The following is a 56,789-nucleotide window of genomic DNA, read 5'->3' on the forward strand; positions in this document are numbered from 1 at the left end:
CCCGTTCCTGTGCTGGCGGCGGGCGGGCGCGGGTACCCGTACGGCACAGGCACCCGCAGCGACACCGGGGTACTGCTGCCCGCGCAGCGGCGCGAGGGCCGCTCGGCCCCCCGCCGCTGCGCGGTCGTGCCGGAGTCAGCCGGCCTCGTAGTGGCTGGGCCGGCCGTCCCGCAGGACCAGGCGTCCGGACTGTTCGGCGAGCTCGCGCTTGAGCAACTCCCAGCTTCCGTCGGCTCGATGGAGGACGCAGGAGTGCCAGGGGGTGGTCCAGGCGTCGTGCGAGTCGAGCAGGTTGATGCCGAACTTGGCGGCACCTCGGCGCTGCGGGTGGATGGAGAGCCGGACCGAACGCGGGTGGTGGTCGGCGATCAGGTCGCCCCAGGCGCGGCTGCGCTGGATCACCCCGTACGCGCGTCGGCGGCATTCGCGTTGCAGGGCGGATCTGGTGCCGGGGAAGTCGGCGGTGTCGTCCACCAGGAAGCGGGTGATGCCGCAGTAGAGGCGTTCGGCGTCGACGTCCGAGCGGATCTCGGCGCGCAGTTGGTCGACCGTCGGTGCGTACCGGGCGTGCACCAGGGCGCGCTTCTCGTCGTGCGGCAGGTCGCCGAGGACGTCGCGCAGGTCGAAGACCGAGAGGTGCCGGAGCTGCTCGCGGCGGATGACGTCCTTCAACTCGTCGGAGTAGGCGTCGATGTGGTCGTCCGGGACGCGCACCAGATCGCCGAAGATGTGGCCGTCCGAGCAGATCACCATCCGGGCGCCGGGCGCGTGTATCTCGCGGACGGCCGCGCACAGCTCGTCCAGGAAGCCGAGCGAGAGCCGTTCGCCCTCGTCCGGGAGGTGGCCCAGCACCTTGGCGGGGTTCGGTGACTTGCATGGGAAGCCGGGCAGGGTGAACACGATCGGGTCGCCGACGGCCACGAAGGAGGCCAGCTGACGCAGTTGGTCCGGGAAGGCCGCGACCGGAGCCGGATCGTCGGGGTCGGCGGCACGGCGGTGGGGCAGCAGCAGCTCCAGGACGGCGGCGCAGGTGCGTTCGACCTGCTCCGGGGAGCCGGCGGGCGGTACGGGGGCGGCGATGGTGCCGACGGGCGGCATGCGGTCCTCCACGAGGGCATGGCGGTATGGCGTTCGGGACAGGCCGCAAGGCCGCGCGAACGCAGACGAATCCGATGGATCTGATGAATCGGGCGGGGCGGGGTGGGTCAGTCGCGCTTGTCGTAGGCCACGGGCAGGCGGTTGACGCCACGGGCGAGGACGGCCGGGATCCACTCGATCTCTGACTCGGCGACGGCCGGACGCAGACCGGGCAGCCGGGCCAGCAGGGTGCCGAGGGCGATCTGGAGCTCGGCGCGGGCCAAGGCGGCGCCGGGGCAGAAGTGGATCCCGTGGCCGAAGGACAGGTGCGCGTTGGGGGAGCGGTCGAAGTCGAGGGTGTCGGCCTCGGGGAACTGCTCGGGATCGCGGTTGGCCGCGCACAGCGAGACGATCACCGAGTCCCCGGCGGGGATCCGGGTGCCGTGCAGGTCGCTGTCCTCGGCGAAGAAGCGCCAGGTCGTGAGCTCGAACGCGCCGTCGTGGCGCAGGAGTTCCTCGACCGCCCGGGGGAGCAGCCCGGGGTCCTGGCAGAGCCGTTCCAGCTGGTCGGGGTGGCGCAGCAGGGTCATCAGCATGGTGCTGATCTGGTTGGTGACCGGCTCCTGGCCGGCCACCAGCAACTGGAAGATCATCGAGTCCAGCTCCTCCTGGCCGAGCTCGCCGCCGTCCCGTGCGGTGACCAGCCGTCCGAGCAGGTCGTCCGCCGGCGCCGTGCGCTTGGCCTCGACCACGTCGGCGATGTAGTGCTGGAGGGCGCGGAGCCGGGCCTCGTAGGCGGCTCGGCCGGGGTCGTTCGGGCCGACCGGCTGCACCACCTTGCCCCAGTCGCGGTCGAAGCGTCGTGCCAGTTCTGCGGGCAGTCCGATGACTTCGGCCAGGACCTGGAACGGGAAGTGGGCGGCGAAGCCGCCGATCAGGTCCGCACCCCCGTGCTCGGGCAGGGCGTCGACCAGGGCGTCGGCCAGCTGCTGGAAGCGCGGGCGCAGCGATTCGATCCGGCGCGGCGCGAAGGCGTCCAGGACGAGGCGGCGCATCGCGGTGTGCTTGGGCGGGTCCTGGTGCAGCAGGTGCACCTGGAGCTGGGAGTGCTGGGGCTCGGGCATGATCGAGGCGAGTCGCCGCCAGTCGTCGTTGCCGAGGCTGTGGTTCTTGCCCAGCCGCGGGTCGTTGAGCGCCTGGTGGGCGGCCTGGTAGCCGGTCACCAGCCAGGCGGCTATGCCGCTGGAGAACCGGACCCGGTGCACCGGACCGGCGTCGCGCAGTTCGCGGTAGAGCGGGTACGGGTCGCGCTTGTACCCACTTCCGTACAGCGGCACCGGCTCGACGCCGTGGATCACCGGACAGCGCGGTGGATCGGTGGCGGGGTGGGGATCGGGCGGGGTCATCGGGAAACCCTTCAAACGGGACGGGTGGGTCGGACAGGACGGATGGTTCGGACGGCCGAGTCGGGCCGGATCGGATCGGATCGGCCGGACCGGGCCGGATTGGGCCGGATTGGGCGGCGGGCGTCAGAGGGTGAGCGTCGGCCGGTGGTGGTCGAGCCAGAGCGAGAGGTCCACCACCCGTTCCAGGCGCAGGCGCTGGCCCCAGGACAGCTGCTCGGGGGCGGCGTCCAGGGCGGGCTTCAGGACCGCGGCGTCGGCGATCTCGCGGACGGCGGACAGGTCGAGGGCCTCGCGGGCGAGCTGCTGCAACCCCCGGGTGTACGCGGGGTGGTGGGTGGTCGGGTAGTGGTTCTTGGGCCGGTACAGGACGGACTCCGGTGCCAGGCCGATGCCGACGTCGCGCAGCAGGCTCTTCTCCCGGCCGTCGTGGCTCTTCATCGACCAGGGCGTGTTGAAGGCGTACTCGACCAGCCGGTGGTCGCAGTAGGGCACGCGGACCTCAAGCCCCTGCGCCATGCTCAACCGGTCCTTGCGGTGCAGCAGCTGGCGCAGCCAGCGGGTCAACGAGAGGTGCTGGAGCTCCCGTTGGCGGTGTTCCGTCGGGTTCTCGCCGTCCAGGTGCGGGACGGCGGCGAGGGCGTCGCGGTAGGTCGCGTCGCGGAACTCGCCGATCCGCAGCTCGGCGGCGAGTTCGGGGTTGAGCGGCATCGCCGCCTCGTCGCCGGTGACCAGCAGCCAGGGAAAGGTCTCGGCGGCGATGGCGGCCGGGTTGTGGAACCACGGGTAGCCGCCGAATACCTCGTCGGCCGCCTCACCGGAGAGCGCGACCGTGGAGTGCCGCCGGATCTCGCCGAAGAGCAGGTAGAGCGAGGTGTCCATGTCCCCGACGCCGATCGGCGAGTCCCGGGCCACCACCACCGCCCGCCGGTGCTCGGGGTCGAGCAGCGCGAGCGGGTCGAGGACCACCGTGCTGTGGTCGGTGCCGATGAAGCGGCCCGCCTCGGCGGCGTACGGGGTGTCGTGGCCGGTGCGCAGCACGTCGCCGGTGAAGCTCTCGGCCTGGTCGCTGTAGTCGACGGCGTACGAGCGCAGCCGCGCCCGCGTGCCGTGGGTGAGCCGGAGTTCGTCGGCGGCGAGAGCGGTGAGGACGGTCGAGTCGAGGCCGCCGGAGAGCAGACTGCACAGCGGGACGTCCGCCTCCAGCTGGGCGCGTGCGGTGTGGTTCACCAGGAAGCGCACCTGCTCGACGGTCCCGGGCAGGTCCGCCGTGTGCGGGCGGGCCGTCAACTCCCAGTACCGGTGCTCCCGTATGCCGTCACGGCCGATGACGAGCAACTCGCCCGGCGGTACCTCGCGCACGCCGGCCCAGAGCGTGGGACCGGTGTTGAACAGCAGGCTGTACGCCTCGCGCAGCCCGTCCGCGTCCACCCGGGGGTTCAGCTCGGGGTGTGCGAACAGGGCTTTGGGCTCGGAGCCGAAGGCGACCCCGCCGTCGATCCGCGCCCAGAACAGCGGCTTGACGCCCAGGCGGTCCCGGACGAGCAGGAGCTGCTCGCGGTGCTCGTCCCAGACCGCGAAGGCGTACATTCCCTCCAGTCGGTCGGCGATGCCCGCGCCCCACTGCTGGTAGCCGCGGAGGACCACCTCGGTGTCACTGCGGGTGCGGAACTCGTGCCCGAGGCGGCGGAGTTCGGCGCGCAGCCGGTGGTGGTTGTAGACCTCGCCGCTGTAGCTGAGCACGACGCCGGGCCGGTCTGGCCGGTCGGCCATCGGCTGGACGCCGCCGACCGGGTCGAGCACGGAGAGCCGGCGGTGCCCGAGGGCCGCATGGGTGCCGAGCCAGACACCCGTGGCGTCCGGGCCGCGCCGGGCCATGGTGGCGGTCATCGCCTCGATGACACCGGCGTGCCGACCGGTGTCCCGGGGGTCGTGGGCGTCCTGGGTGGTCCGGGCGTCCGGGCGGAAGGACACCCAGCCGGTGATGCCGCACATATGGCTGCTCCTCGGTGCGATCTGGTCTCTGTGAACGGGGCTCTGTGAACGGGGCTCCGCGAACCGGTCTGCGGATCGCGGTGCGTGGGCGGTAGGCGTGTGGCCGCGGGATGTGGCCGAACGGGCTGCGGGGTAAGGGAGTTGGCCGAACGGGCTGCGGGTCGGCAGGGCCGGTCAGCCGGCGGGCGCCGCCGGGCGCAGCCCGGACCGGAGCAGCAGGACCGCCGCCGCACCGGCACCGAGCGCCGCCAGCGCCAGCCCCGCCCGTACGCCGCCGCTGTCGGCACCGCCGAGCGCCCAGACGGCAGTGGCCAGCGCGGGGCCGAGGGTGAACCCGAGGCTGCGGGCGAGTTGGACCGCCGAGCCCGCCGTCGCCATCCGCTCCGGCGGTGCGGCACTCATCACCAGGGCCTGTACCGGACCGCCGTACAGCCCGGTCCCGAATCCGGCGAGCGCCAGCCGCCAGGCGACGTCGGCCGGTGTCCAGCCGTCCCCGAGCGGCACGAGCAGCAGGAGGCCGACCGCGGTCACCGCGGCCCCGGCGGTGGCCGGGGTGCGCGCGCCGAAGCGGTCGGCGAGCCGTCCGCCGAGCGGCCCGGCCAGGCCCATGGCGGCGGGGAAGCAGAGCACGGTCAGCCCGGTCGTGGTGGCGCTCACCGCCTCGTCCCGCTGGAGGTGCAGTGCGATCAGGTAGTGCATCGCGGCGAAGCCCGCCGCCAGTGCCAGCACGGCCGCGTGGATCCCGTACGTGCCCGCGTCACGCAGCACGCCGGTGACCCGGCGGCCGCCCGGTCTTCTCGCCCAGCCGACGGCGAGCGGCCCGGCGGGCACCGCCAGCAGCAGCCAGAACGGCGAGCCGGGGGAGAGGCTGAGCGCGAGCAGGACGGCGGTCACGGCGCCGCCGATCAGCGCGGCGTCGCCGAGGGTGCGCCGGTCGGGCGCACGCAGGGTGCCGCCCGGCGGGACGTTCCGCCGGGCGATCAGCAGAGCGGCGAGGCAGACCGGCAGCTTCACCAGGAAGATCGCCCGCCAGCCGAGGTGGTCCAGCAGCAGCCCGCCGAGGGCCGGGCCGGTCACCGCGCCGAGCGGTCCGAGCGTGGCGGGGACGCTCATCGCCCGGCCGCGCAGCTCGGGTCGGACCGACCGTGCGGCCAGGACCGGCATCAGGACGAACAGCACCGCGCCGAACGTCCCCTGCAGCAGTCGGGCGGCGATCAGCCAGAGTTCCGAGGGTGCGACCGCGGCGGCCGTGCTGCCCAGCGCAAAGCCGCAGATCGCGCAGAGCAGGGCGGGCCGCAGCCCCGCGCGGTCCAGCCACTGGCCGGCGGGCAGCAGCAGGGCGACCACGGGCAGCTGGTACCCGAGCACGGCCCATTGGGCGGTCTCGACGGAGACCCCGAAGCTGCGGGAGAGCGAGGAGACCGCGATGTTGACGATGTTCATGTCGAGCATCGCCACGAAGGACAGCAGCCCCGCGACGAACACGAGGCTCCACCGGTCGACCGTCAACGACGCAGCGGTCTGGCCGGTCTGGCCGGCCCGGCCGCCCTGCCCGGCTGGTGCGGTACGTGTGGCCTGTGCGGTCTGTTCGGCGCCGGACGGCGACCCGGCGATACCCGGGTCCGGACCGTCGGCGGGCGACCGACGGGGGCCCGGACCCGGGTGGGTTCCGGGCTCTCGTGGGAGCATGCGAGCCCCTCCCTCCGTAGTGACGGACGCCGTCGGCCGACGGCGTCCGTCACAGCAGTCGGGCGTAGGCCGCCGCGAGTTCCCGAACAGACGGTTGATTTTCGGGTCGGTGCGGACGGCAGCCGAACCGATCAGCGGGCGTCCGGCGTTGCGCAGCCGTCAGCCGTCAGCCGTCAGCCGTCAGCCGTCAGCCGTCAGCCGTCAGCCGTCAGCCCGCCAGCGCGGGAGATCGCTCCCGCCCGGTCCACGGCGTCCGCCCGGGGCGCTGCGCTTCGCCGATCCCGCAGCGCCCCGCCGAGGCGCCCACCGGACCGCGTGCTGCCGAACCGCGCCCCGCCGAACCGCGTGCCGTCGGGTCGGCCGTACCCCAGTCGCCGTCCGCCGAGCGGAGCAGCGCCACCAGTTCGTCCCGGGCTCGTGCGACCCGGGACCGTACGGTGCCCACCGGGCAGCCGGACACCGCCGCCGCCTCGGCATAGCTGAGGCCGACGACCTGGGTGAGGACGAAGGCTTCCCGCCGCTGTGCGGGCACCCGGTCCAGCAGGTCGCCGAGCACCACCTCGTTCTCGAAGCGCGGTACCTCGTCGGGCCGTTGCTGCTGTTCGACCGCGGCCTGCCAGTCCGGCAGCGCCGCGCACTGCGGACGGGCCGCCGCGCTGCGGTAGCGGTCCACCACCACCCGGCGGGCGATCGACAGCAGCCAGGTCCGGGCGGAGGAGCGGCCGGCGAAGCCGGGCAGGCTGCGCAGTGCGCGCAGGAAGGTCTCCTGGGCGAGATCGTCCGCGGACTGGACGTCGGTCAGGTGCGCGACGAACCGCCACACATCCCGCTGGGTGGCCCGGACGAACGCCTCGATGTCCGCAGGGCGCCCGCTCCGGGCACGCAGGGCCAGGGCCGTCAGCTGCTCGTCATCCACGGCACACCCCCGGCTCACCGGCTCGGACGGCCAGGAGCGCCGAAGCGGCCGAGGGCTCCGGCGCTACCGCACGCACGGTCGAGTAGGGGACCATGACGGCATGACCTGTGCCGACTACCGAAGCGCGATGTCCGCCCAGCTCGACGGTGAGCGTACGGGCGCGGCGCTCACGGCGGTCGGCGCCGGGGACGGCGCCGACGGCCGGGGCCTCACCGCGCACGCGGAGCAGTGCGCCGACTGCCGCGACTGGCTGGCGGCGGCCCGCAGGCTCCGGGCGCTGACGGCCGGGGCACAGGGCCCGTCGGCCGAGTGGTCCGCCGGCTTGCTGGACCGGTTGCTGGAGCGGCTGGACACCGACGGGGACGACGAGGCCCGGACGGCGTGAGAGCGCGGCGGCCGGAACGACCGCGGCCGGAACGACGGGCGCGCCGACACGGGCACCGGCACTGACAACGGCACGGGCACCGGAACGGGCGCTGACGGAAGCGACGGGGTGTCCGCCGCCGAAGGGATGTCCTGAGGTCACGGCATGTCCTGAGGGCAGGGAGTGGCTGCGGCACCGCGATCGGCGGCACCGCCAGGAGAGCGCGCGTCACCACGGCGCGCCGGACGCACGCCGTTGCCGCCCGGAACAGGGGCGCGGAGGGCGTGCGGCCGCAGGACCGGAACAGCTGTCCGGGTGCGGTCGTCCGTCGCGGTGGTGCGAGCCGGTCCCCGCGGCCACCCCGGAAGGACCGGGACGGCGCAGACGGGGGCGACCTGCCCGCCGCTGCCGAGCGGACCTCGGAGGCGGCGCCGTGAGGCGCGCGGGATCTCCGGGACCCGACCTGTGCCGGACTGACTCGGGTGCGGCGTGGGTCGGATCGTGGTCGGACGTCGGTTCGGGACGTCCTGGGCTCAGCCGAGGCGGGCGCTGGGCACGGCGAGGACGACCGGTGGCCCGCGCCGGACGACGGCATGAGTGAGCAGCACCGATCTGGGCTGCCGGGCTCGACGGCGCGCCGCCGGACCGGGGACGGACGGCTCCGGGCTGCGCGGAACGAACAGCAGGAGCAGCGGTACCAGGACCGCCGCCAGCGTCCACACCAGCTGGAACAGGCCGGCCACCGCGGCCTCACCGCGCCAGAGCAGCAGTGCGCAGGCCAGGCCCGCCAGCAGGTGGGCCAGGACCATGCCGGTCGAGAGCCCGTGCGCCATCGACGTCGCCATCGACTCGGACAGCGCGTCGGCCGAACCGGTGGCGGACCCGGACCCGGGGGTCATCCCGGGCATCGCCTGCGACATCGCCGACGGGTCGGTCAGAGCGGTCACGCCGCCGTGGAGCCGGACCGCGTGCGCGGCCTGAACCGCCGAGCCCGGCCCGTAGGGCGGAAGCCCGGCGGCGGACAGGGCGGCCGGGTCGAGGCCGGCCGCGCGGGCCAGTTCCAGGGGCTGCACCCCGGCGGGGATCCCGTCGGAGGTGCAGAGCAGCAGCCGGGTCCAGTCGAGGGCTCCGCGTGCCTGCCCGGAGGCGTGGGCGGCGGAGGCACCCGTGCCCATCGGTGCGCCGCGCTCGAAGAGCAGGTGCAGACAGGTCTGCGCCGCGATCATCCAGGCGCTGATCACCGCCGGTCCGCGGCGCTGCCCGGCCAGCAGCCAGGTGACTGCGGCCGTTCCGGCGAAGGCGGCGAGCAGGACCCACCCGGGGATCCCGGCTTCGGACATGCTGAGGTGCGCGGTGGCGGACATCGCCACGCACAGGGTGGCGAAGACCACGGCGCGGATGGTGCGGAGCTGCCAGGTCGTCACGATGCCGACCATCGTCGCATCCGCGCCGCCCGACTGTCCGACCGCCTCCGGGTTGTCGCTGCCTTCGGCTGGTACTCGACCGTCGGTGGCGGTGTGGACGGCACGCCGAGGCCGCCCGGAATCCGCTGTTCCGGACGGCCCGGAGGCGCCGCTGCCTGATTCGGCGGCCGTGCTCATCGCCTGGCCGCGCACCGAGTCCGGCCGTGCTCGTCGCCTGGCCGCGCACCGAGTCCGGCCGCGCTCATCGCCTGGCCGCGCACCGAGTCCGGCGGCGCTCCGAGTCCGGCCGCGCACTGAGTCGCCGAGTTCGGCGGCGTTCCGAGTGCGGGCGTGTCCAGGGTCCGGCCGCGCCGGGAGGTTGACCGGGCTTCAGAAGCCGACGGGCTGCTGACGGGTCGGCAGCTGGTGCGAGGTCACGGGGATCGGTGGCGCGAGGTTCCGTTCGGGCCGGTGCAGCGCGGGGTCGGTCGTGACGCCGGTACGCGGTCCGGCCGGCTCGTTGGTCGGGAGCGGGATGAGCCGGCGGGCGGTGAGGTGGCCGACCCAGTGGCGGTGGCAGCCGGGGCAGGCGGGCGCGCCGTCGGGCGAGTAGGGGGAGGCGACGGGAATGCCGTCGTGGGAGAAGTACTCCCAGTCGGCGCCGTCCTCGTCGCGGTAGTGCTGCACGTCGTAGTCCGCGGTCCAGCCGTGCCAGCAGTGCCCACAGGTGAATTCGACTCGTTCCACAGCCAGTTCGGTGATCATGGCGCCTGCCTTTCCCTGGGTGGTTCGGCGGTGGCGGCTCGGAATCGGGGATCGCGGGGCCGCTACGCGAGCTGGGCGGTGGGCATCGCCTCCGCCGGCTGCGGCGGCCCGGGAGCCGCTGCGGGGCCCGGGGCGGTGGGCGGCGCGGGGGAGGCGGGTCCGCGCAGCGGTACCGGCAGGAGGGAGTGCGCGAGCGGCACCAGGTCGGCGACGGCCGCCCGGAAGGCGGCCTCGTGGACCGTCGGGAACACCGGCAGCAGCCGGTCGAGGCCGGTCAGCCGCAGGAGGTGCAGCACCCGGCCCTCCGGTACGGCGAGGAGGAACCGGCCGCCGTGGCGCAGTGCGGTCTTGTGGGCGTCGACGAGTGCGCCCGCACCGTAGGCGTCGCAGAACGAGAGCCCGGAGAGATCGGCGATCACCCGCGCCCGCGGGCCGCGCCGGGCGAGGATCCCGCTGACCTGGAGGCGCAGCTGCTCCGCGGTGGCGATGTCGAGCTCGCCCGCCGCGCGCACCACCCACCAGCCGTCCTCCCGGCGTGATGACAGCTGTAGATACATGTCCTGCCCTCCTGTCCCGAGGGCCTGCTCACACCCGCACGCGGTGTTCCGCGTTTATCGGATATATCGGCCATATAACCCAAATGGTGCAGCCTTGACAAGGCCCTGGCGCCCTCGGGTTCGGAGCTGCCGCCCGGGTTCGGCTCCCCGCCCGGGTTCGGGGCTACCGTTCGCGCCCGGTGCGGAGCTCGGCGCGGCGGGTGTGCCAGCGGGCCAGCAGGGTGGGCAGTTCACCGCGCACGAACTCGAAGAACTCCAGTGACTCGGCCAACCGCGCCCCCGCCGGGCTGTCCGCGCCGAGCGCGGCGATGCCCTCCCGCAGGCTGCTCTCCCAGCGCACCAGCATCTGGTCGCGCCGCACGGAGGCCTCGTACCAGACGTCGTCGTGCACCCGGTAGCGGTCGCGGCGCGAGCCGGGGTCGCGCTCGCGGCTGACCAGGTTGAGCTGGATCAGGTAGCGGACGGCGCCGGAGACCGCCGCCGGGCTGACCTGGAGGAGTTCGGCGAGTTCGGCCGCCGTCAGCCGTCCGGAGTCGGTGGCCAGCAGTGCGGTGAAGATCCGTGCGGGCATCCGGGGGAAGCCCGTGTCGCCGAGCACGCTGGCGAACCGCTCGATGAAGGTGCTGACGGCCTGCTCGTCCCGTCCCCGGCCCTCCCGCCCCTGCCCGTCCTGGGTCTGCCCGTCCCGCGTCTGCATGGCCTCTCCCGCCGACTCCGTGATCACCGCCGCATCATCCCGCACCCGCGCCGTAGCCGTGAAAGCCGTAGCCGTGAACGCCGTAGCCGTCAGCCGTCACTGCGAAGGCCGCTGGAATCCATGGACTTCAGAACATTCACGATTCTGTGAAACAAGAGTACCGTGGGCGCCATGACTACCGCCATCACGGTGTCCGGCCTGGTGAAGACCTACGGCCGGACTCGGGCCCTGGACGGACTGGACCTCACGGTCGCCCAGGGTGAGGTGCACGGCTTCCTCGGCCCCAACGGGGCCGGGAAGTCCACGACCATCAGGGTCCTGCTCGGCCTGCTGCGGGCCGATTCCGGTACCGCCCGCCTGCTCGGCGGCGACCCCTGGCGCGACGCCGTCGAGCTGCACCGCAGGCTCGCCTACGTCCCCGGGGACGTCGCGCTCTGGCGCAACCTCACCGGCGGCGAGACCATCGACCTGCTCGGACGGCTGCGCGGCCGGCCGGACCTCACCCGCCGCGCCGAGCTGCTGGAGCGGTTCGAACTCGACCCCACCAAGAAGGGCCGCAGCTACTCCAAGGGCAACCGGCAGAAGGTCGCCCTGGTCGCCGCCTTCTGCTCCGACGTCGAGCTGCTCGTCCTGGACGAGCCGACCTCGGGCCTCGACCCGCTGATGGAGGAGGTCTTCCGGGCCTGCGTCGCCGAGGAGCGCGAGCGCGGACGCACCGTGCTGCTCTCCAGCCACATCCTCTCCGAGGTCGAGGCGCTCTGCGACCGGGTCAGCATCATCCGGGACGGCCGCACGGTGGAGACCGGCACGCTGACCGAGCTGCGCCATCTCACCCGCACCTCCATCGAGGCCGAACTCGCCTCCGTGCCCGACGGGTTGGCCGATCTGCCCGGGGTGTACGGCCTGGAGATCCGGGGCGGCCGGGTCCGCTGCCAGGTGGCCACCGGGCAACTCGGCCCCCTGCTCGCCCGGTTCACCGCCGCCGGGGTGCGCTCGCTGGTCAGCCGGCCGCCCACCCTGGAGGAGCTGTTCCTGCGCCACTACCGGAGTGCCCGGGGCCAGGAGCCGGAGGGGGACGACGGGCAGTGCGTGCGGGCCCGGGGAGTGGACGGGGCCGACGGGCAGAGCGCCCGGGTGGGGTCATGAACGGCCTTGCGGGCACGGGAACGCTGCTCCGCCTGGCCCTGCGCCGGGACCGGATCATGCTTCCGGCCTGGGTCTACGTCCTCACCGCCGCGACCCTCTCCACCGGGTACGGCCTCGGCAGGCTCTACGGCACCACCACTGCCCGCGTGCAGTTCGCGGCCGCCATGAACGCCAACGGTTCGCTGCGCGCCCTCTACGGGACGGTGTACGGCGCGGGCCTCGGCGGGCTGACGGCCTGGCGCATGGGCGCGTTCGGGGCGGCACTCGCCGGGCTGATGAGCATTCTGCTGGTGGTCCGGCACACCCGCGCCGAGGAGGAGGACGGGCGGCTCGAACTGGTCGGCGCCGGGGCGGTCGGCCGCCGGGCCCCGCTGACCGCCGCGCTGCTGACCGCGCTCGTCGCGGACCTGCTGCTGGCCGCACTGGTCGCGGCGGGTCTTGCGGTGCTCGGCCAACCCGTGGGCGGCGCGGTGGCGTTCGGGCTCGCGCTGGCCGCCGCCGGGTCGGTCTTCGCCGGGGTCGCGGCGGTGGCCGCCCAGATCGCGGAGACCGGACGGGCGGCCAACGGTGCCGCGGGCGCCGTCCTGGGCCTCGCCTTCGTCCTGCGCGCGGCCGGGGACGCGGCGGGCCCCGACTCCGCGGTGCGACAGCTGCGTTGGCTCTCACCGCTCGGCTGGTCGGAGCAGGTCCGGCCGTTCGCGGGGGACCGCTGGTGGGCCGTCGCGCTCGGGTTGCTGGTGGCCGGTGTCCTGGCTGCGGTGGCGTACACGCTGGTCGGCCGGCGCGACCTGGGGGCCGGACTGCTGCCCCAGCGTCCCGGACCGGCCACCGCCGCGCCCGCGCTCCGCAGCCAACTCGCCCTGGCGCTGCGGCTGCAGGGCGCCACCCTGTACGGCTGGTGCGCCGGCTTCGCCGTGGCGGGCGCGGTGTTCGGGTCGGTGGTCCGGGGAGTGGCCTCGCTGGCCGGGGACAATCGGCAACTGGCCGACATCCTGAGCCGGCTGGGCGGCCGGCCGGCCGTCGTGGACGCCTACCTGGCGAGCATCCTCGGCCTGCTCGGCATGGTCGCCGCGGTCTACGCGGTCCAGTCGGTGCAGCGGTTGCGCGGCGAGGAGACCGGTGGACGCGCGGAGCCCGTGCTGGCGACAGCGGTCTCCAGGACCGGTTGGGCGGGCGGGCACCTGCTCTTCCCGCTGCTCGGATCGGCGCTGCTGCTGGCCACCGGCGGCCTGGCCGCAGGGCTGACGGCGGGCGCGGTCCTGGGCGACTCCGCCGGACGACTCGGCGGGCTGGTCGGCGGTGCGCTCGCCCAACTTCCCGCGGTGTGGCTGACGGCGGCCGCCGTCCTGGCGGTCTTCGGACTGCGGCCAGGGTGGACCTCTGCGGGCTGGGCGGTGCCGGCCGCCTTCCTGGTGATCGGCTGGCTCGGTCCGGTCCTCCGGCTCCCACGCCCGGTGCTCGACCTCTCGCCCTTCAGCCACCTGCCGCGCCTGCCCGGTGGCGCCTTCGAGCTGCAGCCCCTGTTCTGGCTCACCTCGGTCGCCGCCGTCCTGACCGCCATCGGCCTGGCCGCCCTGCACCGCCGCGACTTCGGCTGACCGGGGTTCGACGGGCGGCGGGACGGCTCGTGAGGCGGCTCGCGGGGCGGCCGGGCGCGAGGAGTCCGATCACGGTGGTACTTTTTGAACCTGTTCATTTTGAACCTGTTCAGAATGATCGTGATCGACGTACGAGGGGGAGTCATGCCCGAGCAGCCGACGCACTCCGTGCCGCCACCCGCCGGGACGGGGGCCGCGACCGCGCAGCCCGCGGCGCTGGTGTCCGGCCCGGCCCGGCCGGGGGCGGCCTGGCCCAGCGGGGGTTACCACCCGTACCAGCCGTGGGTGCCGGTCCGCGCGCCCTGGCTCAGGGCCACCGATGCCGCGAAGCCGGCCGCACCACCTCTGGCGGTGCTCTGGTCGGCCCTGGGCGCGGGGCTGCTGACGGCGGCGCTGTTCGCCGACGGGCTGGGCGCAGGGGCGCTGGTGTGCGCCCTCGCGGTGGCGGTCGGGGCCGGGGCGGCCGCGCACCGCGCGGGGCGGCGGCTGCGGCCCTGGACGGTGGTGTGGAGCGTCGCGGCCCTGGTGCTGCTGGCCGTTCCGGCGCTCACCGACGCGGACTGGCCGACCGCGCTCGCCCTGGTGGCGGCCGTCGGCTCGGCCTCACTGGCGCTGCACGGCGGCCGCCGCTGGGCAGGCGTGCTGTTCGGCGCGGTCGGTTTCGCCGAGTACTGGATCGATGCCGTCCCGTGGCTGCTCGGAGCCCTGCGCGGGCGGTCGCTGCCGGCGCGGCAGCGGTGGCTGCCGGCGGTCAGGGCGGTGGGCCTGGCGGCCGTCCTGCTGGTGGTGTTCGGCGCCCTGTTCGCGAGCGCGGACGCGGCGATGGGCGAGCTGCTGGGCGGCCTGGTCCCCCCGCTCGACGTCTCCGGTCTGCCGGTGCGGGCCGTGCTGTTCGTCCTGGGAGCCTTCGGCGCGCTGGTGGTGGCGCGGGCCGCCGCCGCCCCGCGCCGGTGGGACAGGCTGCCGGTCAAGCGGGGACGTGAGCGCGGCCGGGTGGAGTGGGCGGTGCCGCTGGTCGCGCTGATCGTGCTGTTCGCCGGGTTCGCCGCCGTCCAGGCCGCCGTCCTGGTCGGCGGTTACCGGAGGTTCGTGCGGACCCCGGGCATCAGCGCGGCCGACTACGCCCGGCAGGGTTTCTGGCAGTTGCTCTGGGTCACCGTGCTCACCCTGGTGGTGGTCGGGCTGGCCAAGCGCTGGGCGCCGCGGAGTTCCGCGCGGGACGTCCTGCTGGTCAAGGGCGTGCTGGGGCTGCTGTGCGCGCTCACCCTGGTGGTGGTGGCCTCGGCGGTCCGCCGGATGCAGCTCTACGTCGACGCGTTCGGTCTCACCCGGCTCCGGCTGTCGGTGGTGTGGGCGGAGTGCTGGCTCGGCTCGGTCTTCCTGATCCTGCTGGTGGCGGCGGTGCTCGGCTCGGTGCGCCGGCTGCCGCGGGTGCTGGTGCTCAGCGCGGTGGTGGCGGTCGCGGCCTTCGGCCTGATCCGGCCGGACGCGGTCATCGCCGACCAGCAGGTGGACCGCTTCCACCGGACCGGCCGGATCGACCTCGCCTACCTGCGCGAGCTGTCCACCGACGCGGTGCCCGCGCTCGACCGGCTGCCGGTCGACCAGCGGCTCTGCGCACTGGAGCCGACGGTCCGCCGGCTGAGCACCGACCCGGCTCCCTGGTACGCCATCAGCCTGTCCGAGAGCCGGGCCCGCGACCTCCTGCGGAGCGGCACCGCCTCGGCGGGCGAGGTCGGCGCCGCCTGCACCCGCTCCGGGCTCGACGAGTCCTCCCGCTACTGAGTCCGCGCGGCAGCCGGTGGCCGGGCACCCGCCACCCGGCCCCGGGCCGGGCGGCGGGTTTCGAGGGCGGGGCCTTCGGGAGTCCGGGCCACCGGGTGCCCCGGCGGTCGGCGGCACCCGGTGGCCCGGGAGCGCTCAGCCGATCGTCAGGACGGCCTTGCCACGGATGCGGCGATCGAGCAGGGCCAGCGCGGCCTCACCCGCCTCGGACCAGTCGCCCTCCCAGTCGACGGCCGTGCGCAGGTGGCCCTCGGCGACGAGGCGGGACAGCTCGGCCAGGTCGGCCCCGGCGCTGCCGCCGTGCCGGAAGCCGTGCAGGCTGATCTCGCCACCGAGCAGCTGGTACGCCGCGAACTCGGTGGGCTCACCGGAGGTGGCGCCGACCGAGACCACCACGGCGTGCTCGGCGAGCCGCCCGAGCAGACCGGTGAGCAGCGGGCCGCCGACGTTGTCGAGGACGAGGTCGATCGGCTGGTCGATCTCCTCCGCGCCGGTGACCACGTGGTCGGCGCCGAGCCCGGCCAGCCCCTCGCCGCGGGCCCTGCTGCCGACCAGGGCGTAGACCTCGGCCCCGGCCAGGTGGGCGAGCTGGACGGCGAAGGTGCCGACTCCGCCGGAGGCACCGGTGACCGCGACCCGCTTGCCGGCCGCGAGCCCGCCCCTGCGCAGGGCGCGCAGTGCCGTCACCGCGGCGGTCGGCAGGGTGGCGGCCTGGCCGAACGTCACCTCGTCGGGGAGGACGGCCACCTCGTCGATGTGGACGGCCCGGAGCTCGGCCCAGCCGCCGCCGGACTGCTTGAAGGCGACGACCCGGTCGCCGACCTTCGGCCCGCGCCCGGAGGCGGCGGCCCGCTCGATCACCCCGGCCGTGTCCCAGCCGGGGACGGTGCCGTCCGGGGTGAGTCCGTCGGCCTTCGGGAGCTCGCCGTAGTTGAGCGAGAAGGCGGCGACCCGGATCAGCACCTCGTCGGCGCCGGGCACCGGATCGGGTGTCTCGCTGAGCTGCAGTCGGCCGACGGCGGAGTGGTCTGCCACAAGTGCGCGCATGGAGCTGACAGCCCTTCGTGTGGATGGTTGCGGAGCGATGTCGTATCCGAACCGGGGGCTTTGCCCTGGAATTCCCGAACCACTGAAGGATTCTGACGGGTCGTCTGTCCGGCGGTGCGTCCGCTGGAACTCCGACGACCGGGACCCTGTTCCAGCCATGTGATGTATGCCATTGTACATGTCACACTCTCTGCCGGGTGGTCAGGAGTGCCCCAACCCTCTTGGCCGCCACGGTCCGTCCCCCTCCTCGGGCGTGCCTTCCGCGTGCCCGCAGACCGGCCAGGAGTCCCCCCACATGAGTACCCCTTCCATACCGAGGGCCTTGCCCAGGCTGCTGACCGCAGCACTGGCGTGCTGCCTGGGCCTCGTCGTGCTCACGCCCGCCGCCCAGGCCCATGCGGCGCCCGCGCCCGCCCGGGCCCACGCTCCGGCCGCGCCCGCCCAGGCCCCGGCCGCCGCCGTCCCGTCCGCTCTGCCGCCCCAGGCGGCGGCCAGGCCCGCCGCGCCGGACGCCGCCGCCGACGAGAGCCGTCAGGGGACGGTGGACGCCGCCCACCGCGCCCCGCTCAGGGTGCCGGCCCGCCCCGCCCGTACCGCTCCCCGGGCCGCAGCTGCCGCCTGCAACGTGTCCGACTTCACCGGCCGCACCGGCAGCGCCCTCGTCCAGCAGATCGAGTCGGCCGGCGTCGACTGCGTCAACACCCTCTTCACGCTCACCGGCAACGACGCCTACCTGGCCTTCCGCGAGCCGCAGATGGTCAGCGTCGCCGACGCGCTGCGGGACGTCGCCGCCGCCTACCCGGGCGACGACAGCACGTCGGCCGAACAACTGGTGCTCTACCTGCGGGCCGGCTACTACGTTCAGTGGAACAACGCCTCCACCGTGGGCGGTTACGGCACCGCGCTGCAGACGGCCGTCCGGGGCGGCCTGGACGCGTTCTACGCGAACCCGCACTCCGGTGACGTCACCGACGCCAACGGCGCGGTGCTCGCCGAGGCCGTCACGCTGATCGACAGCGCCCAGGAGAACGCCCGCTACCTGTACGTGGTCCAGCGCCTGCTCAAGGGCTACGACCCCGGCAGCTACAACTCCTCGTACGGGATGCTCAGCGCCGTCAACAACACCTACACCGTGCTCTTCCGGGGCCACCAGCTGCCCGAGTTCACCGCCGCCGTGCAGGCCGACCCGAGCCTGCTGGACACCCTGCACGACTTCGCCGTCGCGAACGACGCGCTGCTCGGCACCGACCAGTCCTACCTGACCGCGAACGCGGGCCGCGAGCTCGGACGCTTCCTCCAGCACGCCGGACTCCTCGACCGGACCCGGCCGTTGGTGAAGGACCTGCTCGACCGCAGCAGCATGACCGGCCGAACGGCGCCGCTGTGGACCGGACTCGCCGGCATGACCGACAGCTTCGACCAGGGCGACTGCGCCTACTACGGCACCTGCGACCTCGCCACCCGGCTGCGCGCCACCGTCCTGACCACCACCTACACCTGCAGCCCCAGCATCCGCATCGTCGCCCAGCAGACGGGCCCGGCGGACCTCGACGCGACCTGTGCCAGCCTGCGCGGGCAGGACGCCTACGTCCACGGCATCGTCAGGGACGACGGCCCGGTCGCCGACGACCACAACTCGACCATCGAGGTCGTGGTCTTCCACTCCAGCGCCGACTACCAGAACTACGCGGGCCTGATCTTCGGCATCAGCACCGACAACGGCGGCATGTACCTGGAGGGCGACCCGGCCGCGACCGGCAACCAGCCGCGCTTCGTCGCCTACGAGGCCGAGTGGCTGCGGCCGAGCTTCCAGATCTGGAACCTCAACCACGAGTACACCCACTACCTGGACGGCCGCTTCGACATGTACGGCGACTTCGACGCCGGGGTGTCCACGCCGACCGTCTGGTGGATCGAGGGCTTCGCCGAGTACGTGTCCTACTCCTACCGCAACGTCGGCTACGACGCGGCGATCGCCCAGGCGGCCCGGGGTACGTACCGGCTCAGCACCCTGTTCGACACCACCTACGCCGACGACACCACCAGGATCTACAACTGGGGCTACCTGGCGGTCCGTTACATGCTCCAGTCGCACCGCGCGGACATCGACACCCTGCTCGGCCACTACCGGGTGGGCGACTGGGCCGCCGCCCGCACCCTGCTGACCGGCACCATCGGCACCCGCTACGACAGTGACTTCGCGGCCTGGCTGACCGCCTGCGGCGCCGGGGACTGCGGACCGGGCACGCCGACGGCGGCCGAGTGCACCTCACCCGACACCCGTGAACTCGGTCGGGACTGCGGCCGCAGCAACCTGGCCGCCACCACCGGGAACTACAGCTACCTGTACCTGCGGATCCCGGCCGGCACCAGTCGGCTGACCGTCACCTCGACCGGCGGCACCGGGGACGCCGACCTGTACTACAACCCCGACGGCTGGGCCACGACGAGCAGTTGGACCGCCCGTTCGACGCAGTCCGGCAACGCGGAGACGCTCACCGTCGACAACCCGCCGGCCGGCATCGTCTACCTCAGCCTGTACGCGAGGTCCGGGTTCGGCGCGGTGAACCTGTCCACCTCGTACTGAGCGCGGCCCGCAGCCGGTGGCAGGGCTCCGCCGGAGCCCCGCCACCGGCTGCGGGAGGTCAGCCGGCCGTCTCCTCGCCGAGCCGGTGCTGCTGGATCTCGGGGCGCTCGCTGTCCCAGAGCACCTCCCAGACCTTGAACACGCAGTGGAAGGTGCGCGTGGCGCCCCGGGACGCCAGCAGGTAGGAGTCGCCGTCCCGGTAGAGGGTGCGCTGCTTGGCCATCATCGGGTGGTCGGGTGTGTAGCCGGGCACGAGCTGCTTCAGTGCGGTCACCGCCTGCTCACGGGTTCCCTCGACCTCGGTGAGGACCCGGGGGGCCCAGATCATGTGGTCCCCGCTCCCGACGTTCTCCTCGACCACCAACGCCCAACGAGCCATGGCCCGCCCTCCGTTCCGCCCCGGCAACCTGTTCGACCGGCCAGCGGCGTCAGCCTACGCGGCCCACGAGGTGTCTGCGGCGGGCGATGATCCGCAGGGCGGCCTCCGAGGGGGAGCCCGCCTCCACGGTGTGCATCAGCAGGGACTGGTCCGGGTCGTCCGGCAGTCGCAGCGTCTCGTAGGAGAGCGTGAACTCGCCGACCGCCGGGTGGCGCAGATCGTGTGCGCCGTGCGTCTTGTCCCGGACCTCCTGGTTCGCCCACAGCCGCCGGAAGTCCGCGCTCGCCTCGGACAGCTGCCCGATCAGCGTGGCGAAGTCCGCGTCGCACGGATGCCGTCCGGCGTCCATCCGCAGGTAGGCGACCAGGTCCCGGGCCTTGCCCTCCCAGTCCACGAACCGGGCCCGGGCCTGTGGGTGGCAGAACACCAGCCAGGCGAGATTGCGCTGCTCGGACGGCAGCCCGTCGAGGTCGACCATCAGCAGCGCCGAGAACATCTCGTTCCAGGCCAGGATGTCCGTCCGCCGCCCGATCACGTACGCGGGCACCTCCGGAATCGACTCCAGCAGCCGGCGCAGCCCGGGGCGGACCACCTGGGCCGACGAGGAGCCGTACGCGTTGCCGTTGACCGCGTGCGGCCGGGCCAGCCGGAACAGGTGGGAGCGCTCGTCCTGGTCCAGCCGCAGCGCGCTGGCCACGGCGTCGATCACCGCGTCGGACACGTTCTCGGAACGGCCCTGCTCGAACCGTACGTAGTAGTCCACACTGACCCCGGCGAGCTGGGCCAGCTCCTCCCGGCGCAGACCGGGCACCCGACGGCGCTCGCCGTACTGCAGCAGCCCTGCCTGCTCAGGCTTCAGCCTGGCCCGGCGGGACCGCAGGAAGGTGCTCAGTTCAGCTCGATTCCCCATGCCTCCGATCCTAAGGGGGGTCTGCCGGACCCAGGGTCCAGCAGTTCCCAGGTTCGCCGGTTCCGGGGAAGAGCTCGGCCCTGGGTGGACTCCGCGACTCGGCGCAGCATGGACGGTGACACCACAACCGAGACGGGCACCGGGCCGGGAGCAGCCGGATCCACCGGGCCAGCAGAGGACCAGCCGCCATGAGCACCACCGTCGCCGCCTACGCCGCACCCGCCCCCAAGGCACCGCTGGAGCGCACCACCATCACCCGCCGCGCGGTCGGCGAGCACGACGTCCTGATCGAGATCAAGTACGCGGGCATCTGCCACTCCGACATCCACCAGGTCAACGAGGACTGGGGACAGGCGCCCTTCCCGATGGTCCCCGGCCACGAGATCGCCGGAATCGTCACCGAGGTCGGCTCCGGCGTCACCCGGCACGCGGTCGGCGACCGGGTCGGCGTCGGCTGTTTCGTGGACTCCTGCCGCACCTGCGTCAACTGCCTGGCCGGCAACGAGCAGTACTGCCTGAAGGGCATGCACGCCACCTACCCCGCAGGCCCCGACGGGCAGCCCGCCTACGGCGGCTACAGCACCCACATCGTCGTCGACGAGAACTACGTGCTGCGCATCCCCGAGGGCATCGGCCTCGACGTCGCCGCACCGCTGCTCTGCGCCGGGATCACCCTCTACTCCCCGCTCAGCCACTGGCAGGCCGGTCCCGGCAAGAAGGTCGCCATCGTCGGCCTGGGCGGCCTCGGGCACATGGGTGTGAAGATCGCCAAGGCGATGGGCGCCGAGGTCACCGTCCTCAGCCAGAGCCTGCGCAAGCAGCAGGACGGCCTGCGGCTCGGTGCAGACCACTTCCACGCCACCTCGGACCCGGCCACCTTCACCGAGCTGGCCGGCAGCTTCGACCTGATCGTCAGCACCGTCTCCGCCACCCTCGACATGGACGCCTACCTCGGGCTGCTCACCGTCGACGGCACCCTGGTCAACGTCGGTGCCCCGGCCGAGCCCAACTCGGTCAGCATGTTCTCGCTCATCTCGGGCCGCAGGTCACTGGCCGGATCGATGATCGGCGGCATCCGCGAGACCCAGGAGATGCTCGACTTCTGCGCCGCCCACGGCTTCGGCGCCGACATCGAGACCATCGGCGTCGAGGAGATCAACGACGCCTACCAGCGGGTCCTCAGCAGCGACGTCCGCTACCGCTTCGTCATCGACATCGCCACCTTCGCCGCCTGACCGGCGTCCGCCCGCACCGGCGTCCGCCCCGTGCGGGGGCGAGGGCCGAGCCCGTGCGCCCCCGGCCGATCCGTCGGCCGGGGGCGCCGTCGCGTCTTCCGCCCGGGGCGTCCCGCCGCCGCACCCGTCGCCGTACGGCGGGTCGGGCGGGCAGCCCGGCGGGTTACTTGAGCAGGCGGGACAGGCGCCGGTCGGCGAGCACCCGGCCGCCCGTCTGGCAGGTGGGGCAGTACTGCAGGGACTTGTCGGCGAAGTTCACCGAGCGGACGGTGTCGCCGCAGCGCGGGCAGGGCTCGCCGGAACGGCCGTGGACGGCGAGGGCGGACTTCTTCTCGGACTTCAGCGCGTCGGCCGGCGCGTCGTGGGCCTGGGCCACCGCCCTCCCCAGCACCTCCCGGACGGCGGCGTACAGCTGCGCCAGCTGCTCCTCGTCCAACGCGGAGGCGATCGCGTACGGGGAGAGGCGGGCCGCATGCAGGATCTCGTCCGAGTAGGCGTTGCCGATCCCGGCCAGCACGGACTGGTCGGTGAGGAAGGTCTTGAGCCGCTGCCGGGCGCCCGTGGCGAGTCCGGCCAGCACCGCCGGGGTGAAGCCCGCGCCGAGCGGGTCGGCACCGAGCCGGCCGATGCCCGGTACCAGCTGCGGGTCGGTGACCACGTAGGCGGCGAGCCGCTTGGTGGTGCCCTGTTCGGTGACGTCGAAGCCCGAGCCGTCGTCCAGCACCAGCCGGAGGGCCAGCGGCCCGCGCCCGGGGCGGACCGGCCTGGCGGCGAAGGCGGCCCGGTGCCGGATCCAGCCCGCCCGGGCCAGGTGGAGGACCAGGTGCGGGCCGCCCGCCGTCCGGAGGTCGAGGAACTTGCCGTACCTGCCGACCCCCTCGACGGCGCGCCCCTCCAGCGCGCTCACCGGCGGGTCGAAGGTCTTGAGGACCTGGACGGAGAGCACCTCGACGCGGGCGACGGTCCGGCCGGCGGAGGCTTCGGCCATCCGCTCGGCCAGGGCCTGGACCTCGGGCAGTTCCGGCACACGGCCAGTCTGGCCCGGCCGGGCCGCCCCCACGAGCCGGCGCCCGGGGCTGGCCGGCCCCGGGCGGTCAGGTACCGGCGGGCTGTGGCCCGGGGACCTCGTGGTCCGGTCGTGGTGGTGTTCGGCGAGGGCGAGCAGCGCTCCGGCGTCGACCGCCGCCGCCGGTTCCCCCCTGACCGCTCGCTCGGCCGTCCTGCCGGGCGGCCGTCCGCCCGCCGTCGGCGGGGTGCGCTGCGGACAGCCGCCCGGGGGCGGGAAGTGCTACTTGATCCCCGCCGAGCTGCAGGCGTCCGAGTACTGGTCGTTGCAGATGTCGGAGGCCTTGTAGAGGCCGCCCGCTATCACGGTCTCCGCGACCTTCTGCTTGGTCACCACCAGCGGGGTGAGCAGCGTCGACGGGATCCGGTTGCCGCCGCTGACGGTCACCGTGGTGGCCACCGAGGTGACGTCCAGGCCCTGGATCAGGTAGACGGCGAGGTTGGCGGCGGCGTCCGTCTCCGGCCGGAACGGCTTGTAGATGGTGTACGCCTGCTCGCCCGCGAGCACCCGGCGGATGGCGTCGACCGAGGCGTCCTGTCCGCCGACCGGGACGTTCTTGATCCCGGCGGACTGGAGGGCGCCGATGATCGCGGTGGACATGCCGTCGTTGGCCGAGTAGACCGCCTGGAAGCCGTCCTTGCCGAGCCGCTGGATCGCCTCGTTCATCTTCTGGGCGGCGACGTCGGGCTTCCACTCGCCGGACTGCTCGTAGACGACCTTCTTGACCTTGCCGTCCAGCACCTTGTGCGCGCCGGCCTTGAACTGGGCGGCGTTCGGGTCGGCCTCGGCGCCGTTGATCATGACGATGTTGGCGCTGGAGGCCTTGCTGCCGAGCGCGTCGAGCAGGGCCTGGCCCTGGAGCTCGCCGGCCCGCTCGGAGTCGTAGGCCACGTACGCGGCGACGTTGCCGGTGGCCAGCCGGTCGTAGGCGATGACCTTGACACCCTTGGCGTTGGCCGCGTCGATCCAGGACGCCGTGCCCTTGCCGTTCACCGGGTCGAGGAGGATGACCTTGACGCCCTTGTTCAGCATGTCGTCGAACTGCTGCTTCTGGGTCTGCTCGTCGCCGTCGGCGTTGGCGTAGTCGACGGTGCACTTGGTGCACAGCCCGTTGATCGAGGACTCGATCAGCGGCTTGTCGAAGGACTCGTACCGGGTGGACGAGGTCTTCTCCGGCAGCAGCAGGCCGACGGTCTTGCTGCTCGAGGTCGAGCTCGTGCTGTCGTCCTGGCCGCAGGCGGCCAGCGTCAGCGCCATCGACGCAGCGGTCGTGCCGACGATGATCCGACGCGTCATCGCGTTCATGGGGTGGTGCCTCCCTGAGAGCGCCGCACCGACGCGGCTGAGGGGGGAGTCAAGCGTCCGCGCGAGTTGGCGTCAAGAATTAAACCATCAGGGTGAGAGTGCTCGAACGGGGCATCACTCCGTGAAGAATCCATGCGGATAGTCGGGACGAGTCGGACACATCTCTGTCAAGCCTTCAACAAGTGACTCAGTGGGTGAGGTTCGCCGCCCAGGGGCCGCGCTCGGGCCGGGCCTCGGTGTCGACGTCCGGCCACGGTGGCATGGTGACGGCGGTGATCTGCAGCGGCGGGGAGTCGGTGGCGGCGCGGAACTGGAAGGCCGTGCCGAGCGGGACGGTCAGCACGGTCCCCGGCCGCAGGGCGGTGACCTCCTCGCGGCCGCCCTGGCGGCGCCAGATCTGTCCGGTGCCCTGGGTGACGTGCCAGATCTCCTGGACGGTGGCGTGCGAGACCGCCTGCGAGACCCCGCCGGGCGGCAGCTCGAACTGGGCCAGACTGCCCTGGCCCGCCAGCACCGCCAGCGGGCGGACGGTGGCGCCGTCGGGGGCGCGGACCACGACCGCCTGCGCCACGCTCCAGGTCTCGAATGCGGGGTGGTCCACCGGGCCGCTCCTTCACTACTCGGTATTACTCGGTATGAGCAGAGTGACTACCCGTCAATATGCTCGTCCGAGCCGTCACTGACTCCACGTCCGGCTCACGGTCCGTCCGTCGGCCCCCGTCCGGCCGCCCGTCCGACTCCCCGTCCGACTCCCCTTCCGGCTGTCCGTCCGGCCGCCCGCTCCGGCTCACCGTTCGCTGCGGACGACCAGGAACACCCCGCCCACCACGATCGCGCCGCCCAGGGCGATCGGCAGGCTCAACGGCTCGGAGAGGACGAGCCAGCCGAGGAACACGGCCACCACCGGGTTCACGTACGCGTAGGTCGCGACCAGCGGCAGCGGGGCGGACTGGAGCAGCCAGGCGTACGCGCTGAAGGCGACCAGGGAGCCGAACACGATCAGGTAGCCGAGGGCCAGCCAGGAGTGGGTGGAGACAGCCGACAGGTCCAGGTCGTGCAGCTCGCCCTTGGCGGCAGCGACCGGGAGGCAGGCGAGCCCGCCCGCGAGCATCTCGTACACGCTGGCGGCGAGCGGGTTGCGCGGCATCGGCAGCCGTCCGGCCAGGAAGGAGCCGGTCGACCACATCAGGGTCCCGGTGATGACGACGAGCAGCCCGGTCAGCTTCACCTCGCCGCTCAGGCCGGGCACGGTCAGCACCGCGAGTCCGGCCAGACCGACCAGCACGCCCGCGACGGTGACGGCCGGGGTGCGCTGACCGGACGCGCGGCGCAGCAGCACCACCCAGAGCGGAACGGCGGCCACCAGCAGCGCGGCGAGCCCGGACGGCACCCCCGACTGCTCGGCCAGCACCACCAGGCCGTTGCCGCCGAGCAGCAGCAGCACCCCGACCAGCGCCGCCGATCCCAGCTGGCGCGGCGTCACGCGCAGCGCGGACGGCCCCTGCCGCCATACCAGCAGGACGGCCAGCAGCAGTCCCGCCGTGACGAACCGGGCCGTCGCCGAGAGGAACGGCGGCATGGTCTCGACGGCTATTCGGATGGCCAGGTAGGTGGAGCCCCAGACGACGTAGACGATGGCGAGCGCGGCCCAGGCGGCGCCGCTCACCCGGGGGCGGTCGGTGCCCTCGCCGGTGGGCGGACCAAAGGTGGTGGGGACGGAGGGGTGGGACTGCCGTGGAGCAGCGGTCATGAGTATCTCCCGGTATTGGTGCTGTACCGGGTATCGCACCACAGCCGGGCCTCCGGGCGCGAGGGGAATGGACGTCCCGGCCGGGTCCGTGTCCGGTTCCGGAAGCCGCCGAGGGAGTACCGGGCGCGCGGACCGCGCCCGGAGGAGGTGCGGACCCGGCCGTGCGCCGGTCCGCCGAGTGGCTGAACCGGGTGCGCGCGCCGCTCGCCGCATCCCGTCCGGGGACCGGCGAGTGGTAGGCATGACCCCCCGGGAGGCGTGGGAGGAGCAGCCGGCGTGGAGTGGTTCGCGGCACCCGACTACTGGCTCGCGCGGCTGGTCTTCCAACGGCTGATCGCCGCGCTCTACTTGACCGGCTTCCTGGCCGCCGTCCGCCAGTTCCGCGCGCTCATCGGTGAGCGGGGCATGCTGCCCGTGCCCCGCTTCACCGCCCGGGTGCCGCTGGGCCGTTCGCCCAGCCTGTTCCACCTGTACTACTCCGACCGCGCGTTCGCCGCCGTCTGCTGGAGCGGCGCCGCGCTGGCGGCGGCGGTCCTCGCCGGGGCGCTGGACCTGGTCCCGCTCTGGGCGGCGCTGCTCGGCTGGGCGCTGCTCTGGGTGCTCTACCTCTCGATCGTCAACGTCGGCCAGACCTGGTACGCGTTCGGGTGGGAGTCGCTGCTGCTGGAGTCGGGTTTCCTGGCGGCGCTGCTCGGCAACGCCGGGATCGCGCCGCCGGTGCTGATCCTGTGGCTGCTGCGCTGGCTGCTGTTCCGGGTCGAGTTCGGGGCCGGGCTGATCAAGATGCGCGGCGACAGCTGCTGGCGGGACCTGACCTGTCTGGAGTACCACCACGAGACCCAGCCGATGCCGGGGCCCTTCAGCTGGTTCTTCCACCACCTGCCCGTGCCGGTGCACAAGGCCGAGGTGGCCGCCAACCACGTCGTCCAACTGGCCGTCCCGGTCTGCCTCTTCCTGCCCCAGCCGATCGCGAGCGCGGCCGCCCTGGTGATCGTGGTCACCCAGCTCTGGCTGGTGACCTCGGGCAACTTCGCCTGGCTCAACTGGCTGACCATTGCCCTCGCGCTCTCCGCCGTCGACACCGCGTCGGCCGCCCGGCTGCTCCCGGTGCCCGCGCGGCCCGTCCTGCACCCCGTTCCGCTCTGGTTCCAACTGCCGGTGCTCGCCGTGACGGTGCTCTTCGCGGTCCTCAGCTACTGGCCCGCCCGCAACCTGTTCGCCCGTCGCCAGCTGATGAACCGCTCATACAACCGGTTCCATCTCGTCAACGCCTACGGCGCCTTCGGCTCGATCAACCGGATCCGCTTCGAGGTGGTGGTCGAGGGCACCCACGCACAGGAGCTCGGGCCCGGCGTGCAGTGGCGCGAGTACGCCTTCAAGGGCAAGCCGGGCGAGCTGCGGCGGATGCCGCGGCAGTTCGCGCCTTACCACCTTCGGCTGGACTGGCTGATGTGGTTCGCCGCGATCTCCCCGGTGTACGGGCGCCCGTGGTTCGCCGCCTTCGTCGCCCGACTGCTGGTCAACGACCCGGACACGCTCGGGCTGCTGCGGCACAACCCGTTCCCGGACGAACCCCCGCACCACGTACGGGCGCTGCTCTACCGCTACCGGTTCACCGACTGGCGCACGCTGCGTTCGACCGGCGCGTGGTGGGAACGCACGCTGGTACGCGAGTACCTTCCTCCCGTGACCTACCGCGACCTGGCCTACCTGGTGCCCCGTGCAGCGGGTCCCGCACGGCACCGGCCGGCGCGGGAGGACCCGTGAACGTCCGCGGCCCGGCCGCGCACCGCGATTGCCGAGCGTGTGCGACCGGACCGCCGGTGACCCCGTGAGCCAATGGGGTGTGTCACCCGGAGGCCCACCGGGCCGGGTGCGTGCACGCCTCGAACGCCCACCCGTATCCTGGTCGCCCGCGCCGGCCACCGCGCTCCTCCCGCCCGCGCCGCCGGACGATGCCCGTCCCGTCCCTGTCTGCCCTGCCACGAACCGGACATCACCATGACTGTGCGTTACCAGAACGACACCGAGCCTGCGCCGGCGGACGACCCGGCGGCCACACCCGGCACCGAGGCCCGGCCGGGCCCGCGCGAGGCCCTCGGCAAGTACGCCGAACTCGGCGGGTTCACCCTGGCCGCCGACACCCACCCCTGGTACGCGGCCGACGAGGCCGTCGGCAGCCCCGAGGACGCCCGCGCCGCCTCCACCGTGCTCGCCGAACTGCGCAGCCGGGACGTCCTCGCCACCCGCGCCGCCGTCACCGCGCTGGTCGCCGCCGGCGGCCTGGACGAGCCGGACAGCGTGATCGCCCTCGGCCTGGTGATCGGCGTCCTGCGACGTGTGCAGGGCACGTCGGCCAGGCTCCGGCCGGAGGCGTACGAAGCCGACCTGGCCGCACTCGCCGCCGCCACGGCGGGCTCCCGCTGGCGCAGGGAACAGGGCGTCAAGCTCTCCTGGAGCCGCCGCCGGGCGCTGCGCGCCGAGGCCAGGCAGCTCGCCGCCGGCGGCCGTGCCCGCCGGGCCGACCTGCACGACGCCCTCGCGGCGGCCGCGGCGGAGCGTGCCGACTGGACGGCCCTCGCCGCCTCCGCCGATGCCGACCCGCGCCGGGTGCGGCCGGTCGTACCCACCGACGCGGACCGGCTCACCGAAGCCGCCCAGGCGGTGGAGGCGCTCGCCGAGGCCGTCCGCGCGCTCGGTCGGCTGCTGCCCGGCCACGACCTGGAGACGACCCCGCTGGGCGAACTCGCGGACCTGGTCGACCGCCTGGTCGCGGACGAGGGCACCCTCTACCGGCTGCCCACGCTGCGCGCCCTGCGGGCCGAGCTGGACGGCGCCGGGCTCGCCGACCTGTTCGACGAACTGGCGGAGCGTCAGGCCGACCGGGAGACCGCCCTCGCCGCGTACGACCGCCACACCGGCGCCGCCGACACGGAGGACGGCGGTGTGGAGGCCGCCCGCCAGGCGCTCGCGGCCGGTCCGCGGACCGGGACCGACCCCGGTGCGGAGGAGACCCCGGCCGCCGGGCCGGAGATCCCGGCGGCGCGTCCCGAGACCGTGATCGAGGTGGCGGCGGGGGCTGAGGCGGATGTAGAGGCCGAGGTCGCTGCGGAGGTTGCCGAGGTCGGGGCCGTCGAGGCCGAGGCCGAGATCGCCGGCGTGGCGGAGGCGGCTGCTGGGTCCGAGGGCGTGATCGAGGCAGAGGTAGAGGTAGAGGCAGAGGCAGAGGCAGAGGCAGAGGCGGAGGCAGCGGCAGAGGTCGCTGCGGAGGTTGCCGCCGAGCCCGCGCCTGTGCCCGAGGTCGTCGTCGAGGCCGAGCCGGTCGTCGAGGTTGTCGTCGAGGCGGAGGTTGTCGTCGAGGCCGACGCGGAGCCGGTGGCGGAGCCGGTGGCCGAGGGTGCCGCTGCTGTCGACGCCGCCCCTTACCAGGCGCGTCCCAAGCGGGTCCGCCGTCCGCGGAAGCCCTCGCTCACCGCCGGTCAGCCGATCACCGCCTACACGCCGGGTGAACTCCGTTCCCTGGTCCGCTGGATCGACAGCGACGGCGTCGAGCGCACCGACGACGAGCTCCTCCGGGCCGCCATGAAGGAGCTCGGGTTCACCCGCCTCGGCCCCCGCATCAAGGACGCCCTCGGCGCGGCCGTCAGCGAGGTCCGCGGCTGACGGTCCCACCGCTGCCGCAGGGGCGGCCGGGTCCACTCCTCACCGGGAGCCGGAGCCGGCCGCCCCTCGCGTTTCGTCCGGCCTCTCCCGCCTGCCCCGTTCGTCCCGTTCATCCCACCTGTCCCGCGCGTGGGGCCTGAGCAGAGCGGCCAGTGCGGGGACGTCCACCGGGCCGGTGGTGTCCACCCGGTGGACGATCCCGAGGCCGAGCGGTTCGGCGCCACGGGCCCACAGCTCCCAGTCGCCGTCGAGTCCGCTGCGCTCGGGGTGGATGGCATGCCGGTCGGCGGTGCGTTCGGCGAATCTCCGCCGGGCGAGCTCCAACGGCACCTCGCACCACACCTCGTGCACCTCGGTCACCCCCGCGCGCCGGAGTCCGGCGGTGACGACCGGTCGTAGGTGCGCCAGCAGCGGGCTCTCCAGGACGGCCCGGCCCCGGGCCTCCGCCAGCAGTGTCCAAAGGGTCTCGCCCGCCGCCACCCCGAGGATCCGGCTCCACTCGCGGGGCGTGCAGCCGGCCGGGCGCGCGGAGGCGAGGTTGTCCGCCAGGGTCTCCTTGACCGAGTCCTTGCTGAACAGCGGAAGCCCCAACTCCCGGGCCAGAGCCCGCGCGAGCGTCGTCTTCCCTGCCCCGGGCAGTCCGTTCACCAGCACCGTGACCATGGTCAGACCCTAGCGCCGGAGTCTCCGGCCGTCCGGAGATCCCGCCGCCGGACGCCCCCGCCGCCCGGTGGTCCTGACGCGCGGAGGGGCCGCAGCCCCTGGCTGCGGCCCCTCGACTGGCGTCGGGTCAGGAGATGTTGAGGGCGGTGTCGTCGATGACGAAGCTGGTCTGCAGCGAGGAGTCCTCGACGCCGGTGAACTTGAGGGTCACCGTCTTGCCGGCGTAGGAGGACAGGTCGAAGGTCTTCTGGACGTAGCCCGAGTTGGCGTTGGTGTTGGAGTAGGTCGCCAGCGTGGTGGAGTTCGCCTGGACGGTGAGCTTGTCGTAGGCGGTGCTGCCGGACTCGGCGGTGTCGATGTGCAGCCAGAAGCTGAGGCTGGCCTTGCAGCCCGCCGGGATGCTCACGGTCTGCGAGAGGGTGTCGGTGTGGGAGGAGCCGTAGCCGTCCAGCCACGCCTTCCAGCTGCCGGAGTGGGCGGGCTCGCCGCTGGAGTTGTCGATCACGCCGCTGGAGGCGGTCCACGGCGCGGCGCTGCCGGTCTCGAAGCCCGGGTTGCCGAGCAGCTGGGTCCCGGTGCAGCCGCCGCCGGAGGAGCCGGTGACCGTCCAGGTGAAGCTGGCCGAGCCGCTCGCGTTGGTGGAGTCGGTCGCGGTGACGGTCGTGTTGTAGGTGCCCGCCGCGGTCGCGGTGCCGGTGATCAGACCGGTGGAGGAGTTGATGGACAGTCCGGTGGGCAGCCCGCTCGCACTGTAGCCGAGGGTCTGGCCGGAGGCCGAGTCGCTCGCGGAGACCTGCAGGCTGACCGAACCGCCCTGCGCGGTGGTCTGGCTGCCCGGGTTGGTGACCGTCACGGTGTTGCCGCCGGTGCTGCCGCCGGAGGTGAAGGCCGCGGTGCCGTTCGGGGTGCCGAGGCCGGTGGGGCCGTCGTAGCCGGTGCCCGCCTGGCAGAGGTAGGCCGGCGAGCAGCTGCCGTTGGCGCCGCTGGTCACGTCGTTGAGCGAGGAGGCGTGCGCGTACGGGTACGAGGCCGGGTATGTGCCGGCGGCCGGGGTGCCGGCCAGTGCGTAGACGCTCGCGATGATCGGGGACGAGGCGCTGGTGCCGCCGTAGACCGCCCAGCCGCTGCCGCCGTAGGTCTGGTAGACCGCGAGGCCGGTGGCCGGGTCGGCGACCGCGGAGACGTCGGCGACGGTGCGCTTGGCGCAGCCGCTGTCGCTCTGCCAGCTCGGCTTGGAGTCGTAGGACGAGCAGCCGGAGCCGGCGCCGTCGCCGCCGGAGCTGGTGCCCCAGACGCTCTCGCTCCAGCCGCGGGCGTTGGAGGCGCGGCTCAGGCTGGTGCCGCCGACCGAGGTCACGTACTGGGAGGCCGCCGGGTACTCCACGCCGTAGCCGGAGTCACCGGAGGAGACGGTGATGGCGACGCCGGGGTGGTTGAAGTAGCTGCTGTCGGAGCTCGGGTCGGTGGAGTCCTCCGAACCGCCGTAGCTGTTTGAGACGTACTTCGCGCCCAGGGCGACCGCCTCGTTGACGGCCGCGCCGAGGTTGTTCATGTCGGCGGTGTCTGCCTCGACCAGCAGGATGTGGCAGTTGGGGCAGACCGCGCTGACCATGTCGACGTCGAGCGAGATCTCGCCGGCCCAGCCGCTGTCGGCGGTCGGGTAGCTGGTGCCGCCGCGCTGGTCGACCTTCTTGAAGCAGCCGTTGGCGGTGGTGCAGGCCGGCAGGCCGTACTGCGAGCGGTAGGTCGCCAGGTCCGACTCGGCGTTGGGGTCGTCCTGCGCGTCGATGATGGCGACCGTGGCGCCCGATCCCGCGGAGGACGGGAGCTTGTAGGCGGAGGTGAGGTCGCTCGGGCCGAGGCCGGAGGGGGTCGCGTTCGGCGCGAGGGACGGCTTCGGTGCGACGTCGGTGCGGGCCAGCGCGAGACAGGCCATCTCGCCGGGGTGGCTCGGGGCCGCGCACAGCCGCTTGGTGGCGACGCCGGAGGCCGGCGAGTGGCCGGCCGCGGTCGCGCTCGGGGCGGCGACGGCGAGCAGGCCGGTGGCGGCCATCGCCAGGGCCGGCAGGGCGGCGAGCAGTCTGCGGGGCCTGGGCAGGCGTGGACCGCTGGGGGAGTGGAAGCGCAAGGGTCGACCCTCCGTGGGGGCGAGGGCACGTCCGTCCGGCGTGGGGTTTCGCCGGTCCGGGCGCGTGCCCGTGTTGACGGATCTCGGCATGTGCTGAGCGGCTGCGGCTGGTGGCCGCGGGCCGGCGTCTTCGCGCTGTACGGGAGTTGGGGTACTCCGATGCCGGTGGCAGGCACATGACACGCAATGGGCGCGCCAACGGCGGCACCGCGGACGGCTGAGCCGGGCGGTGTGGCCATTGACGCTACTGACGGGTCACGGGCGGGGACAAGGCCGAGCGCCCAGCCTTTACTGGTCCTTGTCCATCAATTGTCTGACGGGATAGGGGACTTGCGGGTATGCCGTGGGCACGTGCGCGGGGCTCCGGCATACCCGCTGGTCAGCCGAGGGGCTCGGTGCCGATGTCTTCGGACCAGAGATCCGGGTGGGCGGCGATGAAGTCGGTCATCAGCCGGATGCACTCCGGGTCGTCCAGCAGGGTGATCCCCACGCCGTGCCGGGCCAGCCAGTCGTGGCCGCCGGTGAAGGTGCGGGACTCGCCGATCACCACCCGGCCGATCCCGAACTGCCGTACCAGGCCCGAGCAGTACCAGCAGGGCGAGAGGGTGGTGACCATCGTGGTACGGCCGTAGCCGCGCAGCCGGCCCGCCGCGCGGAAGGCCGCGGTCTCCGCGTGCATCGAGGGATCGCCGTCCTGGACCCGGCGGTTGTGGCCGCGGCCGAGGAGCTCGCCGTCCGGGCCGAACAGTGCCGCGCCGATGGGGATGCCGCCCTCGGCGAGCCCGGTCCTGGCCTCCTCGACCGCGACCGCCAGCATCTGCTGTGGATCCACTGCCGCACCTCGCCTGCGTCTGCGCCTACGTCCGGGGCCGCCGCTTGGACGGTATCCCAAGCAGGCGGCCCGTGGAGGCCGGATCGGGTGCCGGGCGCAGCGGCTCCGGACCTCCGGGGCGCCCGCCCCGGGGCGGGGCGGTGGCTCGGGCCCGCCGGAAGGCGGGCAGGAACGGCTTCAGCGCCTCCGGGGCGCCGAAGGTTTCCGACTGCGCGGGAGTGCGGCGTTCCCGGAGCCGGAGCCGGAGCCGGAGCAGCAGGCCGGCGGCGCGAGTGCGGACGCCCCGTCGTACGGCCGCGTCCGATGTGCCCGCCGGGTGCCCGCGGTGCAGGTCACCGGCCGGGAACAGGGGTTCGGACGGCGCCCCGTAGGCTTCCCCGCATGCGAGATTTTGCGGCGGGGGTAGGCCTCCTGTTCAAGGGCCAGCGGTGGGTTGCGGGACGCGGCCGGTGGTGGGGGTTCGGCATGATCCCCGCGCTGATCGCGCTGGTGGGGTACGTGGTGGCACTGACCGCGCTCGCCGTCTGGTCGGGTGACCTGGCCCGCTGGGGGACCCCGTTCGCGGACGGCTGGGGTTCGCCGTGGCAGGGCCTGCTGCGCGGGGTGTTCGTGGCGGCACTGATGGGGGGCGGGCTGCTGCTGGCGATGGTCAGCTTCACCGCGGTGACGCTGCTGATCGGGCAGCCGTTCTACGAGTCGCTCGCGGCGAAGGTGGACGAGGCCGAGGGCGGCGCGCCCGTCGCACCCGGGCAGTCGTTCTGGCGGGAGCTCGTCGTGGCGGCCGGTGACAGCCTCCAGGTGCTCGTCCGGGTGGCAGGGATCGGCCTGCTGCTGTTCCTCTGCGGATTCGTTCCGGTGATCGGCCAGACCGTCGTGCCGGTGGTCGGAATGGGGGTGTCCGGCTTCTTCCTCACCGTCGAGCTGACCGCCGTGGCGCTGCAGCGGCGCGGCGTCCCGCAGCGTGAGCGGATTCGCCTGCTGCGCGGGCGGCTGGGGCTGGCACTGGGCTTCGGGGTGCCGATGGCCCTGCTCGCCCTGGTGCCGGTGCTGACGGTCGTGGTGATGCCGGGCGCGGTGGCCGGGGCGACGCTGCTGGTCCGCGAACTGCTTCCGGCGGAACCGGAGGCAGAGGCGGAGGTAGAAGCAGAGGCAGAAGCAGAGGCAGCGGCGGGGCCCGCTTCCGAGAATGCGACGTACTTCCGAAAGTAATTAGATATTAGAATTCATAAGTGAACGGGAATTTGACATTCCGCGGATAACTGAACGATAACTGCCGCATGAGCGCACTGGCGGGCATCGCCTCGGACACCGACCGCCCATCCAGCGGGACCAATCCCGCCCACCCAGGGTTCTGGAGCCTTTCGGCCGAGGACCGGGCCGCCGCCTTCGCCCGCCTGCGCGCGCTGGACCGTCCGCAGTTCTGTACCGACCCGCGCACCGGCAGGGGCTTCCACGCCCTGGTCCGGCACGCCGACGTGGTCGCCGCCAGCCGCACGCCCGAGGTCTTCGTCAGCGCCCCCGGCGTCACCACCCCAGAGCCGGCCCGCTGGGTCCGCGCGCTGTTCGGTGACTCCATGGTCAACCTGGACGATCCGCGCCACGCCGACCTGCGCCGGATCGTCTCCCGGGCCTTCACCCCGCGCCTGATCGCCAGGGTCGAGGACGACATCCGGCAGGTGGCCACCCGGATCGTGGACGAGGTGCTGGCCCGTCGCCCGGACGACTTCGTCGCCGCCGTCGCCGCCGAACTGCCGTACCAGGTCATCTGCAACATGATGGGCGTCCCTGAGCAGCAGCGCCGCGAGATCCTCCGGCAGATCAACCACGCCTCCGAGCACACCGGCGTCGCCCGCAGCCGCCTGCGCGTCCCCGGACGCGGGCTGCGCGCCCTCGCCCGGATGCAGGCCGTGATCGCCGCCCTCGGCCGGGAACGCCGCCGGCGGCCCACCGACGACCTGATCTCCGCGCTGGTCACCGCCGACGTCGACGGCAAGCACCTCAACTCCCGCGAGCTGGGCGCCTTCTTCTCCCTGCTGCTGGTCGCCGGCGTCGAGACCACCCGCAACGCGCTCGCGCACGGGCTCCACCTGCTGACCGACCATCCCGGCCAGCGCGAACTGCTGCTCTCCGACCTCGACGCCCACCTCGGGAACGCGGTCGAGGAGGTCGTCCGGTACTCGACCCCGATCATCCAGTTCCGCCGCACCCTGGCCGCCGAGCACGAACTGGGCGGTCCCGGCGGCACGCCGCTGGCCAAGGGCGACAAGGTGGTCCTCTTCTTCGGCTCGGCCAACCGCGACGAGGCCGTCTTCACCGACCCCGACACCTTCGACGTCACCCGCTCGCCCAACCCGCACCTGGGATTCGGCGGCGGCGGACCGCACTTCTGCCTCGGCGCCTACCTCGCCCGCCAGGAGATGAAAGTCCTGCTGCGCGAGCTCTACACCCGCCTGCCGGACCTGCGCTCGGTCGGCGAACCGGAGCTGATCCCGTCCAATTTCGACAACCGGGTCAGGTCGTTGCGCTTCACCTTCACACCGCCGGGCCGCTGAGCCAGCAGCGTTCCGTACGGTTTGCCCGCGCCGATTGTCCGTTCCGGCGCGGGCTGCGGGCCGCCGCCGCCCGCGCCGCCATCTGGTCCCGCTACGCCGCCACCCGCGCCGACATCGACCTAGACGTCCTGGTCGGGGCCAGCGAACTCTTCACCCCGGCCGACATCGAGCACACCGCCCGGATCGCCGCCCAGGCCGCCTTCGAACGCGACCTGGCCGACCCCGCGGCGCCGGCCGCCCAGGCGGGCGCGACCACCGGGGACTACCTGTCCGCCATCGCCCAGTGCCGGCCGACGGTGACCCCCGCCATGATCGAGGAGTTCACCGCCGAACATCACCTCCCACGCCCGGGTGTGAGCCCCCGCCACCACGCGCTCCGGAGTGCTGCGGCGCGGCCGGGGCACCGGGCGAGGTGCGGCCACGGCGGGTGAGCGGACTTGCCTGGGTCGGCCCGGTTGCCGGAGGATCGTGCGTCTGCACCCCGGAGAACAGATGAAACTGCCCGTCACCGTCCACCAAGTCCGTCTCGGCGCGGACGAGTTCAGAGTCGTCCGGCCGGCCGAGCCGCCGGCCCGCGCCGTGCTGCTGGACCGCGACCGGTACCTGAACGCCTACCTCGACCAGGACGCGGCCCGGCTGATCGGCGGGCTGTGGGCGCTGGCCGCCCGTTCGCCGCGCTCGCTGGTGCACCTGCCCCTGCGGGCCAATCCGCTTCCGGTGGACGGATGGCCGCAGGACGGCGAGCACCGGCTCGACCTGGTGCTGCTGCACCACTCGCTGCAGTTCGCGCCCGCACGCTGGAAGGAGCTGCGAGGTCGGCTCGGCCGGGGCCGCCGGCAGAGCGTGCAACTGCCCGGAGCGGACCACGCGTACGACCTCCCCGTCGACCACCGGGCACGCCATTACCGGGAGAACCGGGACCTGTTCCACGAGCACCTGCACGCCGGGACACTCTTCATGACGGGCAGCACCAAGGCGTTCAGGGAGACCACCCGGAACTTCCTCGACATCGCCAGGAACGGCCCCGGCCACGTCCGCAGCCACCCGGGGCAGCCGCACTACTGCACGGAGTTCCACTCCAACGACGGCATCCTCGGCCGGGCCCGCGAGATCCACGTCGAGTACTGCGACCGGTGGGACCCGCCGCACTGAGGGACAGGCTGACCCGGTTGCCCGGTTGCCCGGTTGCCCGGTTGCCCGGTTGCCCGGTTGCCCAGTTGTCCGGACGGCCCGGGCGGCCGGCGCAGCCGGGGCGGTGCGTGCGGTCAGGCGGGCCGGCTGCCGACCGCGTCCCGGATCTGCTCACCGAGGCCGCCGTCGCGGCGGGCGCAGTTCGCACAGCAGAAGAACTTGCCCGAGACCTCGACACCGTGCCCGACGATCCGCACCTGGCAGTACTCGCAGCGGGGCGCCAGCTTCTCCATGGCGCACTCGAAGCTGTCGAACACGTAGCTGTCGCCGGTGACCGTCCGGATCTCGAAGGCCAGCCAGTAGTCGTTGTTGCACACCACGCAGACCGCCATGGGGGAACGTCCCTTCCCTGCCTCGTTCGGGTTCCCGGTCCGGACTCGGCCGGTCGGTCCGAGTCTCGGCCGCCCACGCAGGGGCAGCAATCGGCGCGCGGCCGAACGGATATCCACCCGCCGTCCGCCGGGCCCGCCCGCCGCCGTGCCGGGGCGGAGGTGTCGTACCCCGGCGGTAGCGTCTGCCGGTATGGGTGACATCTTCGAGCTTTCGATCGCGATGGACCTGCGTGGCGACCTCTCCGCGGCGGAGGTCGCCGAGCTGCGCTGGCACCTCGGGCTGGGGCCGATGCCGGAGAACTTGAGCATCGTGCCCGACGTCCCGTCCGTGGTGGCGGACGAGGCCGGCGGGCTGGTCGTCGACGGCCACCCCGCGCCCCTGCTGGGCCGGCAGGGCGAGGGGCTGAAGGTGCCCGGAGCGCTCGTCTCCGTGCTGCTCTCGCGCGAGGCGGAGCCCAGCGGCGGCTGGGTGCTGACCGCCCGGCAGGAAGTCCACCCGGACGAGTTCGACCGGGTCGGCGGGCTGCTGGCCTGGCTGGCGACCAGGGCCGGTGCGGGCCACCGGCGGTCCGACGGCAGCGTCCACGTGGGCTGGATCAGGTACCACGAGTCGGACCGGCCCGAACCGCTGACCGTCCGGGACGGCGAGGTCGGCTGGCCGTAGGGCCGGCCGGCGGGCGACCCGGCCGGTCGGCGGTGCGAACGCGGGTGCGATCGGTCGCCCGCAGGCCACCCGGCGGACAGGTCGGATCAGTAGAATCCGACGATGACTCAAGAGAGGTGGGGGCCCGATCCGGTCGAGCAGTTCGCCAACCACTACGTGGTGTGCGGGGGGAACGCGCTCGCGCACCGGCTGATCCGTGAGCTCATCGAGCAGTACGACGTCCCGGTGGTGGCCCTGGTACCGGACCTCGGCCGGGACCACGGACCGCAGATCCTGCAACTGCCGGGCGTCACCGCCGTCCTGGAGCACGCGACCATCACGGACGAGGCGCTGCGCGCCGCCCGGGTGGAGGCCGCCCGGGGGGTCGCGCTGGTGGACGCCTCGGACCAGGAGAACATCCACGCCGCACTGAACGCCCAGGGTCTCAACCCCGGGATCCGCGTGGTGTTACGGATGTTCAACCAGCGGTTGGGCGAGCACATCGAGCGGCTGCTGCACAACGGTTCGGCGCTGTCCGGTTCGGCCACCGCCGCACCCGCCTTCGCCAACGGTGCGCTCGGGCGGCCCAACTCGGTCCGGGTGGGCGACCGTTACCTCTACGTCGCGTACGACGAGGACATCCACGCCAACCAGATCTGCGTGATCGCGGACCGGATCGACCGGCAGGACCTGGGCCGGCTGCGGCTGCTGCCCGACACGGCCGGCCGGGCGGCCGAGTTCATCGCGCTGGCCCGCCGGTTCGGCGAGGAGGGGCCGATAGAGCTGGGCGGCCGGCCGGGCGGCCCCGAGCCGCAGGACGCCGGCGGGATCGCCGCCCTCCAGGCGCTGACCAGCGAACCGCCGCTGCCCATCCCGTGGTGGAGCAGACTGCGCTGGGGGGTGCTGGACGCGCTGCGGTTCTTCACCAGCGCCCGACTGCGGCTGGTGCTGATCACCGCGATGGTGGCGGTGCTGGTCGGCGCGATGGTGATCTGGTACTTCAACGGGCACCTCGGTTGGGCGCTCTACTTCACCCTGCTGGACATGGCAGGTGCCGCGCAGCCGGACCAGCCCGGGGTGGCGGAGGCGGGGGCGCTGTGGCAGCGGGCGGCCCAGGTGGTCATCACCTTCTGCGGGATCACCTTCGTCCCGGTGCTCACCGCGATCGTGGTGGACGCGCTCTCCACCGGGCGGCGCGGCCTGCCGAGGGCTCCCGGCGCGGGAACCCGGGACCACGTCATCGTGGTCGGCCTCGGCAATGTCGGCACCCGGGTGGCGACCCTGGTCCGGGAGGCCGGGGTGCCGGTGGTCTGCATCGAGCGGGACCCGCAGGCGCGGGGGATCGCGGCCGCCAGGGCACTGGGCATCCCGGTGGTGGTGGGCGACGGCCCGTTGGAGAGCCAACTGCGGCGCGCCCGGGCCAAGTCCAGCCGCGCGGTGGTGGCGGTGACCAATGACGACGCGACCAACCTGGAGGCGGCGCTGGAGGCACGGGCGGTCCGCGGCGAGGTGCGGATCGTGGTCAGGCTCTTCGACGACGACTTCGCCCACCACGTCTACGCCACCCTGGGCAACGTGGCCTCCCGCTCGGTCTCCTACCTCTCCGCGCCGGCCTTCGCGGCCTCCCTGATGGGCCGCGACGTGCTGGGAACCCTCTCGGTCTACCGGCACGTGCTGCTGATCGCGGAACTCACCGCCGAGGACGGCACCGGGCTGGTCGGCCGGAACCTGCACGACATCGAGGAGCCGGGCGGCGTACGGGTGATCGCCGTACGGCTCGCCCGGCGGCCCGAGGACTACCAGTGGAACTACGCGGACCGGGCGCGGCAGCTGGCACCCGGTGACCGGCTGGTGGTCGCGGCCACCAGGGCCGGGCTGGCCCGCATCAACGCCGTGGTGCCGCTGGAGGGTTGACACCGCCACCCCGAGGCGGTGCGCGGGCAGCCGGAACCGGGGCGCGGGAGGCCGTGTGCCGGTGCGGTGACCGGCCGTGCGGCTGCCCGCGCCCCGGGGGTCAGCGGTTCTGGAAGGACGGCTTGCGCTTCTCGGCGAAGGCGGCCATGCCCTCCTTCTGGTCGGCCGTGGCGAAGGCGGCGTGGAAGAGCCGGCGTTCGAAGCGGACGCCCTCGGCGAGCGTGGTCTCGAAGGCCCGGTTCACGCTCTCCTTCATCATCACGGCCGCCGGGGTGGACATCGCGGCGACCTTCTCGGCGGTGGCCAGCGCCTCGGTGAGCAGGTCGGCGGCGGGGACGATGCGGGAGACCAGCCCGGCCCGCTCGGCCTCCTCGGCGCCCATCATCCGGCCGGTCAGGCAGAGTTCCATCGCCTTGGCCTTGCCGATCGCCCGGGTGAGCCGCTGCGAACCGCCGATACCGGGGATGACGCCCAGCTTGATCTCCGGCTGGCCGAACTGTGCGGTGTCGGCGGCCAGCAGGATGTCGCAGAGCATCGCCAGCTCGCAGCCGCCGCCGAGCGCGTAGCCGGCCACGGCCGCGATCACCGGCTTGCGCAGCCGGCCGAGCTCGTCCCAGGGGGCGAGCCAGTCGTCCAGGTAGACCTCGGGGAAGTGGTTGTCCTGCATCTCCTTGATGTCCGCACCGGCCGCGAAGGCCTTGGCCGAACCGGTGACCACCAGCGCGCCGATCTCCGGGTCTCGGTCGAAGGTCTTCGCGGCGTCCACGACCTCGTTCATCAACCGGCTGTTCAGCGCGTTCAGCGCCTCGGGCCGGTTGAGCGTGATCTGCCCGACCCGGCCCTTGCGCTCCACCAGGATCGTCTCGTACTCGGTCATCGCCTCTGACTCCCACTACAGCTCGACGGCATCCGCCCTGACGAGCCAACAATCCCGGACCGGGCCACCGGGCGCCAGTCTCGACAGGCGAGACGATGGTCACCCGGGCCCCGGCGGCCCGGCCGGTCGGCCGATCAGGTCAGCCGAGCCGGGCGGTGAGCCCCAGACCGCCGTCCGGCTGCGGGGCGAAGAACCGCCCGACCTCCTCGGCGGTGACCCCGGCGAGGCCGGCGGGGTGCCAGCGCGGATTGCGGTCCTTGTCGACCACCTGGGCGCGGATCCCCTCGACCAGGTCGGGGGTGCCGAGCGCGGCGCAGGAGACGCGGTACTCCTGTTCCAGGGTCTCGGCCAGCGTGGTGTGCGCGCGGGCCCGGCGCAGCGCGGCCAGGGTCGCCTTGAGCGCGGTCGGGGACTTGGCCCCGATCTGCTCGGCGGCCTCCTTGGCCTCCGGTACGCCGCTGGCGAGCAGCCGGTCGAGGATCTCCTCCACCGTGTCGGCGGCGTAGCAGCTGTCGATCCACTCCCGCTGCCCGGCGATCTCCGCAGCCGGGGCCTCGGCGGCGTACGCGTGCACGGCCTCGGCGGCGTCGCGTCCGGCCAGTGCGGCGGTGAAGCCGGCCAGCGCGCCGGTGGGGACGAAGGTGTCCGCGAAGCCGAGCAGGACGGCGTCACCGGGGCCCATCGAGGCGGCGGTCAGGCCGAAGTGGGTGCCCAGTTCACCGGGGGCGTGGGCGAGCAGGTGGCTGCCGCCGACGTCCGGGACCAGCCCGATCCTGGTCTCCGGCATGGCCACCTGGGAGCGCTCGGTGACCACCCGGATCCCGCCGTGCGCGGAGAGGCCGACGCCGCCGCCCATGGTGATGCCGTCCATCACCGCGACGTACGGCTTGGCGTACCCGGCGATGGCGGAGTTCAGCCGGTACTCGTCCCGGAAGAACTGCCGGGCCCGGGCACCGCCGAGCTTGGCGTCGTCGTGCAGGGCACGGATGTCCGCCCCGGCGCAGAGTCCGCGCTCGCCCGCGCCGGTCAGCACGACGGTGGCGACGCGTGCGTCCTCGGCCCAGGCGTCGAGCGCCCGGTGGATCCGCAGCAGCATGTCGTGGGTGAGGGCGTTCAGGGCCCGCGGCCGGTTGAGCACGATGTGGGCGGCGCGGCCGTCGGTGTGCAGTAGTACGTCCGTGGTCATGGCGCGTCCGTCTCCTCGGTGTCCGGGCAGGATCACTGGGCTGTGCAAGATCCACGGACACCGTACTCACCACGGGCGGCCCGCACTATCCGGGGGCGCGACGGGCGTCGGCGCCCCCGGGCGGCGGGCTAGGCGTAGGTGAACGGCCGGTAGGCGGTGAGCCGTTCGAAGTCCCTGGCCAGGGCGTCGAAGTCGTGGTTCCAGACCAGGAAGGTGCCGCCGACCGTCAGCAGGTCCGCGGTCTGCTCGACCCGCTGGCCGGGCGCCACCGTCCAGCGCATCTCGTACGAGCTCTCCAGCTCGGGTTCGACCAGGCCGCTCACCACCCCGGCCTGCAGCGGGAGGCAGGCGTCGAAGCAGTACGCCTGCTCGCCCTCGTACGGACGGCTGGGCACCCCGCTCTCGATCTCGAAGGCCAGGTTGACGAGGGCCTTGCCGTAGTGGCGCTGCATCGCGGCGAGGCCGGACATGCCCTTGAAGCGGGCACCGACCTCCAGGAAGACCAGCTCGTCCGCCTCGGTGCGGAACAGCTCCAGGTGGGAGGCGCCGTCGGGGCGGCCGAGGGCGTCCAGCGCCCGGTCGGCGAAGGCGACCATCCGGGCCACCCGGGGGTCCTCGTCGAGCAGGTTGATGTCGGCGTTGACCCGGCCGCCCGCCACCTCGGCCGAGTTGACCAGGTACTCGGTGACGCCGCCGAAGACCGTCCGGCCCCCGGCGGAGACGATGTTGACGCTGTAGATGGTGCCGGCGATGTACTCCTCGTACTCGTAGGGCCGCCCCAGCTCGCCGTCGGCGGGCAGCGCCGCGAAGTCCTGGTAGGAGTGGACGAACAGGACGCCGTTGGAGCCCGCCGAGTCGGTCGGCTTGAGGACGAACGGCAGCCCGACCCGCGCGGTGAGGTCGGCGAAGTACTGCTCGGCGCCCGCCCGGTGGCGCTCGGCCTCCCACGGCCCGTACACCGGCACCCGGACGCCCGCCGCCGCGACCCGCTGCTTCATCTCCAGCTTGTCCAGGAACGGCACGATGTCCGCCGGACGCGGTCCGGCGAGGCCGAGACGTTCGCGGACCAGCGCGGCGCCGAGCAGGTTCTGCTCCAGGTAGCAGTGCACGGTCAGCTCCGCCGCCGGGGTGTCGCGCAGCAGTCCGGCGACGACCGCGGTCGCCGCGTCGGCGTCGACCTGGGCGGCCAGCAGCGGCTCGGGCTCGGCCTGGGAGGCGGGCACCACGTGGACGCCCTCGAACCAGCCGCGCTGGTGGTCCGTCAGGTGCGGTTCGTCCAGCGCGGTGCAGACGAGGACCAGCCGGACCGACTCCGGGTCCTCGAACAGACCGGGGTCGAAGGCCTCCAGGCCACGCGTGCCGACGATCACTGCGGTGTGCGGCGCGCGCCGCTCACGGGGGGTCATGCGGGTACTCCTTGCGGGGTCCTCAGGTGACGAGGAGCGGTCAGGTCGTTGTTGGGGTTGTCGCCGAGCGGCTCGCCGTTGACGACGGTGCGGCGGCGGGCGTCGAGCGCGACCCGGTGCAACTGCTCGGGTGTCCCGGCCGTCACCACGAACATCGCCACCGCGTCCAGCTGGTCCGACCTGCCGCTCAGCGGCGCGCCCAACTCCTTGGTGACCCGGACGAACTGGGCGGTGTCGGGGAAGGAGATGTCGCGCAGCTCGGTGGTGCCGGGCCTGGGCAGCACCAGGCACTCGGCGGTCCAGCGGACGTTGCGGCCGAGCGCGGAGGTGTCCGGGGCCAGACCGCAGCCGAGGTCGGTCAGCAGCTCCTGGTACCGGATGTCGTGGGCGAGCCCGAAGGTCACCGTGGCGGCCACACCCGCCGCCCTGAGGTTGAAGTCGATCAGCTCGATCGGCCCCTCCTCGGGCACCATCACCTCCAGGTGGGTCGGCCCGTGGGTGATCCCCAGGAAGCGGTGGAACGCCACCGCCGCCTCGGCGATCTCGGCGTGCCTGGGGTGCTGGTACGGGAAGATGGTGCCCTGCTCGACCACGGGGTCGGCGGCCAGGACGTACCGGCCCATCAGCCCGACCACCCGCACCTCGCCGCCGAAGACCAGCGACTCGACCGACAGCAGCTCGCCCTCGGCCTTCTGCTCCAGCACGAAGGCCGCCCGCCCCAGCACGTAGTCGCGGGTCATCCCGCCGGCCAGCGTGGAGCGCTCGATCTCCTCGGCGGCGGCGCGCAGTTCGGGCAGCGAGGAGACGGTGAAGCACAGTGCGCTGCCGGTGCCGTGCACGGGCTTGAGGATCGCCGCGCCGGGGAAGCCCCAGCTCTCCCAGCCCAGCGCGGTGACCAGGTCGGTGGAGCCCAGCCGGGAGAGCCCGGCACCGTGCAGCCGGCTGCGCACCGCGCCCTTGTCCAGCGCGGCGCGGATCACCGCCGCCCCGCTGGTGGGCAGGCCGACCCGCTCGCGCAGTTCGGCGTCGAAGGGCAGCGCGCCCTCGAAGGCGGCGTAGCTGCCCGCGATCTCGTAGCGGGCGCAGATCTCGTCCAGGACCGCCCGGATCTGCTCCTCGTCCGACCAGGAGTCGACCGGGAACAGCTCGTCGACGAGGCCGTCAGGAACCCTGAACGGCCCGCTGTGCGGCAGCGGGCTCTGGTTGACCACGACGACCTCCAGGCCGCGGGCCTTGGCCGCGGCGGCCACCAGCGAGACGTGGTTGACCAGTTCCAGCAGGACGAACGCTTTCTTCACGGGGACTCCCTTGTCGACTGGTGCGCTGGGACAGCTCCCAGCCGGTCACGGTCAGCGCGATGAGCAGCAGGTCGAGGCCGATCGCCCAGCCGCTGCCGAGCCGGTCCATCGCCCAGGAGAAGGCGAAGCCGAAGACGGCCATCAGGCTGTAGCCCGCGGCGGAGAGCAGCCCGACCACCGAGGAGACCTTGGCGTCGGGGGTGTGGGCGATCAGCCGCTTGTACTGGTGGGCCCAGATGACCTCGCAGCCCAGGACCATTCCGACGAACACGGCCAGCGTCAGCGCGAGGCTGCCGCGGGCCAGCGGCAGCGCGGCGTACAGCAGGGTGGCGGCGGCGGCCACGGCGAGGTTGAGCGCGCGCTGCCGGGTCTCCGGCACCAGGCCGCGCCGGCTCAGGTACTGGTACAGGAAGAGGCCCGCGATGACCGCCAGCGACTCCGCGGTGAAGAACAGCGCGGTTCCCGACTCTCCCATCGAGAACCAGAGTTGCGGCACGGCGGTGATCAGCACCTCGTAGGTGGCCTGGAAGGCGCTCACCGACAGCACGATGTAGAAGACGGCGGAGGAGACCACCGGGCTGCGGAGGATGATCCGGGCGGCGGTCCTGATGCCCTCGGCGACGCCCTGACGCCCGCCCTCAGGGCTCCTGGCCTCCGCGATCCTGGCCGTGTTGGGCCTGACCAGGGCGAACAGCGCCGCGGCGATCAGGAAGGTGGACAGGTCGATCACCACCACCGTCGCCATCCCGACGAAGTGCAGGATGAAGGTGCCGACCGCACCGGCCACCGCGATGGCGATGAACAGGCTGGAGTTGAAGACCGCCGAGTACAGGTCGGTCTGCTCCCGGTCGAAGAACTGCACCAGCGCCTTGACCCGGGCGGTGTTGACGGCGCTGTTGAGCAGTGCCCGGGTGAAGATGACGCCGACTGCGACGGGGAACCGGTCCGGTGACAGGCAGGCCAGGAACAGCGCGGTGACCGCTGCCGCCGTCAGGTTCAGCCACAGCAGCAGCTTCCTGGCGTCGGAGCGGTCGATGCGGTGCGAGGCGAGCAGGCCGACGAACAGATTGGCGATCCAGTCGGCGGCGAAGACGGCGGAGGCGAGCGTGGCGCTGCCGGTCTCGCCGAACACGAAGGCCACGTACGAGATCATCAGCAGCTTCGAGCCGAACAGCGAGATGAACGAAGCCGCGTAGCTCAACAGGAAGTTGCGGTTGAGGTAGACGCCCATGGGTGTGCCCTCCTTGACGGGCGGGGCTCGGCGGGGGAGTGCGGCCGGGGTCCGCCGCCCGTGCGGGGCGGCGGACCCCCGAACCACGGTGAGCGGTTACGGGCGGTGGACGCTCTCCGGCCACTTCTCGTCCTCGTTCACCCGGGACACCAGCGGGATGTCGCGGATGTCGTGGTGGTTGAGGACCCACATCAGGAAGCGCTCCAGACCCATCCCGAACCCGGAGGTGCGCATCGGGAGCTCCTGCTTCATCTCGGCGTACCAGGCGTAGTCCCGCTCGGGGACCTTGTGCATGACCAGGGCCCGGCGCATCTGCTCGGCGTTGCTGTGGCGCTCGCCGGAGCCGACGACCTCGCCCATGCCGAAGTACAGGTCGGCGTTGGCCGCGGTGCGGCCCTCCGGGTCGCCGAAGGCCTGGTAGAACGGCACCGACAGGTGGTCGAAGTGGGTGACCCACATGAACTCGTTGACGATCTCCATCAGCCGGTGCTCGCCCTTGCGGGTGAGGGTGCGCCAGTCACCCTCGTCCCGGACGGTGCCCTCCTCGCCGTCGAGCAGGCTCACGGCCTCCTCGAAGGTGATCCGGGCGAACGGGTTGCGGTGCTCGGCCATCCGGCTGAGGTGCGAGGTGTCGCCGGCGGCCAGCGCGATCCGGTCGCCGTAGGTCTCCAGGCAGGCCTTGGCGAGGGCCTTCACGTAGCCCTCGACGTAGTCGATCAGGTCGTCGATGCCGCCGGGGATCTCGGCCTCGCTGTGGCTGTACTGGCCGAGGTGGGTCTCGTCCGGCTCCTCACCGCGCCACGAGGGCATGATGTTGTAGCAGCCGCCGGGCGCCAGCCGGGTGCCGTACTCCAGCATGAACTGGTTGGAGTCGGGCAGGTAGGTGTCCACCCCGCTGACGGTGACCGGCACCGGCTCGGAGTCGCTGCCCAGGCCGCTCGGGCAGGTGATGGTACGGACCGTCAGGGGCAGGTACAGGGCCTTCAGGCCGCGCGAGCGGGCGTACTCGACCGTGGTCGAGAGCATCAGGTCCTGCAGGTCGGCGACCAGGGTGTACCAGGGCGAGCGCAGCGACTTCAGGAAGGCGCCCGGCTCGTTCCCCCAGCTGACCGGGGGGCGGATGGCGGTCTGGGAAAGGGCGCTGAAATTGTCTATCGTGGTCATGGTTCGACTCCGAATCATGGGGTCCGGTGGCACGTTCATCGCGACGGCCGCCTGACGCGGCCGGGTGAGTGCCAGATAGTCCTCGGTGTTCAGGGCAATGGAGAGATCGAGCCGGGCGGCGTTGAAGAAGATCTCGTCGTGGCTGAGCAGGTCGGGGTCGACCACCAGTTCCAGGTCCTCGTGGAACGTGAACGGTGTGATCGATCCGCAGACGGCTCCGGCGAGCTGTTCCGCGGTCCCACGGTGGGCGAAGGAGGCTTCCTTGCCGTCGTACAGTCGCCTGATCCCCTCCAGGTCCACCAGCCGGTCCCCGGGGACGACCGCGAGGACGTAGCGGGAGGTCCGCTTGGAGAGTTTGACCCGGATCACCATGCACTTGGCCGCCTGCTCCAGCGGGTGCCCGCGGAGCCTGCTCGCGATCTCGGTTCTGCCCTCGGGCGGGTGGGGGATCAGCCGGTAGCGGGCGCCCTCGGAATCGAGGAGTTCCAGAAGTCGCCCGCAGAGTCCGGTGGTTTTCTCGTGATCCAGTAGTTCCAGGGACGGCCTCATCGTCAATTGCCCCTCATCCATGCGCGGTTCACGGACCCGGTCGGAATTGTGGGGGTAATTCCGCTGGGCGGCACCGGTGTTGAGTTGTGCGTGACTACGTGGAAGACCGTACGTGCTGGCGCGGGGAGCGGGAATGTGGGCCGGGGGACTTCATCAGGTCACCCGATAACCTCCCGGTCGGCCGGGAACTCCATCAACTCCCTTGGTCGGGGCTTGAATCTGACGAGGCCGGCACGGCAGCGCCCCCGTCCTGCGGATTGCTCGACGCGGAACGGGGGCGGGGCGGGGTCGGAACGGGCCGGGGCGGGGGCGGGGGCGGGGGCGTCGGCCGGTGCGGCTGCGCCGCTCAGCGGGCCGGGTCGGGGAGGGTGAACGTGTACCCGGCGTCGATCAGGCGCGGCAGGTAGGTCTTGAGGGCGGCCACCGTCTCGGAGCGGTCGGCGAAGCCGCCGATCTCGCTCTCCCCGGGGTCGAGCAGGGCGCCGTCGTGGTTGAGGACGATCGATCCGGGCTTGGCCGCGTCCAGCACCTGGTCGACGATGGCCTGGGTGCCCGGTCTCGACCAGTCCACCGGGTCGACCGACCAGGCCACCGGGTGCAGCCCGAGGGACGCGCAGACGGACATCGAGGTACGGGTGAAGTGGCCGCCGGGCGCACGGAACAGGATGGGGGGCCGCACCCGGCCGACCCGGGTGATGATCTCGTTGGTGCGTTCGATCTCGCCGCGGACCTCGGCCTCGGAGAGCGTGCCGAGGTCGGGATGGGACCAGGTGTGGTTGGCCACCTGGTGTCCCGCCGCGACGACCTGGCGCAGGATGTCCGGGTGCTTCTCGACATTGGCGCCGATCATGAAGAACGTGGCGGTGGCGCCGTACTGCCGCAGGATGCCCAGTACCTGCGGGGTGTAGGTGGGGCTGGGGCCGTCGTCGAACGTCAGGGCCAGCTGCCCGGGCCCCGCGTGCACGTAGTACTCCGGCTCCTTCGGGACCGCGGCGAGCGGCGCGGGGGAGGGGAAGGAGGGCGCGGCCGCCGTGGACGCCGCGGCGGCGGCGGGTGTCGGCTGCGCCGGGGCACTCGTGCCCGGTGCGACGGGCGGCATGGCGTTCTCGCGGGCGGCCGAACCGCAGGCGGTGAGCAGGGCCGCGCCGCCGAGCGAGAGCAACAGCCGCCGGGAAACGGCAATCTGACGATCACTCATCGCCGAAGTATCATCCGCCCCCTGCGGCAGCTGCGTTCGACCCGCCCCCGGCCGGCCGGCTGTCCACCGCGTGGCGCAGCCCCCTTGGACCACCCGGGGGCGGTCCGAGGGGGCTGCTCGGAGCTCTGCGGCGGCGGCCTACGGGACGATCCGGCCGGTGACCTCGCCGAAGCCGATCCTGGTGCCGTCGGGGCCGGGCGCGGTGGCGGTGATGGTGACCTCGTCGCCGTTCTCCAGGAAGGTGCGGGTGGTCCCGTCCGGCAGCTCGACCGGGTTCTCCCCGTTCCAGGTGAGCTCAATCAGGGCGCCCCGGCTGTCGACCTCGGGGCCGCTGACGGTACCCGAGGCGAACAGGTCGCCGGGGCGCAGCGAGGCACCGTTGACGGTCAGGTGCGCGAGCTGCTGCGCCGCCGTCCAGTACATCGCGGCGAACGGCGGCCGCGAGATCGGGTGCCCGTTGAGCCTGACCTCCATGGCGAGGTCGAGGCCCCAGGGCTCGGCCTCCCGGTCGTCCAGGTAGGGCAGCGGCTCGACGTCGCGGGCCGGCGGCGCCACCCGGGCGTGCTCCAGGGCGTCCAGCGGCACGACCCAGGGCGAGACCGAGGTGGCGAAGGACTTGCCGAGGAACGGGCCGAGCGGGACGTACTCCCAGGCCTGGATGTCCCGCGCGGACCAGTCGTTGAGCAGCAGCACGCCGAAGACGTGCTCGCGGAAAGCCTCCAGCGGCACCGGGCTGCCCAGCTCGGTGCCGGCGCCGACCACGAAGCCGACCTCGGCCTCGATGTCGAGCCGCCGGGTCGGCCCGAAGGACGGCAGCGGGTCGGCGGGCGCCTTGCGCTGGCCGTGCGGACGGACCACCGGCGTACCGGAGACCACCACGGTGCCCGCCCGGCCGTGGTAACCGATCGGCAGGTGCTTCCAGTTCGGCGTGAGCGGTTCGGAGCCGGGACGGAAGATCCGGCCCAGGTTGGTCGCGTGGTGCTCGGAGGCGTAGAAGTCGACGTAGTCGGCGACCTCGAACGGCAGGTGCAGCTCGACCTCGCCGCGTGCCAGCAGGCAGGGGCCGACGGCGGCGCGGTAGGACTCGTCGCCGAGCCAGGCGGTGAGCGCGGCCCGGACCTCGGTCCAGGCCGGACGGCCCGCCGCCAGCAGCGGGTTGAGCGAGTCGGCGTCCAGCAGCACCGAGGGCTCGCCGACCGCGCGCGCGGCGGCGCCCGCGTCCAGCACGAACTCACCGATGGCGACACCGATCCGCCGCCGGCCGGGCTGGTCGGGCGCGGTGAAGACGCCGTACGGCAGGTTGTGCAGGCCGAACGGCGAATCCTGCGGCACGGCGAGCCAGGTGGTGGTCAACGGTTCTCCAAGGGGTGTTCCAGCAGGCCGAGTGCGGCCAGGTCGGCGAGCGGGTCGACGATGCTGCAGGTGCCGAAGGCGGTGAACGAACTGCGGATGCCGTCGATCTGACTGTCCGTCAGTTCCTTGGCGGCCTCGGCGAGCAGCTTTCCCGAGCGCTCCGCGAGCAGCTCCCCGGCGCGCTCCGGCGCCCCGGCGGCCAGCAGGACGTTCAGGAAACCGTGGTACTCGAAGCCGGTCGCCGCGTCGGTGTGCCGGACGGCGTTGTGCAGCCCCGCCGTGCACTTGTAGGCCAGTTGGCGCTCGGCGCAGCCGGACACGAAGGCCGCCAGCTCCGCCTCGCTCGGGAACGTCTGGGGGGTGAGCCCGCCGGTGCGGAACTTCGCCCGGTACGGCGTTTTGACCAGCGCGTCCAGCGACCGTGCCGGGTCGCTGCCGTCACGCAGGATCTCGACCGCCGCCGTGACACCGTCCGGCAGCCGGCGGTCGAGGGCGGCCACCACCTCCGGGACGGGCGTGGTGGCGGCGATCTCGACGGAGACCAGGTCGACGCCGGACGCCCGGCTCGCCGCCAGGGCCGGTTCGAGCTGCCCGACCCCGCCCGGCAGCACCAGCACGACCTGGACCCCGGTGAGGTCCAGCGTGGTCAGCTCGTCCAGCCGGGCCGCCCCGCAGAGGAACGGGCCGACCGCCTCGGCGTACCACGCGGCCCGGTGCACCCGGTGGGCCGGCACCGCCTCGGGCAGCGGCAGGTCCCCCGGCGGGAAGACGGCCGCGTCGTCGAACAGTCCCCGGAACAGCGAAGGGATACCGGTCACCGGGCCGGCCCCCGCCCACCCGACCAGGTCCAGGCGTACTCGGGATCCTCGCTCGCCGTCGCGCCCTCGCCGAGCTCCAGCGGGCGGAAGGTGTCCACCATCACCGCGAGCTCGTCGAAGAACTCCGCGCCGATGCTGCGCTCGTACGCGCCGGGCTGCGGGCCGTGGGTGTGGCCGCCCGGGTGCAGCGAGATCGAGCCCTGGCCTATCCCCGAGCCCTTGCGGGCCTCGTAGTCGCCGCCGCAGTAGAACATGACCTCGTCGCTGTCCACGTTGGAGTGGTAGTACGGCACCGGGATGGACAGCGGGTGGTAGTCCACCTTGCGCGGCACGAAGTTGCAGATCACGAAGTTCTCGCCCTCGAAGACCTGGTGGGCCGGCGGCGGCTGGTGGATCCGCCCGGTGATCGGCTCGTAGTCGCGGACGTTGAACGCGTACGGGTAGAGGCAGCCGTCCCAGCCGACCACGTCGAACGGGTGGTGCGGGACCACGTACCGGGTGCCGGCCACTCCGTTCGGACCCCGGTGCTTGACCAGGACCTCCACGTCCGTCCCCTCGGTGAGCAGCGGACCGACCGGTCCGCGCAGGTCGCGCTCGCAGTACGGCGCGTGCTCCAGCAGCTGGCCGTACTTCGACAGGTAGCGCCTGGCCGGGGTGATGTGGCTGTTGGCCTCGATGCAGTACGCGCGCAGCGGGGCGCCGCCGGTCGGCACCCAGCGGTGGGTGGTGGCCCGCGGGATGATCACGTAGTCGCCCTCGCCGACCTTCAGCGAGCCGAAGACCGTCTCCAGCGTGGCCGTCCCCGACTCCACGTACACGCACTCGTCGCCGAGCCCGTTGCGGTAGAGCGCGCTCGGCGCACCGGCGGCCACGTACCCGATCCGCACGTCGCCGTTGCCGAGAACCAGGCGGCGGCCGGTGACGGCGTCGGTGTTCTTCCACTCCTCGCCCGGGAACAGCTCGTGCAGCTTCAGGTGGCGGGGCTTGAGCGGCAGGTTCGGGGTGGTGGCGAGGCCGGGCAGCTCCCACGGCGTGGCGTCCACCATCGCCGAGGGGATGCCCTTGTGGTAGAGCAGCGAGGAGTCCGAGAAGAACCCCTCCTCGCCCATCAACTCCTCGTAGTACAGCCCGCCTTCGGGCGTACGGTGCTGGGTGTGCCGCTTGCGCGGGATGCTCCCCAGCTGCCGGTAGTGCGCCATGGTCCAGATCTCCCTCGGATATTGCAGGTCAGAGGTTGCCGCGCTTGTCCTGCTCGCGCTCCAGGGACTCGAAGAGCGCCTTGAAGTTGCCCTTCCCGAAGCCCAGCGAACCATGCCGCTCGATGAACTCGAAGAACACCGTCGGCCGGTCGCCCTGGGGCTTGGTGAAGATCTGCAGCAGGTAGCCGTCCTCGTCGCGGTCGACCAGGATGTGGCGCTTCTTGAGCTCCTCGACCGGGACGCGGACCTTGCCGATCCGGGCCCGCAGCTCCGGGTCGTCGTAGTAGGAGTCGGGGGTGGCGAGGAACTCCACGCCGTTGGCGCGCAGCACGTCCACCGTGGTCAGGATGTCGTTGGTGGCGAGCGCCAGGTGCTGGCAACCGGGACCGCCGTAGAACTCCAGGTACTCGTCGATCTGCGACTTCTTCTTGGCGATGGCCGGCTCGTTCAGCGGGAACTTCACCCGGTGGTTGCCGCTGGCGACGACCTTGCTCATCAGGGCGGAGTAGTCGGTAGCGATGTCGTCGCCGACGAACTCGGCCATGTTCACGAAGCCCATGACCCGGTTGTAGAAGTTGACCCAGTCGTCCATCTTGCCGAGCTCGACGTTGCCCACCGCGTGGTCGAGCGCCTGGAACAGGCGCCTGGGGGCGCCCTCGCGGCGCGCCACCCTGGTCTCGGCGGCGACGAAGCCCGGCAGGTAGGGGCCGTGGTAGCGGGAGCGGTCGATCAGGGTGTGCCGGGTCTCCCCGTAGGTGGCGATGGCGGCGCGGCGGACGGTGCCGTTCTCGTCCGAGACGTCGTTCGGCTCCTCCAGGATCTTCGCGCCCTGGGCGCGGGCGTGCTCGATGCACTTGTCCACGTCCGGGACCTCCAGCGACAGGTCCACCACGCCGTCGCCGTGGCGGCGGTGGTGGTCCAGCAGCGGGCTGTCCGGGGAGACCCCGCCCTCGATCACGAAGCGGCAGGAGCCCGAACGCAGGACGAACGCCTTGCGGTCCCGCCGGCCGGTCTCCGGGCCCGAGTACGCGACCAGGTCCATGCCGAAAACAGCCTGGTAGTAGTGGGCCGTCTGGGTCGCGTTGCCGACCACGAAGACGACCGCGTCCTGTGCGATGACCGGGAACGGGTCGCCGGCCGGGTCGTGCTCGACCAGACCCACCAGGCGGCGCAGCTGCGCGGCGTCGAGGCCCGCGTCCAGCTCCTCGGGGGTGAGTTCAACGGCGTTGGCGGTCATCGGTGTTCCTCCACGTTGAGGCTTCCGCAGGTCAGGGGAGTGGTGCCTGCGGCTGTGCGCAGAGCTTGCTCCTGACAGAGTCGCTGGGCAACAGTGGGATGTTCGGCTGTTCAATCTGCGCAAGATGAGCAGGTGGACGGGGTAACCGCTGGGCATATTGCCCAGCAGAATCGCGGAGTCTTGCCCTCCGCTACCGGCGTGCGCTATCGGGTCCGCCGGGCCCGCCACCTCCACGGTACGGCCGGGCGCGGCGGCGCGCGGTGGTCACCGGGACCGGGGGAATCGTCCGGGGCCCGGATTCCGGAAAATCCCGTGGCCCGCGGTCCTGGTCCGACCAGCTGATGGGGCATCAGAACTGGGCGCGCTGCGCCAAGCGCGCCGGTGTCGGTGTGGGGCCGACGCCGGGCCTGCCCGCCCCCCGTGCCGACCGCCCGGTCGGCCGCCGCCCGAGGAGGCTCCGATGTCCTTCGCGCCCCACGCCCTGGCCGGCCGTGCCGGGCCGCACCTGCCGGCACTGTTCCGTGCCGTCGTCGCCCTGCTGTTCACCTGCCACGGCGCCGCCTCGCTGTTCGGCGTCCTGGGCGGTGCGCACGGCGGCAGGGCCCTGCCGGCCGGGCAGTGGCCGGGCTGGTGGGCGGCGCTCATCCAGCTGGTCGGCGGGATGCTGGTGCTGCTGGGGCTCGGTACGCGGACGGCGGCCCTGCTCTGCTCGGGCTCGATGGCGTACGCCTACTTCTCGGTACACCAGGGGCACGCGCTGTGGCCCATCCAGAACGGCGGTGAGCCGGCCGTCCTGTTCTGCCGGGCCTTCCTGGCCATCGCCGTGACCGGTCCGGGCGGCCTCGCCGTCGACCGGCCCCGCCCGCAGCTGCCCGGCCGGGGACTCAAGGTCGCTGCGCCCGTGGACTGACGGCCCGCCGGGGAGCGGGTGTGGCCGGTTCGGAGCCCTTCGGTGGCTTTGAACCGGCCACGGCTCTTGACGGGGGCTTTACCCAACCCTAATCATCATGGTCGCGTCAACTTTCCGCGCCCCTCCCCAGGGCGGCGGTGGGTAGGGCGCTGTTCCCCCCTGTCTCCATCCCCGTTCTGCCCCACCAGAATGGAGCACCCCTTGCTTCAGCATGCCCTGCGCCGATCGGCCTTCGCGGCCGGCGCGACCCTGGCCGTCACCGCGGCCCTGGTCGCCCCGGTCGCCGCGAGCGCCGACGCCCGTGATGTGACGCACCATCTGATATCCCCGGGCGCGCCGGACATCCCGGTCGCCAACGTCAAGGCGCACCTCGCCCAGCTCCAGTCGATCGCCAACGCCAACGGCGGCAACCGGGCCCACGGCAGGTCCGGCTACAAGGCCTCGATCGACTACGTGAAGGGCAAGTTAGACGCCGCGGGCTTCACCACCACGCTGCAGTCCTTCAGTTACGGCGGGTCCACCGGCTGGAACCTGATCGCGGACTGGCCCGGCGGTGACGCCTCACACGTCGTGATGGTCGGCGCGCACCTCGACTCGGTGAGCGCGGGCCCCGGCATCAACGACGACGGCTCCGGATCGGCCGGCATCCTGGAGACCGCGCTCGCCGTCTCGCGCGCGGGCCTCAAGCCCGCCAAGCACCTGCGGTTCGGCTGGTGGGGTGCCGAGGAGTACGGCATGGTCGGATCCCAGAAGTACCTCAACAGCCTGTCGGCCACGGACCGTTCGAAGATCGACGGCTACCTCAACTTCGACATGATCGGCTCGCCCAACCCCGGCTACTTCGTCTACGACGACGACGCCAAGCTGGACTCGCTGTTCCGGACCTACTTCTCCGGCCTGGGCGTCGCGACCGAGCCGGAGACCGAGGGCGACGGCCGCTCGGACCACGCACCGTTCAAGAACGCGGGCATCCCGGTCGGCGGCCTGTTCAGCGGCGCCGACTACATCAAGACCAGTGCCCAGGCGAGCAAGTGGGGCGGAACGGCGGGCGTCGCCTTCGACCGCTGCTACCACTCCTCCTGCGACACCTCGGCGAACATCGACGACACCGCGCTGGACCGGATGACCGACGCCATCGCGTACGCGGTCTGGACGCTGTCCGGCGAGAGTGCCCCGCCGCCCGGCGGGACGGTCTTCGAGAACACCGCGGACGTCGCCATCCCGGACGCGGGCGCGGCCGTGGAGTCCCCGATCACCGTCACCGGGCGGACCGGCAACGCGCCCGCCGCCCTCAAGGTCGGTGTGGTCGTCAAGCACAGCTGGCGCGGTGACCTGGTGATCGACCTGGTCGCCCCGAACGGCACCTCCTACCGGCTGAAGAACTCCGGCAACGACTCCGCCCCCGACGTCGACACCACCTACACGGTGAACGCCTCGGCGGTGGCGGCCAACGGCACCTGGAAGCTGCGGGTCCAGGACGTGGGCCCGCAGGACACCGGCTACATCGACAGCTGGAAGCTCACCTTCTGACCGGTGCGCGACCGCGGGGGCGGCCCGGACGGACCGCCCCCGCAGTGCTGTCGGGGCCCGAGCGGCTGCTACGGCTGCATCTCGTAGCTGCCGGAGAGCGCGGCGACCGTCTGCCAGACCCGCTCCGCACGGTCGGCGTCCGCGACCGGACGGCGGACGTGCGCCAGCGCCCAGGCGGCCTGCGCCTCGGTGGTCGAGCTCTTGCCGTGCAGCTCGGTGGCGTGGGCGGAGAAGTCGCGGACCAGGAAGTCGAAGATCCCGTCCAGCAGGTCCGCCTCCAGCCCGGTCAACTCGGCCTGCTCCAGCACCAGGTGGCCGTAGACCACCAGGGCGAACAGCTGGCCGATCTCCAGCAGGAAGTCCAGGTCCTGCTGCTGGGCCGCATCCGGCGCGTGGCCGGCCAGCAGTGCGCACAGGCCGTCCGCCTGCTCGCGGAACCGCGCCACGTTCGGGACGTGCGCGTGCGCGTCGTAGGCGGTGCGCCAGTCGTGGAACCGGATCGCGCCCAGGCCCCGGGCCGGGCCCTGCTGGAACAGGAAGGCGTCGTCGGCGGCGTCCAGCCGGGTCGGCACGGCCGGGTAGTCGGCCGGGTTGAACAGGTAGTTGGCCATGAACTTGAGGATCAGGGCCAGGTTCACGTGGACCGTGCCCTCCAGCTTCGGCAGGCCCCGGATGTCGCGGGCGGCCTTGTCGAAGTAGGTGTCCGCCTCGAAGCCCTTGGCCGCGATGACGTCCCACATCAGGTCGATGACCTTCTCGCCCTCGGTGGTGACCTTCATCTTGGTCATCGGGTTGAACAGCAGGTACCGGCGGTCCTCGGGCGAGGCCGAGCGGAAGTAGTCCACCGCGCGGTCGCTGAACAGCTTCATCGCCACCAGGCGGGCGTAGGCATCGGTCAGCTCCCGGCGCACGTGCGGGAAGTCGGTGACCTTCCTGCCGTACAGCACCCGGTTGTGGGCGTGCGTCACGGCCTCGTACATCGCGTGCTCGCAGATGCCGATCGAGGCCGTGCAGAGGTTGAACTTGCCGACGTTCACGGTGTTCAGCGCGGCGTCGAAGGCGGCCTTGCCGGTGTGCAGCACGTCCTCGGCCCGCACCGGGTAGTCCTCCAGGCGGAACTCGCTGACGTACATCTGCGCGTTCACCACGTTCTTGACCAGGTGGTACGCCTCGTGCCGGCTGTCGGCGGCGAAGAAGACGTACCCCTCGGGCCCCTCGACGTCGGAGCGGCGGCCGAAGAC

47 protein-coding genes (1 of these 47 running past the window's edge) are annotated in these 56,789 nt (G+C 72.8%); 15 read left to right on the forward strand and 32 right to left on the reverse strand.

Going from position 1 to position 56,789, the window contains the following annotated elements:
- Positions 1 to 135 precede the first annotated feature (135 nt).
- From ACFC1R_RS27680 to ACFC1R_RS27700, 5 genes are all read right to left on the reverse strand, one after another.
- Entirely contained in the window at positions 136 to 1,098 is a 963-nt protein-coding gene (locus ACFC1R_RS27680) for an L-tyrosine/L-tryptophan isonitrile synthase family protein (RefSeq protein ID WP_375943081.1), read from the reverse strand.
- A 107-nt stretch (positions 1,099 to 1,205) separates the two neighbouring features.
- Complete coding sequence (locus ACFC1R_RS27685; RefSeq protein WP_375943083.1) at positions 1,206 to 2,483, reverse strand: cytochrome P450; 1,278 nt, start codon at positions 2,481 to 2,483, stop codon at positions 1,206 to 1,208.
- Positions 2,484 to 2,606: 123 nt separating this feature from the next.
- Complete coding sequence (gene asnB, locus ACFC1R_RS27690) at positions 2,607 to 4,475, reverse strand: asparagine synthase (glutamine-hydrolyzing) (RefSeq protein WP_375943085.1); 1,869 nt, start codon at positions 4,473 to 4,475, stop codon at positions 2,607 to 2,609.
- A gap of 174 nt (positions 4,476 to 4,649) precedes the next feature.
- Entirely contained in the window at positions 4,650 to 6,164 is a 1,515-nt protein-coding gene (locus tag ACFC1R_RS27695; protein WP_375943087.1) for an MFS transporter, read from the reverse strand.
- Positions 6,165 to 6,372: 208 nt separating this feature from the next.
- Positions 6,373 to 7,080: a sigma-70 family RNA polymerase sigma factor gene (locus ACFC1R_RS27700; protein WP_375943089.1), complete on the reverse strand. Its 708-nt coding sequence runs from the start codon at positions 7,078 to 7,080 to the stop codon at positions 6,373 to 6,375.
- Positions 7,081 to 7,180: 100 nt separating this feature from the next.
- Here ACFC1R_RS27700 and ACFC1R_RS27705 point away from each other — a divergent pair, with 100 nt between their 5' ends.
- Positions 7,181 to 7,465, forward strand: coding sequence for a zf-HC2 domain-containing protein (locus tag ACFC1R_RS27705; protein WP_375943091.1), 285 nt, complete (start codon positions 7,181 to 7,183; stop codon positions 7,463 to 7,465).
- A 512-nt stretch (positions 7,466 to 7,977) separates the two neighbouring features.
- Here ACFC1R_RS27705 and ACFC1R_RS27710 read toward each other — a convergent pair.
- The 4 genes from ACFC1R_RS27710 to ACFC1R_RS27725 form a co-directional block, all read right to left on the reverse strand.
- Positions 7,978 to 8,868 carry a hypothetical protein gene (locus ACFC1R_RS27710; protein ID WP_375943092.1) on the reverse strand — a complete coding sequence of 297 codons (891 nt, stop codon included), beginning with the start codon at positions 8,866 to 8,868 and terminating at the stop codon, positions 7,978 to 7,980.
- A 369-nt stretch (positions 8,869 to 9,237) separates the two neighbouring features.
- Positions 9,238 to 9,612, reverse strand: coding sequence for a hypothetical protein (locus ACFC1R_RS27715; RefSeq protein ID WP_375943094.1), 375 nt, complete (start codon positions 9,610 to 9,612; stop codon positions 9,238 to 9,240).
- 62 nt (positions 9,613 to 9,674) lie between these two features.
- Positions 9,675 to 10,169, reverse strand: a complete 495-nt coding sequence (locus ACFC1R_RS27720; protein ID WP_375943096.1) for an STAS domain-containing protein — start codon at positions 10,167 to 10,169, stop codon at positions 9,675 to 9,677.
- A 163-nt stretch (positions 10,170 to 10,332) separates the two neighbouring features.
- Complete coding sequence (locus ACFC1R_RS27725; RefSeq protein ID WP_375943166.1) at positions 10,333 to 10,866, reverse strand: GbsR/MarR family transcriptional regulator; 534 nt, start codon at positions 10,864 to 10,866, stop codon at positions 10,333 to 10,335.
- A gap of 171 nt (positions 10,867 to 11,037) precedes the next feature.
- On the opposite strand from ACFC1R_RS27725, the gene ACFC1R_RS27730 reads away from it, so the two are divergent.
- The 3 genes from ACFC1R_RS27730 to ACFC1R_RS27740 all read left to right on the forward strand — a co-directional run bounded on the left by ACFC1R_RS27730 (position 11,038) and on the right by ACFC1R_RS27740 (position 15,395).
- Positions 11,038 to 12,012, forward strand: a complete 975-nt coding sequence (locus tag ACFC1R_RS27730; protein WP_375943098.1) for an ATP-binding cassette domain-containing protein — start codon at positions 11,038 to 11,040, stop codon at positions 12,010 to 12,012.
- Positions 12,009 to 13,610 (forward strand): ABC transporter permease, encoded by a 1,602-nt coding sequence (locus ACFC1R_RS27735; protein ID WP_375943100.1) that lies wholly within the window; start codon positions 12,009 to 12,011, stop codon positions 13,608 to 13,610. Before ACFC1R_RS27730 ends, ACFC1R_RS27735 begins: the two co-directional genes overlap by 4 nt.
- Positions 13,611 to 13,724: 114 nt before the next feature.
- Complete coding sequence (locus ACFC1R_RS27740; protein WP_375943102.1) at positions 13,725 to 15,395, forward strand: DUF4153 domain-containing protein; 1,671 nt, start codon at positions 13,725 to 13,727, stop codon at positions 15,393 to 15,395.
- A 135-nt stretch (positions 15,396 to 15,530) separates the two neighbouring features.
- Here the strand turns inward: ACFC1R_RS27740 and ACFC1R_RS27745 are convergent, their stop codons facing one another.
- Entirely contained in the window at positions 15,531 to 16,442 is a 912-nt protein-coding gene (locus ACFC1R_RS27745) for a zinc-binding dehydrogenase (RefSeq protein ID WP_375943104.1), read from the reverse strand.
- Between the two features lie 295 nt (positions 16,443 to 16,737).
- On the opposite strand from ACFC1R_RS27745, the gene ACFC1R_RS27750 reads away from it, so the two are divergent.
- Entirely contained in the window at positions 16,738 to 19,029 is a 2,292-nt protein-coding gene (locus tag ACFC1R_RS27750; RefSeq protein WP_375943106.1) for a M9 family metallopeptidase, read from the forward strand.
- Positions 19,030 to 19,087: 58 nt separating this feature from the next.
- Here the strand turns inward: ACFC1R_RS27750 and ACFC1R_RS27755 are convergent, their stop codons facing one another.
- Positions 19,088 to 19,408, reverse strand: a complete 321-nt coding sequence (locus tag ACFC1R_RS27755; RefSeq protein WP_375943107.1) for a hypothetical protein — start codon at positions 19,406 to 19,408, stop codon at positions 19,088 to 19,090.
- Positions 19,409 to 19,457: 49 nt separating this feature from the next.
- A complete protein-coding gene (locus ACFC1R_RS27760) occupies positions 19,458 to 20,318 on the reverse strand; it encodes a helix-turn-helix transcriptional regulator (RefSeq protein ID WP_375943109.1) in 861 nt (286 codons plus the stop codon).
- A gap of 188 nt (positions 20,319 to 20,506) precedes the next feature.
- Between ACFC1R_RS27760 and ACFC1R_RS27765 the strand changes: the two genes are divergently transcribed.
- The gene (locus tag ACFC1R_RS27765) at positions 20,507 to 21,553 is read left to right on the forward strand and encodes an NAD(P)-dependent alcohol dehydrogenase (RefSeq protein ID WP_375943111.1); all 1,047 of its coding nucleotides are present in this window, start codon (positions 20,507 to 20,509) and stop codon (positions 21,551 to 21,553) included.
- Between the two features lie 163 nt (positions 21,554 to 21,716).
- Here the strand turns inward: ACFC1R_RS27765 and ACFC1R_RS27770 are convergent, their stop codons facing one another.
- The 4 genes from ACFC1R_RS27770 to ACFC1R_RS27785 form a co-directional block, all read right to left on the reverse strand.
- Positions 21,717 to 22,580, reverse strand: a complete 864-nt coding sequence (locus tag ACFC1R_RS27770; protein ID WP_375943113.1) for an Fpg/Nei family DNA glycosylase — start codon at positions 22,578 to 22,580, stop codon at positions 21,717 to 21,719.
- 261 nt (positions 22,581 to 22,841) lie between these two features.
- On the reverse strand, positions 22,842 to 23,924 hold the full coding sequence (locus ACFC1R_RS27775) for a sugar ABC transporter substrate-binding protein (protein WP_375943115.1): 1,083 nt from the start codon (positions 23,922 to 23,924) through the stop codon (positions 22,842 to 22,844).
- A 187-nt stretch (positions 23,925 to 24,111) separates the two neighbouring features.
- Positions 24,112 to 24,525: a cupin domain-containing protein gene (locus ACFC1R_RS27780; protein WP_375943117.1), complete on the reverse strand. Its 414-nt coding sequence runs from the start codon at positions 24,523 to 24,525 to the stop codon at positions 24,112 to 24,114.
- 186 nt (positions 24,526 to 24,711) lie between these two features.
- Positions 24,712 to 25,674, reverse strand: coding sequence for an EamA family transporter (locus tag ACFC1R_RS27785; protein WP_375943118.1), 963 nt, complete (start codon positions 25,672 to 25,674; stop codon positions 24,712 to 24,714).
- Between the two features lie 276 nt (positions 25,675 to 25,950).
- On the opposite strand from ACFC1R_RS27785, the gene ACFC1R_RS27790 reads away from it, so the two are divergent.
- Positions 25,951 to 27,441, forward strand: a complete 1,491-nt coding sequence (locus ACFC1R_RS27790) for a lipase maturation factor family protein (RefSeq protein ID WP_375943120.1) — start codon at positions 25,951 to 25,953, stop codon at positions 27,439 to 27,441.
- Between the two features lie 234 nt (positions 27,442 to 27,675).
- Positions 27,676 to 29,337, forward strand: a complete 1,662-nt coding sequence (locus tag ACFC1R_RS27795; RefSeq protein ID WP_375943122.1) for a hypothetical protein — start codon at positions 27,676 to 27,678, stop codon at positions 29,335 to 29,337.
- A gap of 39 nt (positions 29,338 to 29,376) precedes the next feature.
- Here the strand turns inward: ACFC1R_RS27795 and ACFC1R_RS27800 are convergent, their stop codons facing one another.
- The 3 genes from ACFC1R_RS27800 to ACFC1R_RS27810 all read right to left on the reverse strand — a co-directional run bounded on the left by ACFC1R_RS27800 (position 29,377) and on the right by ACFC1R_RS27810 (position 32,945).
- A complete protein-coding gene (locus ACFC1R_RS27800) occupies positions 29,377 to 30,000 on the reverse strand; it encodes an AAA family ATPase (RefSeq protein ID WP_375943124.1) in 624 nt (207 codons plus the stop codon).
- A gap of 127 nt (positions 30,001 to 30,127) precedes the next feature.
- Entirely contained in the window at positions 30,128 to 32,053 is a 1,926-nt protein-coding gene (locus tag ACFC1R_RS27805) for a putative Ig domain-containing protein (RefSeq protein ID WP_375943168.1), read from the reverse strand.
- 454 nt (positions 32,054 to 32,507) lie between these two features.
- On the reverse strand, positions 32,508 to 32,945 hold the full coding sequence (locus ACFC1R_RS27810; RefSeq protein WP_375943170.1) for a nucleoside deaminase: 438 nt from the start codon (positions 32,943 to 32,945) through the stop codon (positions 32,508 to 32,510).
- A gap of 396 nt (positions 32,946 to 33,341) precedes the next feature.
- Here ACFC1R_RS27810 and ACFC1R_RS27815 point away from each other — a divergent pair, with 396 nt between their 5' ends.
- The 3 genes from ACFC1R_RS27815 (at position 33,342) to ACFC1R_RS27825 (ending at position 36,664) form a co-directional block, all read left to right on the forward strand.
- Entirely contained in the window at positions 33,342 to 34,169 is an 828-nt protein-coding gene (locus tag ACFC1R_RS27815) for an EI24 domain-containing protein (RefSeq protein WP_375943126.1), read from the forward strand.
- A gap of 68 nt (positions 34,170 to 34,237) precedes the next feature.
- Positions 34,238 to 35,512, forward strand: a complete 1,275-nt coding sequence (locus tag ACFC1R_RS27820; RefSeq protein WP_375943128.1) for a cytochrome P450 — start codon at positions 34,238 to 34,240, stop codon at positions 35,510 to 35,512.
- A 492-nt stretch (positions 35,513 to 36,004) separates the two neighbouring features.
- Positions 36,005 to 36,664, forward strand: a complete 660-nt coding sequence (locus ACFC1R_RS27825) for a hypothetical protein (RefSeq protein ID WP_375943130.1) — start codon at positions 36,005 to 36,007, stop codon at positions 36,662 to 36,664.
- A gap of 113 nt (positions 36,665 to 36,777) precedes the next feature.
- Here ACFC1R_RS27825 and ACFC1R_RS27830 read toward each other — a convergent pair whose 3' ends face one another.
- The gene (locus ACFC1R_RS27830) at positions 36,778 to 37,035 is read right to left on the reverse strand and encodes a hypothetical protein (RefSeq protein WP_045298398.1); all 258 of its coding nucleotides are present in this window, start codon (positions 37,033 to 37,035) and stop codon (positions 36,778 to 36,780) included.
- 190 nt (positions 37,036 to 37,225) lie between these two features.
- On the opposite strand from ACFC1R_RS27830, the gene ACFC1R_RS27835 reads away from it, so the two are divergent.
- Positions 37,226 to 37,699, forward strand: a complete 474-nt coding sequence (locus ACFC1R_RS27835; protein ID WP_375943132.1) for a hypothetical protein — start codon at positions 37,226 to 37,228, stop codon at positions 37,697 to 37,699.
- Positions 37,700 to 37,801: 102 nt separating this feature from the next.
- Complete coding sequence (locus ACFC1R_RS27840; RefSeq protein WP_375943134.1) at positions 37,802 to 39,592, forward strand: NAD-binding protein; 1,791 nt, start codon at positions 37,802 to 37,804, stop codon at positions 39,590 to 39,592.
- Positions 39,593 to 39,692: 100 nt separating this feature from the next.
- Here ACFC1R_RS27840 and ACFC1R_RS27845 read toward each other — a convergent pair whose 3' ends face one another.
- The 11 genes from ACFC1R_RS27845 to hppD form a co-directional block, all read right to left on the reverse strand.
- A complete protein-coding gene (locus ACFC1R_RS27845) occupies positions 39,693 to 40,469 on the reverse strand; it encodes an enoyl-CoA hydratase (RefSeq protein WP_375943136.1) in 777 nt (258 codons plus the stop codon).
- A 139-nt stretch (positions 40,470 to 40,608) separates the two neighbouring features.
- Entirely contained in the window at positions 40,609 to 41,655 is a 1,047-nt protein-coding gene (locus ACFC1R_RS27850) for an enoyl-CoA hydratase/isomerase family protein (protein WP_375943138.1), read from the reverse strand.
- A gap of 128 nt (positions 41,656 to 41,783) precedes the next feature.
- A complete protein-coding gene (locus ACFC1R_RS27855) occupies positions 41,784 to 43,061 on the reverse strand; it encodes an acetyl-CoA carboxylase biotin carboxylase subunit family protein (protein ID WP_375943140.1) in 1,278 nt (425 codons plus the stop codon).
- On the reverse strand, positions 43,058 to 44,311 hold the full coding sequence (locus tag ACFC1R_RS27860) for an acetyl-CoA carboxylase biotin carboxylase subunit family protein (protein WP_375943172.1): 1,254 nt from the start codon (positions 44,309 to 44,311) through the stop codon (positions 43,058 to 43,060). Before ACFC1R_RS27860 ends, ACFC1R_RS27855 begins: the two co-directional genes overlap by 4 nt.
- Positions 44,223 to 45,590 carry an MFS transporter gene (locus tag ACFC1R_RS27865; protein WP_375943142.1) on the reverse strand — a complete coding sequence of 456 codons (1,368 nt, stop codon included), beginning with the start codon at positions 45,588 to 45,590 and terminating at the stop codon, positions 44,223 to 44,225. The genes ACFC1R_RS27860 and ACFC1R_RS27865 overlap by 89 nt, the downstream gene beginning before the upstream one ends.
- 96 nt (positions 45,591 to 45,686) lie before the next feature.
- Positions 45,687 to 47,303 carry an amino acid--tRNA ligase-related protein gene (locus tag ACFC1R_RS27870; protein WP_375943144.1) on the reverse strand — a complete coding sequence of 539 codons (1,617 nt, stop codon included), beginning with the start codon at positions 47,301 to 47,303 and terminating at the stop codon, positions 45,687 to 45,689.
- A gap of 346 nt (positions 47,304 to 47,649) precedes the next feature.
- Entirely contained in the window at positions 47,650 to 48,501 is an 852-nt protein-coding gene (locus ACFC1R_RS27875; RefSeq protein WP_375943146.1) for a polysaccharide deacetylase family protein, read from the reverse strand.
- A 138-nt stretch (positions 48,502 to 48,639) separates the two neighbouring features.
- Positions 48,640 to 49,854: a fumarylacetoacetase gene (gene fahA, locus ACFC1R_RS27880; RefSeq protein ID WP_375943148.1), complete on the reverse strand. Its 1,215-nt coding sequence runs from the start codon at positions 49,852 to 49,854 to the stop codon at positions 48,640 to 48,642.
- A complete protein-coding gene (locus ACFC1R_RS27885) occupies positions 49,851 to 50,672 on the reverse strand; it encodes a hypothetical protein (RefSeq protein WP_375943150.1) in 822 nt (273 codons plus the stop codon). Before ACFC1R_RS27885 ends, fahA begins: the two co-directional genes overlap by 4 nt.
- The gene (locus tag ACFC1R_RS27890; RefSeq protein WP_375943152.1) at positions 50,669 to 51,871 is read right to left on the reverse strand and encodes a homogentisate 1,2-dioxygenase; all 1,203 of its coding nucleotides are present in this window, start codon (positions 51,869 to 51,871) and stop codon (positions 50,669 to 50,671) included. The genes ACFC1R_RS27885 and ACFC1R_RS27890 overlap by 4 nt, the downstream gene beginning before the upstream one ends.
- A gap of 28 nt (positions 51,872 to 51,899) precedes the next feature.
- Positions 51,900 to 53,108: a 4-hydroxyphenylpyruvate dioxygenase gene (gene hppD, locus ACFC1R_RS27895; RefSeq protein ID WP_375943154.1), complete on the reverse strand. Its 1,209-nt coding sequence runs from the start codon at positions 53,106 to 53,108 to the stop codon at positions 51,900 to 51,902.
- Between the two features lie 460 nt (positions 53,109 to 53,568).
- Between hppD and ACFC1R_RS27900 the strand changes: the two genes are divergently transcribed.
- Both ACFC1R_RS27900 and ACFC1R_RS27905 read left to right on the forward strand, forming a co-directional pair.
- The gene (locus ACFC1R_RS27900; RefSeq protein ID WP_375943156.1) at positions 53,569 to 54,018 is read left to right on the forward strand and encodes a DoxX family protein; all 450 of its coding nucleotides are present in this window, start codon (positions 53,569 to 53,571) and stop codon (positions 54,016 to 54,018) included.
- Positions 54,019 to 54,207: 189 nt separating this feature from the next.
- Positions 54,208 to 55,548, forward strand: a complete 1,341-nt coding sequence (locus ACFC1R_RS27905) for a M28 family metallopeptidase (RefSeq protein ID WP_375943158.1) — start codon at positions 54,208 to 54,210, stop codon at positions 55,546 to 55,548.
- A gap of 68 nt (positions 55,549 to 55,616) precedes the next feature.
- On the opposite strand, the gene ACFC1R_RS27910 is transcribed toward ACFC1R_RS27905, so the two are convergent.
- Positions 55,617 to 56,789: the 3' portion of an acyl-CoA dehydrogenase gene (locus tag ACFC1R_RS27910; protein WP_375943160.1), read on the reverse strand. 528 nt of this gene lie beyond the right edge of the window; the window shows 1,173 of its 1,701 coding nt (coding positions 529-1,701); its start codon lies off the right edge, out of view; its stop codon occupies positions 55,617 to 55,619.

The organism is Kitasatospora sp. NPDC056138 (assembly GCF_042264695.1).
Classification (GTDB): domain Bacteria; phylum Actinomycetota; class Actinomycetes; order Streptomycetales; family Streptomycetaceae; genus Kitasatospora.

Coding starts and splice junctions, on each gene's coding strand:
- ACFC1R_RS27680 (WP_375943081.1), bottom strand. CDS start 1,098: ATGCCGCCCGTCGGCACCATCGCCGCCCCCGTACCGCCCGCCGGCTCC.
- ACFC1R_RS27685 (WP_375943083.1), bottom strand. CDS start 2,483: ATGACCCCGCCCGATCCCCACCCCGCCACCGATCCACCGCGCTGTCCG.
- asnB (WP_375943085.1), bottom strand. CDS start 4,475: ATGTGCGGCATCACCGGCTGGGTGTCCTTCCGCCCGGACGCCCGGACC.
- ACFC1R_RS27695 (WP_375943087.1), bottom strand. CDS start 6,164: ATGCTCCCACGAGAGCCCGGAACCCACCCGGGTCCGGGCCCCCGTCGG.
- ACFC1R_RS27705 (WP_375943091.1), top strand. CDS start 7,181: ATGACCTGTGCCGACTACCGAAGCGCGATGTCCGCCCAGCTCGACGGT.
- ACFC1R_RS27715 (WP_375943094.1), bottom strand. CDS start 9,612: ATGATCACCGAACTGGCTGTGGAACGAGTCGAATTCACCTGTGGGCAC.
- ACFC1R_RS27720 (WP_375943096.1), bottom strand. CDS start 10,169: ATGTATCTACAGCTGTCATCACGCCGGGAGGACGGCTGGTGGGTGGTG.
- ACFC1R_RS27725 (WP_375943166.1), bottom strand. CDS start 10,866: ATGCAGACGCGGGACGGGCAGACCCAGGACGGGCAGGGGCGGGAGGGC.
- ACFC1R_RS27730 (WP_375943098.1), top strand. CDS start 11,038: ATGACTACCGCCATCACGGTGTCCGGCCTGGTGAAGACCTACGGCCGG.
- ACFC1R_RS27735 (WP_375943100.1), top strand. CDS start 12,009: ATGAACGGCCTTGCGGGCACGGGAACGCTGCTCCGCCTGGCCCTGCGC.
- ACFC1R_RS27740 (WP_375943102.1), top strand. CDS start 13,725: ATGATCGTGATCGACGTACGAGGGGGAGTCATGCCCGAGCAGCCGACG.
- ACFC1R_RS27745 (WP_375943104.1), bottom strand. CDS start 16,442: ATGCGCGCACTTGTGGCAGACCACTCCGCCGTCGGCCGACTGCAGCTC.
- ACFC1R_RS27750 (WP_375943106.1), top strand. CDS start 16,738: ATGAGTACCCCTTCCATACCGAGGGCCTTGCCCAGGCTGCTGACCGCA.
- ACFC1R_RS27755 (WP_375943107.1), bottom strand. CDS start 19,408: ATGGCTCGTTGGGCGTTGGTGGTCGAGGAGAACGTCGGGAGCGGGGAC.
- ACFC1R_RS27760 (WP_375943109.1), bottom strand. CDS start 20,318: ATGGGGAATCGAGCTGAACTGAGCACCTTCCTGCGGTCCCGCCGGGCC.
- ACFC1R_RS27765 (WP_375943111.1), top strand. CDS start 20,507: ATGAGCACCACCGTCGCCGCCTACGCCGCACCCGCCCCCAAGGCACCG.
- ACFC1R_RS27775 (WP_375943115.1), bottom strand. CDS start 23,924: ATGAACGCGATGACGCGTCGGATCATCGTCGGCACGACCGCTGCGTCG.
- ACFC1R_RS27785 (WP_375943118.1), bottom strand. CDS start 25,674: ATGACCGCTGCTCCACGGCAGTCCCACCCCTCCGTCCCCACCACCTTT.
- ACFC1R_RS27795 (WP_375943122.1), top strand. CDS start 27,676: ATGACTGTGCGTTACCAGAACGACACCGAGCCTGCGCCGGCGGACGAC.
- ACFC1R_RS27800 (WP_375943124.1), bottom strand. CDS start 30,000: ATGGTCACGGTGCTGGTGAACGGACTGCCCGGGGCAGGGAAGACGACG.
- ACFC1R_RS27805 (WP_375943168.1), bottom strand. CDS start 32,053: ATGGCCGCCACCGGCCTGCTCGCCGTCGCCGCCCCGAGCGCGACCGCG.
- ACFC1R_RS27810 (WP_375943170.1), bottom strand. CDS start 32,945: ATGCTGGCGGTCGCGGTCGAGGAGGCCAGGACCGGGCTCGCCGAGGGC.
- ACFC1R_RS27815 (WP_375943126.1), top strand. CDS start 33,342: ATGCGAGATTTTGCGGCGGGGGTAGGCCTCCTGTTCAAGGGCCAGCGG.
- ACFC1R_RS27820 (WP_375943128.1), top strand. CDS start 34,238: ATGAGCGCACTGGCGGGCATCGCCTCGGACACCGACCGCCCATCCAGC.
- ACFC1R_RS27825 (WP_375943130.1), top strand. CDS start 36,005: ATGAAACTGCCCGTCACCGTCCACCAAGTCCGTCTCGGCGCGGACGAG.
- ACFC1R_RS27830 (WP_045298398.1), bottom strand. CDS start 37,035: ATGGCGGTCTGCGTGGTGTGCAACAACGACTACTGGCTGGCCTTCGAG.
- ACFC1R_RS27835 (WP_375943132.1), top strand. CDS start 37,226: ATGGGTGACATCTTCGAGCTTTCGATCGCGATGGACCTGCGTGGCGAC.
- ACFC1R_RS27840 (WP_375943134.1), top strand. CDS start 37,802: ATGACTCAAGAGAGGTGGGGGCCCGATCCGGTCGAGCAGTTCGCCAAC.
- ACFC1R_RS27845 (WP_375943136.1), bottom strand. CDS start 40,469: ATGACCGAGTACGAGACGATCCTGGTGGAGCGCAAGGGCCGGGTCGGG.
- ACFC1R_RS27850 (WP_375943138.1), bottom strand. CDS start 41,655: ATGACCACGGACGTACTACTGCACACCGACGGCCGCGCCGCCCACATC.
- ACFC1R_RS27855 (WP_375943140.1), bottom strand. CDS start 43,061: ATGACCCCCCGTGAGCGGCGCGCGCCGCACACCGCAGTGATCGTCGGC.
- ACFC1R_RS27865 (WP_375943142.1), bottom strand. CDS start 45,590: ATGGGCGTCTACCTCAACCGCAACTTCCTGTTGAGCTACGCGGCTTCG.
- ACFC1R_RS27870 (WP_375943144.1), bottom strand. CDS start 47,303: ATGAGGCCGTCCCTGGAACTACTGGATCACGAGAAAACCACCGGACTC.
- ACFC1R_RS27875 (WP_375943146.1), bottom strand. CDS start 48,501: ATGAGTGATCGTCAGATTGCCGTTTCCCGGCGGCTGTTGCTCTCGCTC.
- ACFC1R_RS27890 (WP_375943152.1), bottom strand. CDS start 51,871: ATGGCGCACTACCGGCAGCTGGGGAGCATCCCGCGCAAGCGGCACACC.
- hppD (WP_375943154.1), bottom strand. CDS start 53,108: ATGACCGCCAACGCCGTTGAACTCACCCCCGAGGAGCTGGACGCGGGC.
- ACFC1R_RS27900 (WP_375943156.1), top strand. CDS start 53,569: ATGTCCTTCGCGCCCCACGCCCTGGCCGGCCGTGCCGGGCCGCACCTG.
- ACFC1R_RS27905 (WP_375943158.1), top strand. CDS start 54,208: ATGGAGCACCCCTTGCTTCAGCATGCCCTGCGCCGATCGGCCTTCGCG.